This is a genomic window from Blastopirellula marina DSM 3645 (assembly GCF_000153105.1).
Lineage (GTDB): Bacteria > Planctomycetota > Planctomycetia > Pirellulales > Pirellulaceae > Blastopirellula > Blastopirellula marina.
In genome coordinates this window covers 2583738-2641408 of sequence record NZ_CH672376.1, presented here as the reverse complement: position 1 = coordinate 2641408, position 57671 = coordinate 2583738, and the positions used below count along the sequence as shown (strand labels likewise).

46 protein-coding genes (2 of these 46 cut by a window edge) are annotated in these 57671 nt (G+C 56.8%); 17 read left to right on the top strand and 29 right to left on the bottom strand.

The annotated features are described in order from the left end of the window. Both DSM3645_RS12775 and DSM3645_RS12770 read right to left on the bottom strand, forming a co-directional pair. On the bottom strand, nucleotides 1-565 hold the 5' portion of the coding sequence (locus DSM3645_RS12775; RefSeq protein WP_002652606.1) for a recombinase family protein. The gene continues 986 nt to the left of window position 1, outside the view; the window shows 565 of its 1551 coding nt (coding positions 1-565); the start codon lies at nucleotides 563-565; its stop codon lies off the left edge, out of view. Nucleotides 566-911: 346 nt separating this feature from the next. Then, nucleotides 912-2129 carry a RimK family alpha-L-glutamate ligase gene (locus DSM3645_RS12770; RefSeq protein ID WP_002652605.1) on the bottom strand — a complete coding sequence of 406 codons (1218 nt, stop codon included), beginning with the start codon at nucleotides 2127-2129 and terminating at the stop codon, nucleotides 912-914. Between the two features lie 335 nt (nucleotides 2130-2464). Here DSM3645_RS12770 and DSM3645_RS12765 point away from each other — a divergent pair, with 335 nt between their 5' ends. Together DSM3645_RS12765 and DSM3645_RS12760 are read left to right on the top strand one after the other, a co-directional pair. Then, entirely contained in the window at nucleotides 2465-3559 is a 1095-nt protein-coding gene (locus DSM3645_RS12765) for a transporter substrate-binding domain-containing protein (RefSeq protein WP_161603335.1), read from the top strand. 1 nt (nucleotide 3560) lies between these two features. Beyond that, nucleotides 3561-4706, top strand: a complete 1146-nt coding sequence (locus tag DSM3645_RS12760; RefSeq protein ID WP_002652603.1) for a transporter substrate-binding domain-containing protein — start codon at nucleotides 3561-3563, stop codon at nucleotides 4704-4706. 155 nt (nucleotides 4707-4861) lie between these two features. Here DSM3645_RS12760 and DSM3645_RS12755 read toward each other — a convergent pair whose 3' ends face one another. Then, the gene (locus tag DSM3645_RS12755; protein ID WP_131282517.1) at nucleotides 4862-6487 is read right to left on the bottom strand and encodes an FAD-dependent monooxygenase; all 1626 of its coding nucleotides are present in this window, start codon (nucleotides 6485-6487) and stop codon (nucleotides 4862-4864) included. A 366-nt stretch (nucleotides 6488-6853) separates the two neighbouring features. Here DSM3645_RS12755 and DSM3645_RS12750 point away from each other — a divergent pair, with 366 nt between their 5' ends. After that, a complete protein-coding gene (locus DSM3645_RS12750) occupies nucleotides 6854-7309 on the top strand; it encodes a Flp family type IVb pilin (RefSeq protein WP_002652601.1) in 456 nt (151 codons plus the stop codon). Between the two features lie 90 nt (nucleotides 7310-7399). Here the strand turns inward: DSM3645_RS12750 and DSM3645_RS12745 are convergent, their stop codons facing one another. From DSM3645_RS12745 to DSM3645_RS12685, 14 genes are all read right to left on the bottom strand, one after another. Next, nucleotides 7400-8815: a sulfatase gene (locus DSM3645_RS12745; RefSeq protein WP_002652599.1), complete on the bottom strand. Its 1416-nt coding sequence runs from the start codon at nucleotides 8813-8815 to the stop codon at nucleotides 7400-7402. Continuing rightward, nucleotides 8815-10314 carry an arylsulfatase gene (locus DSM3645_RS12740; RefSeq protein WP_081444809.1) on the bottom strand — a complete coding sequence of 500 codons (1500 nt, stop codon included), beginning with the start codon at nucleotides 10312-10314 and terminating at the stop codon, nucleotides 8815-8817. The genes DSM3645_RS12745 and DSM3645_RS12740 overlap by 1 nt, the downstream gene beginning before the upstream one ends. Before the next feature lie 353 nt (nucleotides 10315-10667). After that, nucleotides 10668-11081 (bottom strand): hypothetical protein, encoded by a 414-nt coding sequence (locus DSM3645_RS12735; RefSeq protein WP_002652596.1) that lies wholly within the window; start codon nucleotides 11079-11081, stop codon nucleotides 10668-10670. Between the two features lie 119 nt (nucleotides 11082-11200). Continuing rightward, the gene (locus DSM3645_RS12730; protein WP_040352509.1) at nucleotides 11201-12169 is read right to left on the bottom strand and encodes a DUF1559 domain-containing protein; all 969 of its coding nucleotides are present in this window, start codon (nucleotides 12167-12169) and stop codon (nucleotides 11201-11203) included. 342 nt (nucleotides 12170-12511) lie between these two features. Continuing rightward, the gene (locus tag DSM3645_RS12725) at nucleotides 12512-13456 is read right to left on the bottom strand and encodes a dihydrodipicolinate synthase family protein (RefSeq protein ID WP_131282514.1); all 945 of its coding nucleotides are present in this window, start codon (nucleotides 13454-13456) and stop codon (nucleotides 12512-12514) included. A 62-nt stretch (nucleotides 13457-13518) separates the two neighbouring features. Then, nucleotides 13519-14817: a DUF1501 domain-containing protein gene (locus DSM3645_RS12720; RefSeq protein ID WP_002652593.1), complete on the bottom strand. Its 1299-nt coding sequence runs from the start codon at nucleotides 14815-14817 to the stop codon at nucleotides 13519-13521. A gap of 56 nt (nucleotides 14818-14873) precedes the next feature. After that, nucleotides 14874-18290 (bottom strand): DUF1553 domain-containing protein, encoded by a 3417-nt coding sequence (locus DSM3645_RS12715; RefSeq protein ID WP_237564811.1) that lies wholly within the window; start codon nucleotides 18288-18290, stop codon nucleotides 14874-14876. A gap of 65 nt (nucleotides 18291-18355) precedes the next feature. Further along, nucleotides 18356-18634: a hypothetical protein gene (locus DSM3645_RS31330; RefSeq protein WP_237564810.1), complete on the bottom strand. Its 279-nt coding sequence runs from the start codon at nucleotides 18632-18634 to the stop codon at nucleotides 18356-18358. Nucleotides 18635-18680: 46 nt separating this feature from the next. Beyond that, nucleotides 18681-19103: a hypothetical protein gene (locus DSM3645_RS12710; protein WP_050769368.1), complete on the bottom strand. Its 423-nt coding sequence runs from the start codon at nucleotides 19101-19103 to the stop codon at nucleotides 18681-18683. A gap of 97 nt (nucleotides 19104-19200) precedes the next feature. After that, nucleotides 19201-20121 carry a DUF1559 domain-containing protein gene (locus DSM3645_RS12705; protein ID WP_002652589.1) on the bottom strand — a complete coding sequence of 307 codons (921 nt, stop codon included), beginning with the start codon at nucleotides 20119-20121 and terminating at the stop codon, nucleotides 19201-19203. 86 nt (nucleotides 20122-20207) lie between these two features. Beyond that, complete coding sequence (locus DSM3645_RS12700; protein WP_002652587.1) at nucleotides 20208-21899, bottom strand: FecR family protein; 1692 nt, start codon at nucleotides 21897-21899, stop codon at nucleotides 20208-20210. After that, nucleotides 21896-22423 (bottom strand): sigma-70 family RNA polymerase sigma factor, encoded by a 528-nt coding sequence (locus tag DSM3645_RS30640; RefSeq protein ID WP_261339590.1) that lies wholly within the window; start codon nucleotides 22421-22423, stop codon nucleotides 21896-21898. Before DSM3645_RS30640 ends, DSM3645_RS12700 begins: the two co-directional genes overlap by 4 nt. A 323-nt stretch (nucleotides 22424-22746) precedes the next feature. Next, nucleotides 22747-23535 carry a hypothetical protein gene (locus tag DSM3645_RS12690; protein ID WP_002652585.1) on the bottom strand — a complete coding sequence of 263 codons (789 nt, stop codon included), beginning with the start codon at nucleotides 23533-23535 and terminating at the stop codon, nucleotides 22747-22749. A gap of 42 nt (nucleotides 23536-23577) precedes the next feature. Next, nucleotides 23578-23877: a hypothetical protein gene (locus DSM3645_RS12685; protein WP_002652584.1), complete on the bottom strand. Its 300-nt coding sequence runs from the start codon at nucleotides 23875-23877 to the stop codon at nucleotides 23578-23580. 676 nt (nucleotides 23878-24553) lie between these two features. On the opposite strand from DSM3645_RS12685, the gene DSM3645_RS12680 reads away from it, so the two are divergent. Further along, nucleotides 24554-24793: a carbon storage regulator gene (locus tag DSM3645_RS12680; protein WP_002652583.1), complete on the top strand. Its 240-nt coding sequence runs from the start codon at nucleotides 24554-24556 to the stop codon at nucleotides 24791-24793. An 87-nt stretch (nucleotides 24794-24880) separates the two neighbouring features. Here DSM3645_RS12680 and DSM3645_RS12675 read toward each other — a convergent pair whose 3' ends face one another. Continuing rightward, complete coding sequence (locus DSM3645_RS12675) at nucleotides 24881-25960, bottom strand: DegT/DnrJ/EryC1/StrS family aminotransferase (RefSeq protein ID WP_161603332.1); 1080 nt, start codon at nucleotides 25958-25960, stop codon at nucleotides 24881-24883. Further along, complete coding sequence (locus tag DSM3645_RS12670; protein ID WP_002652581.1) at nucleotides 25957-27276, bottom strand: sulfatase family protein; 1320 nt, start codon at nucleotides 27274-27276, stop codon at nucleotides 25957-25959. The genes DSM3645_RS12675 and DSM3645_RS12670 overlap by 4 nt, the downstream gene beginning before the upstream one ends. 128 nt (nucleotides 27277-27404) lie before the next feature. Here DSM3645_RS12670 and DSM3645_RS12665 point away from each other — a divergent pair, with 128 nt between their 5' ends. Further along, nucleotides 27405-29495, top strand: a complete 2091-nt coding sequence (locus DSM3645_RS12665; protein ID WP_131282509.1) for an alpha/beta fold hydrolase — start codon at nucleotides 27405-27407, stop codon at nucleotides 29493-29495. Between the two features lie 55 nt (nucleotides 29496-29550). Here DSM3645_RS12665 and DSM3645_RS31690 read toward each other — a convergent pair whose 3' ends face one another. The 4 genes from DSM3645_RS31690 to DSM3645_RS12645 form a co-directional block, all read right to left on the bottom strand. Then, nucleotides 29551-29931: a carbon storage regulator gene (locus DSM3645_RS31690; RefSeq protein WP_002652579.1), complete on the bottom strand. Its 381-nt coding sequence runs from the start codon at nucleotides 29929-29931 to the stop codon at nucleotides 29551-29553. Nucleotides 29932-30407: 476 nt separating this feature from the next. Beyond that, the gene (locus DSM3645_RS12655) at nucleotides 30408-32039 is read right to left on the bottom strand and encodes an AAA family ATPase (protein WP_237564809.1); all 1632 of its coding nucleotides are present in this window, start codon (nucleotides 32037-32039) and stop codon (nucleotides 30408-30410) included. 1248 nt (nucleotides 32040-33287) lie between these two features. Beyond that, nucleotides 33288-33851: a hypothetical protein gene (locus DSM3645_RS12650; protein WP_002652577.1), complete on the bottom strand. Its 564-nt coding sequence runs from the start codon at nucleotides 33849-33851 to the stop codon at nucleotides 33288-33290. Then, nucleotides 33835-34185 carry a hypothetical protein gene (locus DSM3645_RS12645; protein ID WP_002652576.1) on the bottom strand — a complete coding sequence of 117 codons (351 nt, stop codon included), beginning with the start codon at nucleotides 34183-34185 and terminating at the stop codon, nucleotides 33835-33837. The genes DSM3645_RS12650 and DSM3645_RS12645 overlap by 17 nt, the downstream gene beginning before the upstream one ends. A 130-nt stretch (nucleotides 34186-34315) precedes the next feature. On the opposite strand from DSM3645_RS12645, the gene DSM3645_RS12640 reads away from it, so the two are divergent. Next, nucleotides 34316-34783 carry a hypothetical protein gene (locus tag DSM3645_RS12640; RefSeq protein WP_002652575.1) on the top strand — a complete coding sequence of 156 codons (468 nt, stop codon included), beginning with the start codon at nucleotides 34316-34318 and terminating at the stop codon, nucleotides 34781-34783. A 98-nt stretch (nucleotides 34784-34881) separates the two neighbouring features. Here DSM3645_RS12640 and DSM3645_RS12635 read toward each other — a convergent pair whose 3' ends face one another. Further along, nucleotides 34882-36276 carry an IS4 family transposase gene (locus DSM3645_RS12635; protein ID WP_002650043.1) on the bottom strand — a complete coding sequence of 465 codons (1395 nt, stop codon included), beginning with the start codon at nucleotides 36274-36276 and terminating at the stop codon, nucleotides 34882-34884. Nucleotides 36277-36584: 308 nt separating this feature from the next. On the opposite strand from DSM3645_RS12635, the gene DSM3645_RS12630 reads away from it, so the two are divergent. Further along, entirely contained in the window at nucleotides 36585-37187 is a 603-nt protein-coding gene (locus DSM3645_RS12630) for a hypothetical protein (protein ID WP_002652574.1), read from the top strand. A gap of 99 nt (nucleotides 37188-37286) precedes the next feature. On the opposite strand, the gene eno is transcribed toward DSM3645_RS12630, so the two are convergent. Next, nucleotides 37287-38573 (bottom strand): phosphopyruvate hydratase, encoded by a 1287-nt coding sequence (gene eno, locus DSM3645_RS12625; protein ID WP_002652573.1) that lies wholly within the window; start codon nucleotides 38571-38573, stop codon nucleotides 37287-37289. Nucleotides 38574-38873: 300 nt separating this feature from the next. Here eno and DSM3645_RS12620 point away from each other — a divergent pair, with 300 nt between their 5' ends. Further along, a complete protein-coding gene (locus tag DSM3645_RS12620) occupies nucleotides 38874-39476 on the top strand; it encodes a riboflavin synthase (RefSeq protein WP_002652572.1) in 603 nt (200 codons plus the stop codon). A 37-nt stretch (nucleotides 39477-39513) separates the two neighbouring features. Further along, nucleotides 39514-40425: a 16S rRNA (adenine(1518)-N(6)/adenine(1519)-N(6))-dimethyltransferase RsmA gene (gene rsmA, locus DSM3645_RS12615; protein ID WP_002652571.1), complete on the top strand. Its 912-nt coding sequence runs from the start codon at nucleotides 39514-39516 to the stop codon at nucleotides 40423-40425. Here rsmA and DSM3645_RS12610 read toward each other — a convergent pair. Together DSM3645_RS12610 and DSM3645_RS12605 are read right to left on the bottom strand one after the other, a co-directional pair. Then, a complete protein-coding gene (locus DSM3645_RS12610) occupies nucleotides 40422-41840 on the bottom strand; it encodes an amidase (protein WP_002652570.1) in 1419 nt (472 codons plus the stop codon). The genes rsmA and DSM3645_RS12610 overlap by 4 nt on opposite strands. 49 nt (nucleotides 41841-41889) lie before the next feature. Beyond that, nucleotides 41890-42834 (bottom strand): hypothetical protein, encoded by a 945-nt coding sequence (locus tag DSM3645_RS12605; RefSeq protein ID WP_002652569.1) that lies wholly within the window; start codon nucleotides 42832-42834, stop codon nucleotides 41890-41892. Between the two features lie 271 nt (nucleotides 42835-43105). Between DSM3645_RS12605 and DSM3645_RS12600 the strand changes: the two genes are divergently transcribed. The 6 genes from DSM3645_RS12600 (at nucleotide 43106) to lepB (ending at nucleotide 52126) form a co-directional block, all read left to right on the top strand. Continuing rightward, on the top strand, nucleotides 43106-44326 hold the full coding sequence (locus tag DSM3645_RS12600) for a pyridoxal phosphate-dependent aminotransferase (protein ID WP_116344397.1): 1221 nt from the start codon (nucleotides 43106-43108) through the stop codon (nucleotides 44324-44326). A gap of 333 nt (nucleotides 44327-44659) precedes the next feature. Then, nucleotides 44660-46585 (top strand): tetratricopeptide repeat protein, encoded by a 1926-nt coding sequence (locus tag DSM3645_RS28225; protein WP_002652564.1) that lies wholly within the window; start codon nucleotides 44660-44662, stop codon nucleotides 46583-46585. Between the two features lie 126 nt (nucleotides 46586-46711). Then, nucleotides 46712-47983, top strand: a complete 1272-nt coding sequence (locus DSM3645_RS12590; protein ID WP_002652563.1) for a lactonase family protein — start codon at nucleotides 46712-46714, stop codon at nucleotides 47981-47983. 891 nt (nucleotides 47984-48874) lie between these two features. Further along, nucleotides 48875-49972 carry a serine hydrolase domain-containing protein gene (locus DSM3645_RS12580; RefSeq protein WP_002652561.1) on the top strand — a complete coding sequence of 366 codons (1098 nt, stop codon included), beginning with the start codon at nucleotides 48875-48877 and terminating at the stop codon, nucleotides 49970-49972. 240 nt (nucleotides 49973-50212) lie between these two features. After that, entirely contained in the window at nucleotides 50213-51280 is a 1068-nt protein-coding gene (locus tag DSM3645_RS12575; RefSeq protein ID WP_002652560.1) for a radical SAM protein, read from the top strand. A 252-nt stretch (nucleotides 51281-51532) separates the two neighbouring features. Then, the gene (lepB, locus tag DSM3645_RS12565; RefSeq protein WP_040351809.1) at nucleotides 51533-52126 is read left to right on the top strand and encodes a signal peptidase I; all 594 of its coding nucleotides are present in this window, start codon (nucleotides 51533-51535) and stop codon (nucleotides 52124-52126) included. Between the two features lie 24 nt (nucleotides 52127-52150). Here lepB and DSM3645_RS12560 read toward each other — a convergent pair whose 3' ends face one another. Then, nucleotides 52151-52477 (bottom strand): nuclear transport factor 2 family protein, encoded by a 327-nt coding sequence (locus tag DSM3645_RS12560; RefSeq protein ID WP_002652557.1) that lies wholly within the window; start codon nucleotides 52475-52477, stop codon nucleotides 52151-52153. Between the two features lie 99 nt (nucleotides 52478-52576). Beyond that, on the bottom strand, nucleotides 52577-53461 hold the full coding sequence (locus DSM3645_RS12555; protein WP_002652556.1) for an RNA polymerase sigma factor: 885 nt from the start codon (nucleotides 53459-53461) through the stop codon (nucleotides 52577-52579). A gap of 478 nt (nucleotides 53462-53939) precedes the next feature. On the opposite strand from DSM3645_RS12555, the gene DSM3645_RS12550 reads away from it, so the two are divergent. Both DSM3645_RS12550 and DSM3645_RS12545 read left to right on the top strand, forming a co-directional pair. Further along, a complete protein-coding gene (locus tag DSM3645_RS12550; RefSeq protein ID WP_002652555.1) occupies nucleotides 53940-54167 on the top strand; it encodes a hypothetical protein in 228 nt (75 codons plus the stop codon). A gap of 303 nt (nucleotides 54168-54470) precedes the next feature. Then, nucleotides 54471-57671 carry the 5' portion of an aminotransferase class I/II-fold pyridoxal phosphate-dependent enzyme gene (locus DSM3645_RS12545; RefSeq protein WP_002652554.1) on the top strand. Its footprint extends 174 nt past the window's final position, so the window shows 3201 of its 3375 coding nt (coding positions 1-3201); the start codon lies at nucleotides 54471-54473; its stop codon lies beyond the right edge, outside the window.

The window sequence follows — 57671 nt, the reverse complement described above, 5'->3', positions numbered from 1 at the left end:
CGCTTTCCGGCTCTCTGGAAGTCGCAGGATATGAGGCGCGCCGGGAATAGCCAGGGCGAAGTTTGCCGATACCTGCCCCCATTTCCCAAAGGGCATCGTGACTTCGTTTGATACGATAAGCGGTGAACTTGTTGGCTTTAGCATGATGCCTTGCGGCATCATGCAATCGATCTCGCCAATCCGGTTCGGCAGTATCCACGAAATCATTGATACAGATAACCCGAATCCCTTCGTCGACAGCTTCTTCGACAAGGACCATACACTCGGTCTCGTGGCGGTAGAGCCGGCTGGAATCCTCGGCAATAATCAAATCCCAGGCACGCTTGGCAATGCCTTGTCGAAGTCGATCTATGCCGGGGCGCGAAACCAGTTCCCCTGACATTTCAGCATCAGAAAGCTGAGTCGTCTCGAATTCAGGTGCATTATTTTCCCTGAGAATTTTCTCGGAGTAGGCGTACTGATCAGTAATACTGCGTGGATTTTGTTCATCGGTGCTGTAGCGGGCATACTCTGCGACTTGCAACAGCCGTCCTTTTGGAGCAACAATCGGCATGCGGAGGCGCATCAGCACACCTCCCGTTGGCAATCAATCCAAGCAGCAAAGTTTTGTACTAAATTCGTACTAATGCCAATGCGCGAAAACGGGAAAGCACCGGAATTTACCGGCGCAAACCGCGCTACGAAACAGACCAACACACAACCAATAACTTCCGCAAACCATTGCTTAGGAAAGAGATACGCCAAAATACCCGGACGAATCTCGTGCCCTCCGCTACCAGAACAGGCCGTCAACGTAAGTCGTTGACGGCCTTTCTTTTGCGCTGAACTTCCTATGTCCTAAAATCGCCTTCACAGGCCTATCGCCGCTTTCCCTGGCGACGCCGACGACAACGGACGCAACCGCGGCGGCGCTACGAATAGTTGGGAGTGGTCAACGCATCTTCGATTTTGGACGGATCGAGTTTCTTGATCTTCGGCTCGCGTTGTTTTCGTGTCTTCGCCGGAACCAACGACTTCATGGATTCTCGTTTTCCGAAGCACAACAAGCGATCGCCCGGCTCAAGCTCACGGGTCGCCTTCGGATTGGGAATGACTGATTTACCTCGGTAAAGCGTCAGGATGTTGATGTCCAGATCGGTGAAAGCTGCGTCCGCGATCGTCTTGCCGATGAAATGGGATCCTTCAGGGATAACCAGTTCGCAGACGCCATACCCGCGACTTACCGTCAGTCGCTGCCGAATATCCATTTCGGGGAAATCGACATGGGCGGCACAGTAGTCGATGATCGCGCCGGCAATGTCCTGACCTGTCGCACGTTCAATCCCTTCCAGTCCCGGCGAACTATTGACCTCCATCACTTGAGGCCCATCGTTCCCCTCCAGCATGTCGACGCCGGCGACTTGTAAACCCATGATTTGTGCAGCTCGCACGGCGGTGTCATTGAACTTTTCATCTAGTTCCACCGCTTCGACCATCCCCCCGCGGTGAACATTGCTGCGAAACTCGTCCCCCTGGGCGACACGTCGCATCGCGCCGATGACCCGATCCCCCACGACAAACGCGCGAACGTCACGACCTTTGCTTTCGGCCACGAAGCTTTGCAACAGAACGTTTTGCTTCGCTGTTTGCAGCGTCTCGATGATCGCTTCGGCGACTTTGATCGTATCGGCCAAGATCACGCCGACTCCTTGCGTCCCTTCGAGCAGCTTGATAATCACCGGCGCTCCGCCGAGCCGTTCGATCGACGGGATGAGATCGGCCCGATCGCGCACAAACGTCGTTTTCGGCATGCCAATATGGTGCCGACTAAGAATCTGCATGCTGCGCAGCTTGTCTCGGCTATTGGAGATTCCGCCCGAAGAATTGGCGACAAACACGTTCATTTGCTCCAGTTGGCGCACCACGGCGGTGCCAAAGTAGGTCACACTAGCGCCAATTCGGGGGATCATCGCGTCGTAGTCCGCAAGCGGCTTGCCTTTGTAATAAAGATCCGGCTTGCCGGATTGCAGGTCGATGGAACACTTTAACGTATTGACGACCGAGACCTTAAACCCACGGTCTTTGGCTGCGGCAACCAGACGGCGCGTACTGTAACAGCGCGGGGCGGTGGACAGAATTCCGAGTTTCATCGTGTCATCCGTGTTGGGCGTATGTCTTCAAATTAGAACGTCAATTCCGGCGATTGAATTGTATCAGCTGAGACATCATGTTTCGCAATTTCGTGCTTGTCCTGCGTATTTTTAATCAGGACACGTTGTGCCAGCCATCTTCTCTCCGAATTCCTGCGAGCGATCCTTTTCTGCGGCTGACAAGCGTGATCGTGCCGCTGCATGCAATGTCTCTCGCAAGGGGAAGTTGCACAATGGCATAGCAATTTACGGCAATTTCGTGCGAGAATCATTGACGCTAGAATTTCAAGGTCGCTGAATGCGGACGAAACTTGACCAACTGTATGGAGCATTCATTGTTTACGAATCGGGTCCTCCCGGCGCTGCTGCTAACCGCACTGTTCGGCTGGAATTCCGCTTCGGCCCAGCCATCCTCATCCTCCGACACCGCGGATGACAACAGGGGCGTCCTCCAAGTCGGTACGAAACAAAGCCCTCCCTTCTCCTTCAAAAACCGCGACGGATCGTGGTCAGGCATCAGCATTGAGCTTTGGAAACAGCTGACCGACCAACTGAATCTCGAGTATGAATTTCGGGAACTGACGCTTGACGATATGCTCGCCGGCCTAGAATCGGGAGACTTAGACGCCGCCGTCGCCGCTATCAGCGTGACGGCGGATCGGCATGAACGGGTTGAGTTTTGCCATCCCCACTTTTCTACGGGACTGGGCATCGCGGTCAGTACGCGGGACCGAAGTGATCCCTGGATTCTGTTGCGGCGCGTGCTGTCGAGCAGCTTGATTCAGATCGTGCTCGCGATGATCGGGATCGTGGTCATCTGCGGCTGCTTGTTTTGGTTTTTCGAGCGAAAGCAAAACACCACCACGTTTGGCGGTAAGCGGCGAGAAGGGATTGCCGTGGGCGTGTGGTGGTCCGCCATCGTCCTGTTAGGACACAAGGGAATCTTTCCGGTAAGTACGATGGGACGGATCATCGCGTTGTTGGCGATGCTCGCCAGCATTCTGGTGATGTCCATCTTCACCGGCGTCGTGACGTCTGTTCTAACGGTGCAACAACTCGATACCGGAATCGCGCGCGCCACCGATCTTTCTCATGTGCGGGTCGCTACGGTGACGTCAAGCACGAGCGCTGACTACTTGGCGCAGCGTCGGATCAAATTTCGCGGCTATGCGACTCCGCTCGAAGCGATCCAGGCGGTGGCCGACGATCGGGCCGATGCGATGGTCTACGACGAAGCGTTGCTCAAGTTTCTCGCGAGCGACGAATTCTTAAATCAGATCGACGTGTTGCCGGTCTCGTTCAACGAACAGGAATATGCGATCGCATTGCCGCCAGAGAGCGACCTTCGCAAACCGCTCAACGAAGAACTGCTTCGGTTTCGGGAGAGCGACGCCTGGGATGAGCTTATCTATCGATACTTGGGAGAATAGCATGACCCGTGTTTCTTTTTGGCTGCTATCGCTCGCATTCCTGATCGCCATGACGGCGGCCGGCCTAGCCCAAGACGACGCGAACCCTCAGCAACCGGCCGACCAGCCGTTGAGGCTGGAAGTACCCGAAACGCTCGTCGTCGGCACGCGCGAGGTTCCTCCTTTCGCGATGCGGAACAAAGAGAATCAATGGGAAGGGATCAGCATCGACCTGTTGCGGGACGTCAAAGCCGAGTTAGAAGCGAGATCAGGCCATCCCGTCGACTTGCAGTTCCAAGTTCTGCCGCTGGAAGAGTTGCTAGATGCCGTCGAAAACTCGCAGGTAGACCTGGCCGCCGCCGCGCTGACGATGAACTACGAACGTGAGAAACGCATGGATTTCACGCATTCGTTTTACGCTTCGGGGCTGGGGATCGCGATCGGCGCCAAGCATCGTCGGTCTGGCTGGTCCGGGATTATCGACGCCTTTTTGTCTTTGGCGTTTTTGCGGATTGTCGCCGGCCTGATCTTGGCGATGTTCATCAGCGCCGTCGGGATTTATCTGTTTGAACGCCGGCACAATCGAGAGCATTTTGGTCACGGCTGGATGAACGGCATCGCTTCCGGAATGTGGTGGGCGGCCGTCACCATTACGACTGTCGGTTACGGAGACAAAGTTCCGACCTCTCTCGGCGGTCGCATGATCGGCCTGATTTGGATGTTTGCGGGGTTGTTTATAATCGCCGGATTCACCGCTGCGGTTACCTCCGCCCTCACGTTGACCGAATTACAAGCGCGGATCAACGGACCATCTGAGTTGTCGCGCGTCAAAGTCGCGACCGTCGAAGGCTCCACTTCGGCCGACTATCTCCGTGCTCGACACATTATGTACGTGAAGCACCCAAATGTAGAATCAGCGCTCGACAGCCTGGTCGCCGATCAGTGCGACGCGGTGGTTTATGACGAACCAATTTTGAAGTACCAAATCTTTCAAAACTTCGCAGGCGACGCCTATGTGTTGCCGGTCACCTTCGAGCGACAAAATTACGCTTTCGCGTTGCCGAGCGGCAGTCCCCTGCGAGAAACCGTCAACCAAGTGCTGCTGCGACGAACTTCCAGCCCTAGCTGGGAAGAAGTCTTAGCGAGCTACTTTGGCGAGAGCCAGTAAAAATTGCAGCGTCTTAGAATCGACCAGATCTGCATTGCTTCGTCAGGCCACGCAAGGCCGTGGCAATGGCGCCCGCAAATCGGAAAAACGGCGTGAAAGCGGACTCTTAACCTGGCGCAAATCTCGGGCCGAACAGTATTGGGCCAAGGCCTGGCCTACCGGGCGGTGGATTCCATCCATTGATCTAGCCAGTCCTGAATCACGGCGGGCGCTCCTGATGCGGCGATGGTTGCGTCGGGACGGATCAAGAGGCCGGAGTTGCTGTGCAGTCCGAGCGCTTGGTTGAAATTCCGCTGGGGATCTTGAAAATCTTGACCGAAACGGACCACCTGTACGAGCGGACTGCCGGGCCAAGCATCGGGCTTGGTCTCAGACATCAAGAGGAGCGTGTAAACCGCGTCTAGCTTCCGAGGGCGGAGCAATGCGATCGAACTACAGACCTGGCCATCGATCTCGATCGGCACGTCGGGCAATGTCATGCCGGGTTTGACGTTTCCTTCACTCTCACCAGCAAGCGAGCTGTGTAAGTAGGCGACGTCATCTTCGGCCAAGATCGATGTGACCATTTTGCGGACCGCTGGAATGTGCGTGACGATCGACTGAATGACATCCTGAACTCCGCGCGTCAGACGGTTGGTCGACATCGTCATGCGCATCGCACGACCGCTCACCTTTAAGACGCGCTCGGCGACGGGATGCCGTTCTTCCTGGTAGGTTTCGAGCAACGCCGGGGAAGCGTCTCCCTTCCAGACCAACGCGACTTTCCACGCCAGATTGACGGCATCTTGAATGCCGGTATTCATCCCCTGGCCGCCGGCGGGACTATGGACATGCGCCGCATCGCCTGCGACAAAGACTCGGCCATGGACGTATTGGGATACTTGCCGTTCGTTGATACGAAAATCGGCGAGCCAATGCGAATCGGTGATTTTCCACTGCAGCCGCGTGCGCTCGATCAGCGCGGCTTGCAGATCCTGGACCGTCGGATCTTGGCGAGGAGTCGTGGGATCGGCCACTCCGGCTTCGACAAAGATTCGATAACGCGTATCGGTGATCGGAAAAAGCTGCAAGCTTCCTTGGTCCGAATTGGTGGAATAGAGCCAGCCATGGTCGAGCGTCCGTTCATACTCGGACTTTGGCGCATGCGGATTCACGCCATCCTCGACTTCCACTTCGATATCGCCCAGCAACCAGCGATAGGCGATCGATTCGCCTGAGAAGTTGAGCCCCAGGCTATGCCGGACCGTCGAATGAGCGCCGTCGCAACCAAAGAGATACGGCGTTTCCAGCTCTTCGGCTCCATCTGGCGTTTGGAGCTGACAAACGACGCGATCCTCGTGTTGGACGAACGATTCTAAACTGGTTTGACGCTCGACCGTGACGCCTTGCTGTTTGAGGGCCTCTATCAATCGGTTCTCAATCTTCGACTGCGGAATGAGTAATCCCGGCGGCAAAACGTGCGCCCCGTTTTCGAGCGTCATTGTCGCCTGATAGGCGCCTTGATCAAAAAAACGCAAACCTTTCGGGACTAGTCCGCACGCGAGCCAATCTTCATACGGGATGACCGGATCCAAGTTAATGATGGAGCGCCGCCACAGGACGAGAGCCTTTGAAAGCGTCGTCGGCGCCTCGTTGCGGTCGATGATGCGCAGCGGAATTTGAAACCGTGAAAGCGATAGCGCCGCGGCCAACCCTACGGGGCCCGCTCCGACGATGAGAATGGGAGATTGCATCGAACGATCCATCGCTAGGGAAATGGCCATCGCTAGGGAAATGGCCATCGTTTGGGAAACGGGATGGCGGCGGCCGCCAAGCGCGCCAAGACGATTTGCTCTGGATTGTACCGACTTCGGGCCAATCCAAGAACGTGGATTCGTTTGCAGCGGATGGCCGCATGCGATACGAAACGCGACGGGCGCGGAACCGCGAAAACTTCCTACGATTCGGCTGCGATCCACCGATCGGTTTCCAATCAATCACCATGGGCGCCCTGCGACCACGCGCCATTCGTCAGAACATCCAGCTAGGTGGATCAAAAATGGAATCGACTGGACGCTTCCAATTTTTTGCCAGCGATTCTACACGTGGTATGTAGGCGCAAAACGTTGATTTTATCGAGTGCGATGCAGTTCTTATGCGACTCTGGCATGCGATTCGCGATTCTAAGTGCAGAGACGAAGAAACTTTTCGCCAGTTTAGAGAAACCGCAGGGGCAACTTGCGTTTTTGCATTTGGGAGATATCGAGAGTATGGAAATTCTTACAAGACTTTGGCGTGATGAAGCAGGTTTTATCATCACCATTGAATTGATGTTGATCGCCACAGTCCTGGTGATCGGAATCTTAGTCGGCTTGGTCGTCATCCGTGACGCAATCACATCCGAACTGTCGGATGTTGGGGGTTCGATTAGCGATATGAATCAATCGTATGCGATCTATGGAATCACCGGTCCATCGGCCGCTGTCTCGGGAAGCGGCTTCGCTGACAATACCGACTCGAACGATACGCCGGGTGATCCGCCTGGCATGATGGACAACTGCATTATGGTCACGCCCACCTACACCAATGAGTCCGGCGCCGCTCCGAGCCCAAACGGATACTAACGGCCAAGCCATCACTCGAAAAACAAAAACAGCGGCGAGCCGGCAAAGTGCAGACTCGTCGCTTTTGTTTTCAATCGCGCGAAAATGACGCTACTTCTGGGCCATTTCCCAATCGGGAGCTTCCGCCAAAACAGCGTCGTACTTGGCCTGCAGTTGCTTCGCCAACCGCGCCACAACTTCCGGCTTTTCCGCCGCCAGATCGTTGGTCTCGGCCAAATCGTCCGCCAGATTGTAAAGCTCTAGCGTCGACAGTTTCGCCTGCTTGATTGCCTGCGACATTTCGGGCCGAAAATTGCCGCCGAATTTCTTTTCGCCTAGTGCGACGTGGGCGACCAATTTCCAATCGCCATCGCGGATCGCGACTTTGGCGGGACCAATCGCGTTGTAGTAATGCCAGAAGAGCAGGGCAGGGCGATCCACTTTTTCTCCCTGCAACGACTTGGCGAAACTAGCGCCATCCAGCGTCTGATCGGTCGGCGCAGCGACGCCGGCCAATTCGCACAACGTCGGTAAAATGTCGAGCCCGCAGATCGGCTCGTCGCTTTCGCCGCCCGGTTGGATACGTCCGGGAAAACGGAGGATGCCGGGGACGCGAATCCCCCCTTCGTAGATATGCAGCTTCATCCCCCGCAGCGGACCAGGCGAACCATGCGAACGCCAGGCGCTGCGATATCGGTTGAGCGTTTCTGGTCCGTTGTCGCTGGTAAAGTAAACGAGCGTGTTGTCGGCCAGTTTCAGTTGGTCGATCGCACTCATCAGCCGACCAACAGCGCTGTCCATGTTCTCTACGTTGGCGTAGTACAGGGCTTCCCCCTTCTTTTTTGCGTCGCCGTAATGAGCGACCAATTCGTCCGGCGACGCGATCGGCTCATGCGGTTCATGAAAGCAGACGAACGCAAAGAACGGCTTTTCGTCGTCGCGACCTGACTTCAGCCAGCGGATCGCTTCATCGGCGACGACCTGGCACGCGTAGCCATCCTGCTTGCCGACCGGTTCGCCGTTGCGGACAAAGTTGGTCGGATTGGCGTGCGTCGGTGCCGCGTTGTTTTGCGTGCTGAACCAATGGGCGAACCCTTGATCGCCTGGCTGCGGCTGCTCGTCGCTATTGAACTTGCCGTTTAAATGCCATTTGCCGACATGACACGTATCGTAGCCAGCATCCTGCAGCAGCGATGCGACGGTCGTTTCGCTCTGTCGCAGATGCATGACATTGTCGGCCGGAATCCAATCGTAAACGCCAACTCGACTCGGCGTGCGACCTGTCATCAATCCAGCGCGGGAAGAAGAACAGACCGGCGCCGAAGCGTAGCATGCAGTCAACCGCATCCCTTGCTTGGCCAATGCGTCCAAGTTGGGCGTCTTGATCGTTGGATTGCCGTAACAAGCTAAATCGCCGTAGCCGAGATCATCGCACAAGATGACCAAAAAATTAGGCCGATCTGTTTCCGCCGCGGCCCAGGTCGGCAGCGCCAACAACAGAGCCAATCCCAATAAGAGCGTTCGCATTACTTCGCTCCTTTCGGGTTGTTTTTCTTGGCTTTCGGCGTCGGGAACTTCCATCTTTCGCTGGGCGTATACGCCGCGGCCATCCGTTTGGTCATCGCTTTGACCTTTTCGGGATGGTCGGCGGCCAGATCATGCTCTTCGCCCAGATCACTCTGCAAGTTGTACAAACGAACCGGCGTGTTGATCGGCTGTTGAATCGCTTTCCAATCTCCCTGGCGAATCGCTTGGGCGCCTCCTTGTTCGTAGAAAGCCCAGTAGAGATAGTCGTGCTGAGGCTGCTCTCCCTTGCCGGTGATCGTCGGCAAAAAGGAGATGCCGTCGATGCCGGCAGGAACCTCTTTGCTGACGCCGGCGACGGCGGCCAATGTCGGCATGACATCCCAAAAAGCGCCGGCGAAATCGGACTCGCTGTCGGCTTTCACATGTCCCGGCCAACGCACGATCGTCGGGACGCGGATCCCTCCTTCGTGCAGGCTGCGTTTAATCCCTTGCAATGGACCGTTGGAATCGGCGAAATCAGGATCGTTCCCTCCTTCTTTGTGCGGGCCGTTATCCGACGTGAAAATCACGAGCGTATTGTCGTCAATTCCATCTTGCTTTAGTTGGGCGAACAACGTGCCGAGATCGCGATCCATTCGCGAAATCATCGCGGCATGTCCCTTTTGCGGCTCGGGCCAATCTTTGTCGGCGTACTGGCCATAATCGGGAACCTCCATTCCTTTATCGCCGGCTTGATTGTTGGCGTGCGGAATGGTCAACGAGAGATACAGGAAGAACGGCGCATCCTTTTTCGCCGCACGATCGACGAATGCGAGCGCTTCTTCCATGATTAAGTCATGCGAGTATTCGACTTTCTCTTTCGCGACTCCTTTCCCGCTCTCATCTTCATTGAGCGGCACGTTTTTCAATGCGACGCGTTCTTCGTTTCGCATCAGAAAGGTCGTGTAGTAGTTGTGCGCGTGTCCCTGATCGAGATAACCATAGAAGTAGTCGAAACCTTGCCGGGTCGGCACGCCGTTGGAACCTTCATGACCCAATCCCCACTTGCCCATTAGCGCCGTTTGATAGCCGGCCGCTTTCAAAACTTCGGCGACGGTCACGTCGCTGGGACGTAGATTGTCTCTGGCGTTGCCGCGAATAAAACAATGTCCGGTATGCAGGCCGGTCATCAACACGCAGCGTGAAGGGGCGCACACCGTGCAACCCGCATAGAAGTCGGTAAGCCGCATCCCCTCCTGCGCCATCTGATCAAGATTGGGGGTCGAGATCTTTTGCTGGCCGAAACAACCGAGATCACCGTAGCCGAGATCATCGGCCATCACAAAGATGATGTTGGGGAGATCGTTGGACTCGGCTTTCAGCTGCGTTGCAAACAACAACTGCGTGAAGAATGCTGCAAACGCGAGTGCAGTGATACTGCGTAGCCAATAATGTGGGCATGTTGGGCGACGACTGGGATCGCCATAGGTAAGCGACGAATTGGCAAGGAACTGGGTCATATAGAATCCCCCTTTCTGAATGGCGGGTGCGCTGCAATTATTTCGACTTGGCGATTCGCCACAGTCGCGGCGTTTGTTGCGCATAAAAAAACCAAGGGACCGCGGTCGGCAAACCGGATGGCCATCCCTTGGCGGCAAGAAACCGAACTCGGTTTCTTGCTTTAGTCTCTTCTCTCTTCTCTCTACAGTCAATTCCCGACCGCTACCCCGGCGATAAAAAGGGGAAATTGAAAATCGCCAGTGTCAAAGCAGCTTCCGTCTGACTTACTGCAACTTCGATGACTTGGTGGCAAACCCAATCGGCAGCGAACCGGGCTTTCGGCGGTCGCATGGTCGACATGGATTGTTGAGTTCTATTTCCGATTCAACTCAAACAAAAACTGATTCGGCCCTTCCGCGGTGACCGTCACCGAGATTCCTTCGCGGATCCGGCCATATTTGTCCGGCACCAGATCGACCGCTCCGGCTTCCATCGGCTGGTCATAGATCGTCACGGTGTATTCTCCGATTGCGACCCCTTGCTTCTGACCATTTGTCCACAGATCGAGAACTTCACCGTTGACGACTTGGCCATTCGAAGCCGGGCCAGGCAAGGCAGGGCTGAACGAGATCTGAGCTTTTTGTAAAGGCTCGCCATCCAGCGTAACCTTCGCAGAAATCGGAACCGTCGGCGGCAGCGCGGGAAGCCGATCACTGCAGCCGGTCCAAACGCTGAAGGCCGACGCCGCGAAGAAAAGCGACAAGGAGAGACGCAGGGTGCGGAGCATAAGACTTACTTTGGTTGCGGCGTGGACTGGAAGATGAATCTGCAAACGGCAAGCAGGCCAGGCGATCATTTCGGGCGCCGCCTGGTTTCGCTGACCCCATAACCTGCAATGGAAGGTCTCTACAACGGCTCGGTCGTTTCGCTGTTGGCGCGCGTGCCGTAAGCCTGGAAGACCGAACGAGCAACCGTTTCCGACACAAACCGAACCGAAGCGTCCCCAAAGGTCACATTGGCCCCGCCGGTGTGTCGACTGCGCGCATACATGACCGCATCATCGACCCCCTGACCGTTACAAGGCGCATAGGAAACGCTTTGGCAGGTACTCAAACGGTCGCCAACCAAGGTATTCGGCGATTCCTGCGTGCTAAAGCATGCGGAGATTCGGCGGCCGAAGTAATAGCCGCCGCGCAGATCGATCACTTCTCCTGAGGCGCCGCCGTAAGGTACGAGCAAGATCTCGCTCATCAGAGCCGTGTTGGAAGCGCCATCGACAATATCGCCAAATCGGGTGGCGGATTTCGCATAGAAAATTCCGTCGCGGTTCAGCATGTTCGGATCGCCGGATGGGGTGAAATAATCTGAACCGCTGCAAGCGACGTAGTTTCCGTTGAAGCCCCATCGTTCATACCATTGCGACGATGCGCCGGTGTCAATGATTTTGGGACCGTTCGGGTCGCTAGGACAAGTCAGCGATTCAATCACCGTGAACCGCCCTGGAGCCGTCGCGGCCATGTTGCCGGTGGCGAAGTGCTGCTTCATTCCGTCATACAGGTTGCCTTGCTCGATAAACGGCAAAATCATCTGCATCCACGTGGGCGGACACTTTTCAAATTGTGGATCGCTAGAAGCGGGATCGTAGTTGGCGCGTCCAACCACGCCGGGAGGAAATTTGCCGAACGTGTCATGGTAATTGTGCATCGCAAGGCCCAACTGCTTTAAGTTGTTGGTGCATTGCATCCGCCTAGCGGCCTCGCGAGCCTGTTGCACCGCCGGTAATAGCAATGCGATTAAGACGCCGATAATCGCGATGACAACTAGCAATTCGACCAGAGTAAATCCGATCATCTTGCGATTTCGTGATGCTGGCATGAAGAGATCCTTAGGATGAAAAGTATCGAGGAATCGCGCAAGGAAGAGCTCGTAGAAGATATTCCAACGCCAAACGTAAATTCGCGTCAAATTCCAAGAAAATAGCGCAGATTTAAAGAAATAATATACTTCAAGGCGCGATGACGCTCCCATTTGGCGCCATCACGATGCTGAAAATCATGCTTGCCGAGTTGAACGAGGAGTTCGCAGCGCCCACGACGCTGCAGAATAGATGGAGAAATGCGCAAAGATTCCTAGAGGAAATGGCTGCGACGACTGACGCCAACGATTCTGCAGAACCAGATCGGACGAAAGCATCGAGCTGGCGAGAACTGGCCGGTGCTACTGGCCAAGTTCCGTATTCAAGCGTTCTAAAACGATGGCCGCCTGCTGTCGTTGCTCGGCCGTGCAACGGTGATGCGGCGACGCTAAGCGGTCATCGCAAATGCCCATAATCGAGAGGGCCGTTTTTGTGATTGCGATTAACGGCAACAGCGGCAAAGAGCGATCGGCGACGTTGTAGAGCGCTTCGATTTGGTTAATTTTGGTTTGGTAACTTTTGACCAACGAAACGTCGTTAGCTCGATGCGCTTGCATTAAGTTGGCGAACAAGCGGGGAAACAAGTTCGTGCCGAGGTTGACTCCTCCGGTACCGCCAGCATGCAGCGATTCCGCCAACAAAGTTTCGTGCCCGATAAAGAACGCCCAATCAGGTCGGATCGATTTTAGACTCGTCAGCTTGCGGTAATAATTGATGTCTTGGCTGCTATCTTTGATCCCCACGATCTGCTCGATTTGCGCCAGTTCCGCGACGGTCTCAAACTCGAACCAGAGCTTGGTCATCGCCGGCATGTTGTACAGCAGTAAGGGGAGTTCGGTCTCCTGCAGAACTGCTTGGACGTAGGTGACCAGTTCCGCCTGGCTGACCGAAAAATAAAACGGCGTCGTCAGCACAATTCCGTCGGCTCCTGCTTCGGCCGCCGCTTGGGCCAGCCGGTTGGTCTCGACAATCGAGTTGTCGGTGATTCCCACCAAAACCGGCGCGCGGCGATTCACAATTTGGCAGGCCTTCTGGACAAACTCGGCGCGAAGCCGATGGCTGAGACTTGCGATTTCGCCGGAAGACCCCAACAAAAAGATCCCGTCGACCCCTCCGGCAATCAAATGTTCGAGCAAGCGTTCACAGCCCGCTTCGTCGATTTGATCTGGCCCGGCCAGCGGCGTAACGATCGGCGGAAACATGCCTTGAAACGGGGAAGATGTCGTCGTGAGGGAGTTGGCAGGCACGGTCTATTTCACTTCCAGGTGGTGCGTATCGGCGACGTCGACAATCGTACTGTTGGTCCGCGTTATCCAAAGAGTGGAGCGATCGGTTGTCCCCCGTCGGTGATCGGGACAGGGCGATCTCCGTCGTAGAGCGACTTCGCGTAGTCAATTCCCATCGCGGCATGAATGGTCGCAAAGAAATCAGGCACCGAGACCGGATCGGCGGCGATGTTTTGCGAAAGGTCGTCCGTTTGGCCATAAGCGCCTTGATGCTTTAAGCCGCCGCCGGCAAGGACGCAGGTAAACGTTGAACCTTGATGTCCGCGTCCGCCGCCGCCATCAAATTGCGGGGGTCGTCCAAATTCGGTCGTCACGACGATCAGCGTCTTGTCCAAGAGCTTCCGGTTTTCCAGATCGCTGATCAGCGCAGAGAGCGCGTCGTCCAGTTCATGGATCAGCTTGTGCTGGTCAAGAATGCCGCGATTATGCACGTCCCAACCGGCGCCGTTAAGGAAGTTCAGATTATGCGAGACTTCGATAAAACGGACTCCTCGTTCGACGAGTCGCCGAGAAAGTAAACAACGCTGACCGAATTCGCCGCCATAGCTTTCGCGCAGCGCCGCCGGCTCACTCTCCAGCTCAAAGCTACGCATGAAGTCGGGGCCGCTCAGTCGCAGACTAAGCGCCGCGGCCGCATCGTAGTCTTGCAAAAACTTATCGCTCGTTGGCGGCTGCTCGCTACGGACTTGCGTCAACAGTTGGTCACGTCGCTTTTGTCGCTCGGCCGTAACCGTCAGATGGCGAGAGAGCCCGGCAGGGCCGCGTCCCGTTTCAGTCAAATACAAGTAACTATGTTGGGCCCCTAGAAAACCAGGTCCGCGTGAGCTATTCGGATAGCCGATCAACACGTAAGAGGGCGCCGATTCTGAAAGAGCGCCGCGCTCGTGCGAAATGATGGAACCGAGCGACGGATAAACGACCGTGCCGCTCACAGGGCGGCCGACATGCATCCAATTGGTCGCGGCGGCATGTTCGTCGATGACCGAATGGTGAACCGTGCGAACGGCCGTGACGCGGTCCATGAGCCCGGCCACCTTCGGCAGATGCTCGCAGACAGAGACGCCGTCGACCGCCGTAGGAATCGGGTCGTAGTAGGCGCCTGCTTTTTGCTTGCCGGGATTCCCCTTCGCCTTAGGATCGAAGGTATCAATCTGGCTCATGCCGCCGCCTAGCCAGATCGATATGACGTGTTCGGCTTGTCCTTGAACGCGCGGCGACGCTGCCGCGGCGGCCCAAGTTGGTGCTGCGGCCAGACCGGCGGCAGTTGCGCCGGCGGCCAGAAACTGTCGGCGATCTAAATGAGAAGTCGGGGATTTGAACATGGCTATTGTCTCATTGAGTTTTTAAAGGCAGGCTGCAAGCAGGTAGGTCATTTTGGCTAGGGCATCCAAACGAACTCACGCAGATTCACGATGCTCCAGACAACGTCTTCATACCGTGAGCGCCATTCTGGATTCAGGCGCGGATCGGCAGGCGGACCTAACCGCACCCTGCGCGCCTGCTCTTGTTGGATGGTGTTGGCTTCGTTGCGGACATGATTCCACCAGGTGACTTGGGGCAGTCGCTCCGGGGTCTCGGGAAGCACTACCTGGTCTTCCGGAAGAAGTCGATCGTCAAAGCCGTCACGCAGCACGCCTAAGAAGACGCGTTGCTCGGCCGATGTGGGAGGTCGACTGACAAAACGTAGAAAGAGCGACTCGAGCAGCGTCTCCGCAGATGTCGCGTCAACGGCAAGATCCGCCAAGACGCTTTCATGCGCGGCCCTAGTCAACGAGATGCTCAGCGTGCTGTTGGCCATCACCGCCGGTTGCAAGACGTTGGGGGAAATTTCTCGATCGGTTTTGGGCGCCTGGCGATCCGCGTTCCAGCCAAAGGCCGTTAGCATTTCGGCGACGGCTGCGGCCCGCGGCAGCGTCAAGCTGGGACGATCTCGCTCATTGGAAAGACTGACCAACATCCAACTGCGATGCGGGTCGCCATAGGTGTTTCGCGAATTCACCGTCGCCCGACCGTCGGGATCCAGCGTCATTTCCTCGATATCCATCTCACAACCAGTCGCCTGATAAAGCGAATCGACAATCTGTTCGGCGGTCAGCCGTCGTCGGTCGGGAGCGACAAACAGGCGATGCTCTGGATCCGCTTCTCGATTGGTTCCGACCGCTTCTTGTTGATAAAGCTGCGAGGTCATAATGACGCGCGTCAACTGTTTGAGATCGTAGTTGCCTGCGATCAGCTCCTTTCCTAACCACTCCAACAGTTCCGGATGGCTGGGGGGATTTCCTTCCCAGTCATGCGGCGGCTCGACGATCCCGGCGCCGATGAGTCGCCGCCACAGACGATTGGCGATCACCTGCGAAAACCGCACGTTTTGCGGCGCCGTAATCAAGGCCGCCAACTTCTCGCGAGGATCATCCTGGTTTTGCAGCAGCGATCGTAAAGCGTCGTCATCTTCAACGCCGGTTTGCTCGGCGAAGGGCCAAGTAGGGCTGACATTTTCGCCCGGCTTCAGGGTGACTTGAATCAACGATTCACGCGACTTGTTTAAAAAGAACCCCGGAGGAACCGTGCTGGACTTCGGCACGCTGACCGGCTTGCGGGCAAACATGGCCGCCAGCGAATAAAGATCTTGCTGCGTGGTCGAGTGATACGGCGAGTCGTGGCACCGGGCGCATTGCAATTCGATGCCTAAAAAAGCGGTGCTTACGATGTGCCCTTTCGCGGCGAAGGGAGCGTCGTTTTGAGCGGCGAGCGCAAAGCCGGCGCTCCCTCCGTCGTACGCTCCGCCGCGCATCATCAACAGCTCCGACACCATTTGATCAATCGGCTTGTTGTCGCGCAGCGCGTCGTAGAGGTACCAGCGAAATGGACCGGTGCTGTTCAAACTGGCGTTGATCAACGTTGGGTTCTCGGCCAATAGATCGAGCCAATAGCCCATCCAGTTGTCGGCCCAGCGCGGATCGTCCAGCAGTTGATCAATCAGTTGCTCGCGTTTATCCGCCGCGGCGTCCTGCAGAAAACGTCGCACGTCATCGTCCGTCGGAACAACGCCAACCGTGTCGAGGTAGGCTCGTCGAATGAAGGCCGCATCGCTGATGACTGCCGACTTTTTACTGCTGATCGGCGCCGAGGTGGTCTGAGGCCATTTCGCTCCGTCGGCAATCCATTTCTCCAAGATTTTGATCTTCTCCTCCGAGAGCCGCTCGCCGGAAGGAGGCATTCGCAAATCGTCGTCTGCACTACGCAGGCGACGGATGATTTCGCTCGCGTGAGGATCTCCCGGCTGAATCGCAGTCTCGCCGGAGTCGCCGCCGAGCATCGCCAGTTCCCGCGAAGCGAGCGACAGTCCTCCTTTATCCTTTTCGCCGTGACAGCGAAAGCACTCGCTCTTCAAGATGGGCGACACCTTCGCAAAAAAGTCGCTATCCGCAGCGGGAGCAACGCCGCCAGCAGGCGCGTCGACTTCGTCTAGGTGAGCTTGAATAAAAGCATCGATGGGGTGCTGCGTCTGGGGATCATTTTTCGGAATCGCCGGCGCCGGGTGCGATTCTAGCCAGGCTTGGGCCGTCTGATGACGCTGAGCCCAATAGGCGTTCTGGTCGGCCGCAGCCGCATGCCGATGTCGATCGTTCATCTGCGACATCGAAGCGTTGATTTGATTCAGTTCCGCTTCGACGGCCTCGTCGGTCAACGGCAGCGGCTCTTCCGAGAGCCCGATGGGGCGCAAGACAGAAAATGAGTCGCTTCCTTCCAGACGAACCGCGAGGGTCAGCTCGCCCGGTTGCGCCCGAAATCGCTTTCCTCCGGCGATCGCATCAAACACAACGCGGACAGGCTTCGCGTCGATGATCTCGATCTCGGCGAAGACTTCCTGACAGCGGTGCCAAGTGGGACGTTGACCAAGCGCCGGCGGCGGCGTGACAGGGGTGATCGGTTCTTCACCATGAGGAGCGCCCGTTAACGGTTTGGCGCGAGTCACCAAGCGTCCATCGATCCAGGCTCGCGCCAATCCGCGCGAACGCATCAGCACGGTATGTTTGCCCCGGGGAAGGGCGACGTCGGCAGCCATTCGAACCAAGACAGGCGCTTTCCAGCCGTCGCGCATTCCCCAACTGTCGTACTTGAGCGGGATCTGGTCGAGAAGCAGAGCGCTGCCTGACCACTGCATCGCCGCAGGCGGCGACGGTTCGTCAGCGTAGGGCCAGTGATCATGCGTCCGCAGCCCCTCGTGAAAGGTCACAGTGACCTTGTCTGCTGGCAGCGGCCCCAGTTCGGGCATGCGGTTCGATTCGGCTTCCGGTTCAGGCTCTTCCCCAACACGACGAAAGCGAGTTTGCAGCGTCTGATCGTCAAGGATCACGCGATGAATTGCAATGGAATCGAGCCCGCCGCGAAAACTATTGCCCGGAGAACCGCCGAGCGCCGAACCGATCCAAATTTGATCGTTGTCGATCGCCGGCGTTTTGGTGGTAGGGCCGCCGGCATCCCAGCGACCATCGACCTTCTTGCCGTCAATCCAGGTCTGCATCGTGTTCGGCTCACCAAAGCGATAGGCGATCGCGATGTGATGCCAACCGGTTCGGGGACGAAAGCCTTTCAGGCTCGTATATCGATGCCAGTTCCCTTGATCGGGCTCCACCGGCACGGTGGCGAATAGAAAACTAGGACGCGCTTCCCCGGCGATTCCGCTGATTCGCATCGCCCAGTTTTGATTGTCGGGCGAAAACCCGGGCCTTCCCGTTCTTCCCTTCCCAATGATGTAGGTGAAGTCGCCGTCATCAAGATCACGAATGTTCACCCAAGCTTCCAGCGTGATTTCGTCCCCATTCGCAAATTACGAACGCGCTATTGTCACCAGGATCGTCAAACACAAATCCAAGAGCCGCTCCCATCGAAATTGACCGACGCGTTGTTGATCGAAAAATCGGGATACTTCGGCGGGCGAGGTCCAGGCACATCACGATGGATCCCTCCCACGGGATGCAGCGGCGTTTGTTCCTCGGGGCCAAATTCCCAAAGCGCGATCGGCTGTTCGTCAGCATGCAAACTTGTGGCCGCGGCGCCCAAGATCGATGCTGACATCGCAGCCACAATCCAGAGATGACAAATCGGTTTCATGATGTTTTTAGGGGGATGCGGCATTGGAATGGTCGGCGGGAAAGCGAAATGGAGCGGAAGGGAAAGCGGATCAGTCTACGAGATTGAAACTGAATTCATTGTTCTTGCCGGAAATGACTTCGGCAGTCAGCTGACTTGTGGAAAAACTCGTGTACTTCCGAGGGATAACAGATTTGGTGACCGGCATTTCGATCCCAGAGTCATTCGCCGGCGCGATGCCGGCGTCGGTCTCGGTCGCGATGATCAGCACTTGGTGTTTTCCGATCACGGCGCCATCCCCGTTTCCAAAAGTACTTAACGAATACGTGCCATCTTCTCGAAGCTTGGCGTAAGCCGGCGATCCAGCTTCGGGACGAAAACTGATCGATCCATAGGGAAGCGGTTTGCCCTGGTAACTGACTTTCCCGGTCACGGTCGCCGTCTCCAGCGAACCGCCAGAAGAGCAGCCGCCGACCAATCCGATCAGCAACATTGGAATGAGGATGGAACGCATAACGTGTCACCTTGAGTCGTGTGGCGTTGAAATTCGCCAGGCGTCGCACAAGCAGGACTCGGCGGCGGACTGGATCTTGGATCACCAGAAAGAGCGCTTACGGAAGTTGGAGCGGCTCGCCTCCGTTGATCGTCGCAACAGCTTGATAGACGTCAAAATTGATCGTCTCCGGTAAAAATCGAACGCTGGCGTCCGCGACGGCGAAGTTGGCGCCGCCGGGATGTTGGCTGGAGAAAGGGAGGTGATTGAAAGCGACACTTTCGTTGGCACGATCTCGAGGCGAGTTAATCGTGTCTTCATAAATAGCTTTGGTGTTATAAATCCCGTCGACGGTGGAATAGGCGCCCACGATCCAGACGCGCACATTGCCAGGAAACCCGCTGTTGACTCCTGTTCGGTCCGCATGGACATAGTCGCCGATCAGGATCGTGTTGCTTAGACCATCGGTGATTTCCGCAGCCGGTCGAGCTCCATTAATGCGAAACACGCCGTTGCCAGGAATAAATCCTGCGCCAGCGACCCCCTGCAGGCCGGAATCCAAAGTGGAGTCGTTGTAGTAGACGCCGTTGACGCCCTGATATGTCAACAGGCCGCCATCGGAGTAGGCGACGCTCGCCGTATTGCTGGAGTTGCCGCTAAAACTGGGGCAAATGTATCCGCGGATGACGGTTCGACGAATCGAAGCATTCTCCGACGCCGAAGGTCCTTTCGAGAAATCGTAACCATCGTAGAGTACGTTCTGCTCGATAAACGGTAGGATCGCGAGGGCCCAACCGTGACTGTCATCTTGCTTGAAGGCGGCGGAAGGGAAACTCTCTTTGTTGATGTCCATATAGTTATGGCAAGCCAGCGCCATCTGCTTCAGATTGTTCGTGCATTGCATGCGCCGCGCCGCTTCGCGCGCTTGCTGCACCGCCGGCAACAGGAGTGCGATCAAGACGCCGATGATCGCGATCACGACGAGCAATTCGACCAGCGTGAATCCGTTTCGTGAAAGACGGCAGATCGGGGGTTTCATAACGCGTACCTTATCCAGAGAAGAGAGGAGATGAGAGGATTTCGCGGAATAATCGTGCATTGCAAAATCAAGAGCAGGAAGCTGGCTCACGGTTGACTCGCCTCCGGCAGGCCGACGATCAAGACAGGGTCGAGGAAATCTTCATCCCCGAGGTCATCTTGAAAGAACAAACCGTCGACCAGCGCGCCCTCGGCGTAGCCAAGGTCGGACAAATCAATGCCAACTGCGATCGCATGGCGCTTGCAGACTTGAAAAAGCGGGGTATTAGGAAATGACTCCAGTTGTTCCAACGAGCGCGGAGGCTCTGCGAAAGTATGGAAGTAAAGGTCGTCTAGTTGCAGTGATTCTGGAGACTCCATCGTTAAGTCGAACGCGTGAATCGTATGCGAATGCAATCCGGCCTCAAATCGAAGGGGACTAACGTGGAACGAATCTCCCTCAAGCGGATTCATAAACAATTGAATCTCAAAGAGGACGACGTCGGCGCCTGGTCCGTTGCGCACCGGACGATCAAATTGGACGGCCATCCCCGGCGTGCCAAAGTCATCCCGGCTCTCGTCGATGGCCATGATCGGATCGGAGGTCAGCGGCTGACGACTGCCGCCGATATTAATAACGCCGGTTTGCAGACTTCGATCCGCCGCCAAACTGACGCGCGGGCTCGGCAACTTCTCGTCGCCTGCTAAGTAGCCGATGTAATTGGACGCATGAAACCAGGTCACTTTCGAGTTGATCAGCTTCTCAACGGGGATCGTTTCGATTTTTTGTCCACGTTGCACAGTGACGCTGGTCAACAATTTCGCTCGCCCCTCGGCGCTGGTCGTCGCTTCGTACGAGATCACTCGATCCGGAAGTCCGTACTGATAACGCGTCTGATCAAAGGGGACGGGAACCGCTTCTCGCTGGTTGATGAACGCGAAGCGGATCGCCTCTTTCTCTTGCAAGCGTAAGGGAGCACCGGTCACGCTCGCCGAGGCGTTATCACGTGGCGGTTTTCGATAGAGATCGGCCGCTCCTTCGAGGACCTGAATATCGGTTTCGCTGTTTTGCGAAACGTCGACCGAGAACCGGGTGCCGCGATCAACGATGCTGATCTCGGGCGTCTCGACGCGAAACCCTTCTGCGCCCGGGGGCGCATGCACGCTGCATCTTCCAATATCGAGCGCCAAGAGATCATTTGCATCGACACGGAATGCGGCTGGTCCTTCGATCACGGCAGAAGCCCCGTTTGGAAAGCCAAGTTCGACCATTCCTTGAATCAGCACATAGTCCCGATTCAAGGTGGGTGCAGCGCCAATCTGGGGAGGCAACTCGCCGAAAAATCGTGCATGAGCGAGATTCGTAAAAAACGCGCCGCTCGCCATCTCCGGTGCAGGTTTATCTCCAGGGGCATTCGCGACTTCCGCCTTTGAACCCGAAGAGGAATTCCCGAGATAGATGCCGATGAACAGGGCGATCGGCACTAACAACGCCATCGCGAGAATCGCAGCGGTCTTTGTACGCCATCGCGACTTACGCCGCGGCGATCGGATCGCGGAACGTGAGGAAAGCTTCGGCTTCGCCCTATTGCGACGCGTCGCAACTTCCTGACGTGCGAGCAAGTTCGGCAGATCTTGGTGAATCTGCAGATAGTCGAAATAGAGTTGTCGCGCGTCGGCATTGGTCGAGATCCAATGGTCCAGTCGGCCAAATTGCTCGTCACTGATCTTGCCATCTAGCAAAGCTTCAATCAGTTTGCTGACTTCGTCTTTGCTGACAGAATCGAGGGGAGAACTCATATGATTTCCTCTTCAGTCAGTTTCTTACGAACGCATTGCGCCAATACTCGTCGGATCCGGGAAAGCGAACGATACAACCGAGCGACCGGTTCTTCTGTTCGCTGCGACAAGCTATCGACCGTTTCTTCACTGAAGTAGCGCAACTCGACCAAGCGCCGATCTTCGTCACCCAGATGGTTCAGGCAATCGTTCAGCGCCTTCTCTCGTTTTACGGATAGCTGTAAATGGCACGGATATTCCGCCGCGATCGCTTCGATCGCCTCGTCGGAGAATTGGCGCCCGTTGGACTTCATGCGATTTCTATGTTTCTTGACGGCAAATTGAGCAAACCGGCAGGCCCAATTGAAAAAAGGAAGCTCGGGGTCGTATTGGTCAAACTTGCGCATCAACGAAATCGCCGTCTCTTGCATCACGTCATCCACATCGCTAGGTACCGGCAGCATGGCGGATACGTAGCGGCGCAATCTGCCCTCTGCACGGGCAAAAAGTCGTACAAATTCCTCGTTCTTATCGCAAATCGTCACTACCGAACCCTTTGACGCTCGTAAGTAATTGCTCGGAATCTCGCCGATTCTCGCAAAAAAATAGAGAAAAATCTCGAATATCTTTCCGGAGTCACAACGACCTAAGCGAAGGGGGGCACGCTTGGAAAGAGCAGATATCCGCTGCTTCGGATGCCCAGAATTTGCATCAACATTCTGCTTTTCGTCGTCGAGAGCTAGAAAGAGAGCTCTCGAGAATGGTTCCGACCAAGCGCCGGGTGCTTGTCTCTGAAGTTCGGCATCTTTCCGCAGAACCGAACGAGGCGCTGCTAGAAAGTGCCGCGGTGATTTGCAGTTGGCGCCCGCTAGTCGCGGAGGCCCTTATTCGCCGCTTGCTTTCGCGTCCAGTGGATCCGCGCCACGTCGGCCATGTAGCCGTTGATCGCGCCCTGGGCCGCGTCTCGCAATTCTTTGCTCGCCGCTTGAGCCAAATAGGGCGCCGCTTTGTCCGCATGGCCGGTCGCTTCGTGATACAGTCCCAGATAAAGGGCCGCATAGAATCGGCGGCCCGCTCGTTGGGTTTCCCCGATTTCGTCCGCTTCGACCTCGTCCAGAACTTGCTGTTCGGTCGCCTGACCACGGTAGAAGCGATAGAGCGTCATCATCGGAACGCGCCCATCGCCTGCGATCGGCAACAGCTCGGCTTTCGCTTTGTCGACGCCATCGGCTTGCGCCATGCAGAGAAACCGCCAAGCGGCGTTCTCGACATCATTGCTGAGATACTTTTGGTAGAGCGCGAACTGATCGGCGCCCTCTTGAAAGCGTCCGGCGTAGTAGAGCGTGATTCCGCGTTCCCACAGCTTTGGCTTTTCCTGCGGCTGCAACTGGGCGTACTTGTCAAAATCGGCGGCGGACTCAGCGATCTTTCCTAAGCGAAAATGCTCGCGACCGCGCACGTAGTACATCGCCGCGAGTTGCGGATCCTGTTCAATCGCTCGAGTGGCCAACTCGACCGCACGCGAATGCTCGCCGATGGACGCCGCGGACCGAGCTTGCAACGCGAGCTGTTCGGCCGATTCGTCTGCGGCCCGCGCGACCGGCAAGATTACGGTGCAGGCCGGAAGCAAAAACATCGACCAAAGGAAAAAACGCATCGCACGATTCCAACGAGAGCAGCGGAGGCCGTCAATCAGGGCCTACGTTTTTTCGAGTCTTCGGACCGCGTTGTCAATCAAGCGCTGGATCGGCTTGCGGCGAACCCGCAGCTGCGCTTCGTCCGATAGACACCAGCGGCGGCGAAATTCGGAGCTGCGCGACCAAATTGCGTATTCGACATCGACCCGCAATAGATAGGCTTGAATATGCCCATGCACTTCATTGCGCGAAGTAGGAAAGGAGTCGATCGGATCGGTAAAACGAAATGAGCACCCCAACCCAATGTCCCGCGAGAGCGCATCGAGCAGTTGCTCGCCGTTCGCAGTTTCGTCGGGCGTCATATGGAAGCCCCAACGAGCCCCACTGGAATTGGAAGTGAGACAAAAAACGGGCCCCCGGGACGTCATGCGGTAGGGAACTCCGCACAGAAAAACTTGCTCCTTAGCCATTCCATCCCTTGAGGAGAAACAAGAAGTACTCGAGCCGTGAGTGATCCTAATTGAGTAGTTCATACCACCCTTTGAGGTTCCCCTCTGAAATAGTAATACGCGAATGGTTGGTTCGGCAAGCAGGCGGTCGACTTTCTAGAAGACCCGGCGGTGACGGCCATATCGTTTCTTTCTAACGACCAGCGGTAGGAGCATTCGCTTCCCACCCATATTCGTTGCGTAAACCGAGCCGGTTTATGGTCAAAAATTCTTATTTTTCTTCAAGTTTCTCCCGCGAAAGCTTCTCACAATGAAGAGTCCGTCTCAGATTGAGACGGGCACGAGAGGTTCGCCATAGCGTCCGAGCGACGTTTGCACGCGAAAAACAATTCACGTAAATGACTTAACGACAAACACTTACGGAATATAGCGACGCTCTGATTGAAGATTTTTTCAAGTTTGGCCTTCGGGTTGCATTCACTAGAGGGCAGGTCAATGCGAAACGTCGCCTTCTGACGGACGCGAACCTACTCCCCCCTGAATTTGCGAAGAACGCACTTATCCAGCGATCCCTGGAAGGAACCCAAACATGTTAATCCTCAGTCGAAAAATTGGTGAGACGATCCACGTGGGTGACAACGTAACCATCGTGATCAACCGAATCTCGGGCAACCGAGTGACCGTGGGGATCGAAGCCCCCAATCAAGTGCGCATCTTGCGAGGCGAGGTTCTCGACCCGGAAGAAGCGCAAGAAGCCGAAGAGCCGGGCTGTCTTTCCACGCATAAGATGCTGTCGGAAACCTTACCGATTAGCGCCGTGGCCCGCTAAGCCGCGAAGAACCGTGCAATCTCCAGTCAAATGGCCCGGCGAAGGTGGAAGCCGGGTCGTTTGCATTCTTGACCCTACTTTGGCGCCTTACGCACCGGCGAGTGCTGCGATCACGTCGATCGTTCGCGTCAGTTCCGCTTCGCTGGCCAACAAGACCGGATGATGGAGCGTCACGGTCGCTTCCGCCGCTCGCCGAGCCTGCGGCAGAGCACCCACTTTTCGGCACCACGTAGAGGGTCGGCGGGCAAAACCGCGAAAACCGGCGTCGACCGCAATGCTGGCTTCCCGCAAGCGAGCGGACGTCGCGGCGCGCGTCGCCGGATCGGCGAGGAACCAGCCCACTTTGTAGTACGCTGCGTTTCCCTCGCAGGGCGCAGGAGAAATCCAGAAGGCCGAATTGCGAGTCGCGTCGCGCAGTCGGGCCACAGCCGCCGTACGTCGCTGATTCCATGCGTCGAGTTTCGCTAGTTGCGGACTTAAAACGGCTGCCTGCAACTCGCTGAGGGGAAACGCGTGATTGCCGCGCTCGCAGAAAATCTTCGCTCGCTGTTGGATGTCAGCGCGCGAAGTGATGACGGCGCCGCCGCGGCCCGCGGTCAACAGTTTACTGCCGCCAAAGCTGAGCGTCGCCACATCTCCCCAGGTTCCTGCTTTGCGATCACCGATCATTGCTCCCGGCGACTGACACGCGTCTTCAACGACTTGCAACTGATTGCGCTCGGCGATTTCCATGATCTTGGGCATCTCCGCCAGATCACCATGCAAATGCGAAACGAGGATCCCGTGCGTCTCTGGCGTGATCGCCGCTTCTATCTGAGCGGTGTCGATCCGCCAACTATCGGGCGCCAAATCGACTAGTACCGGCCGCAAACCGGCCGCTTGGATTGCCCGAAAGTTGCCGGCAAAGTCGTACGCCGCCAGCAAGACTTCAGCGTTCTCCGGCAGATTCAACGCGCGCAGCGCAATTTCAACGGCGATCGTTCCCGAGGCGCACGTCAGCGCATGCGGCACGGCGTGATAGGCGGCCAGTTCCGCTTCCCAACGAGGAACGTACGCGCCGTGGTATTTCCCCCAACTGCCGTCGGCGTACGCGGCCAGCAAAGCGTCGCGTACGTCGTCATCGGCAAGAGGCCAGTGCGGTGATGAAGGAGAGTCCGATTCACTCACTGCGCCGGCCACCACGCGTCCAGCTTCGCCTGCAATCGTTTCACCACTTCCGGCTCTTTCGCCGCTCGATTCGATTCTTCCAGCGGGTCGCTCACGACTTGAAACAATTCGATCTTCGCTTTCGGCTCGTTGGGCGCATAGGGGACGATTAATTTCCACGGCCCGTCGATGACCCAGCGAAAGCGGAGGCTCGCGACGGGATCGTCCATCGCTCGAATGTCATGCTCGAAAATCTCACCATAGATCGCGTCGCGTGCGGCGACCGCTTTGGCGTCCAATAGATTAATCCCTTCCATCTCCGGCATTTTTTCGATCCCAACGGCCGCCAAGACGGTCGGCACGATGTCGATCGAACTGGCCAGCTCGGTCGTGTTGATCTCCGGCGTCGCGTGACCTGGCCAACGGACCATGATCGGCGTGCGCGTGCCGCCGTCATACTGCGAGCGTTTCGAGCGCGGCGCGTATTTGCTCGCGTCCTCCTGATTGATCCAACCGTTATCGCAGACGTAAATCACAATCGTGTTGTCGGCGACCTTTTCTGCTTCCAAAAAGTCGAGCAGCTCGCCGCACGTCTCATCAAACCACTCGCACATCGCCCAATATTTGGCGATCGGTAGACTCGAAGTTTTATCGCGATATTTGGCCAGGATCCGTTCTGGCGGCGTATGCGGCGTGTGAGGCAAAAACGGCGCATACCAAACAAAGAAGGGTTTGTCGTCGGCTTTCGCCTGACGCACGAAGTCAAAGACCGGTTTCATCCCCCGGCGACCGATCGACAGTCCCACGTCGCCGTGACGACCACCGCGCGTGATATCGCCGTGCGTCATCCCTTCATCAAATCCGCCGCGCGCGTAGTTGCCTTCCCACCATTTGCCTGACTGATGCGAAACGTATCCTTTTTCACGCGAAAGGATCTCGGCCAGTTTCGGCATCCGATCGACGTGCTGCAAAAAGTCGTTGCGCGTGCCGGTTTGATAGCGCGGGTCCGTCGCGGCGGAATTCTCTCCTTGGGCGTGCTTGGGAGGATCGTTCCCCACGATTCCATGCTGATGCGGATAAAGGCCCGAGATAATCGTTGCTAGCGACGGACGACACAGGCTGTCCGGCACATAGCCGCGGGTAAAAGTCAGGGACTCTCGCGCCAAGCGGTCAAGACTGGGGGTCTGAATCGTCTTATGCCCCATAAAACCATAGTCAGTCCATGCCTGATCATCGGACAAGATCAATACGACGTTCGGCGGAGCATCGGCCGCGACGGCCCCACCGCACAGGCAGATCGCCAGCAGTAAGGAACGGCAGCAGTGATAGAAGTGCATGGAAATCCTCATTAGGGTGGGGAGATTGCCTTGACGTAGGGTGGGAAGAATTCGTATTGTCCCCCGACGAAACTAGCGAGTCCAGTTCTCTTCTGGGAATTCCGCTAGGGCAGGGGGATGGCGGATCGATGCCGAAACAGACAAATACAACACCGTACGTACGCACTCTCATCGCACTCGGCCTGGTCGCAGTGCTGCTGTTGTCGACCGGTTGCGCCGGCTCTTCTTGGAAGTCGGTGCGCAAAACTCCGCGCAATCCGCTCGCTGCGCAACTGCAACTGCTCTCGCGGCAGGGTCCGCAAGCGACCGAACGCACCAAGCAATTGCTGCGGCAATATGATCTCGAAAAACTGGCCGAAGGCGATCATCGCGAGGCGCTCGAAGCACTCGCCAAAGAGTTGGAGCTGGAGCCGACTGCCGAGAAAACCTACGCCTACGCCGAACTTTCGTACATCGCCGGCAATCGAGCCGAAGCGCTCGGGAAGAAGGCGACCGCGCTGGAGCTGTTCGCCGCCAGCGCCGCCCATTCCTACTACTATCTGTTTGACCCCAAGTTCTCGCGTCAGGACCATGTTTACGATCCCCAGTTCCGGGGCGCATGCGATTTGTACAACGGTTCGCTCGAAGCGGCCCTACGGATCGTCCGCGCTCAAGGCAAACTGACCCCCGGCTCGGTCTATCGCATCAATACGCCGCGGCACGAGTTCCAAGTCGCGCTGCAACTTTCGGGACGCTGGGATCCAGAAGACTTTGATCACTTTGAGTTCGCCTCGGACTACGAAGTGAATGGCCTCCGCAATCAACATCGCCAATATGGACTGGGCGTACCGTTGATCGCGATCTGCAAAGGCGCCAAAACCGGCAAGCCGGAAGACAAGTATCTGCCGCCGGGGCTGGCCTATCCGCTCACGGCGTTTTTGGAAGTGACGCCGCAAAAGCAAGAGCAGGGCGCCGCCGTCCACTTCTGCAAGATCGAACTTTACGATCCGCTGATGCAAAGCGAAGTAAAGATCGGCCGCAAAACGACTCCGCTCGAAGCCGATATCAGCACGCCGCTGGCCTACTATCTCGATCAACCGCAATTCCGCGAGACCGACCTCGCGACCTGGGGACTGCTGCTTCCCGGACATACCGAAGCGGTGCAGGGGCTGTATATGCTTGAACCGTACGATCCGCAGAAGATTCCGGTTGTGATGGTTCACGGGTTGTGGTCGAGCCCGATCACTTGGATGGAAATGTTTAACGATCTCCGCGCTCAGCCCGAGATCCGCGACAACTACCAGTTCTGGTTCTATCTGTACCCGACTGGCGAACCGTTCTGGATCAGCGCCACGCAATTCCGTCGCGATTTGCAGAAGGCGCGGGAAGATCTCGATCCCAAACATCAAGCGCTGGCGCTCGATCAATCGGTGCTGATTGGGCATAGCATGGGCGGACTTGTTTCACGCATGCAAACCATCGATAGCCAACAAGATTTTTGGACGCTGGTCACCGATCAATCGCCGCAAGCGTTGCAAGGGACGGACCAAGACAAGCAGCAGTTGATGAGCATGCTCTTCTTCGAGCCGAGTCCGTCGGTCCGTCAGGTGATTACGCTGGGAACTCCGCATCGCGGCAGCGATTTCGCCAACTCGGCGACCAAATGGCTCGGTCGGCACTTGATTGCGCTGCCAGAGTCGCTGACCATTGCGGAAGAACGCTTGAAAGCCGCCAACCCCAACTACTTTCGCGACGAGATGTTAGCGGTCGCAACCAGCGTTGATTCGCTGGCTCCCGACTCTCCGGTGTTGCCCAAGATCTTGGATGCGCCGAAGGCGCCGTGGGTGAAATACCACACAGTCATCGGGGTGATCGACCAAAACACATGGCTAGGCACATTTGCCGGCAGAAGTGACGGAGTGGTCGAGTACGCAAGCGCTCACTTGGATGAAGCGGCGTCGGAACTGGTCGTTACTTCGGATCACAATAATGTTCACCGACATCCACGTAGCATCTTACGTGTCCGCAGCATTCTACGAGACCATGTCGAAGAACTGCGTCAGGAGTATGTCGCCGCGATGCAACAAGGCGCTCCCCTTCATCCAGCGTTTCCAAATTCCACCGTGATGCAAGCAGGGCATTCAACGCCGATTCAAAACGGCGTCCCGCCTGCTGGGACCTACGCTCCGCCGATGCCTGAATCATCTCTGTTGACTCCGTCCAACGAGAAACCGTGGTGATCAAAAGCAGCGTTAGCGACGCCTGGCGCGTCGAACCAGGCGTCTTTGTTTTCGCCTAGCGATTCGCGATGAATTCACGCATCGTCTGCACGCGAGCTTTCGGACGTTCAAACTGCGTCGGCTCTTGCTGCGGCTCTTCGGCCGTAATGCGGAACGAAAGAACGCGATAATCGTCCGAGTCTTGGTGGTTACTCAGAAAGGGAGAGATGCCCGGTTGGCTATCCTCACCAGGTTGCGTCGCCGTGGTCTGCTCGTTGTCGGCAGTTTCCGGCAGAGCCCGTTCTTCTGACTTGGGCAGTTCTCCACGAACCACTCGAACGTCCTTCGGCGCTTCAATCCCCACGCGAATCGAATTGCCTTTCACCTTCAAAATGGTGATCACAATGTCGTCGCCGATCTGAATCTTTTCTTGTTGTTTCCGGGTGAGGACCAACATCGTAAACACTCCTTTGTTTGGAAGAAATCCTTGGGTAAGCGATTGCGAAAGGATTCTTTGCACTTGCCATGCCAAAGACCAACCACCTCTTTACGAATTAACGCAAACAATTAACCCATATGCACTTACGGCAATTCACCCCGTGATAGCAACCTGGACAGTTGGTGTACATACTTACAACCAGGATTGCAGGATTTACCGAATACCGGCTTTCTGGCGTTCAATTTGGCAGTCGGATCAACTGCTGTCGATGCTTGCAGCTGGCGCTCGGCGAGCAGGCCCAATCCCCCCTCGTTGGACTCCAGAAAGTAGGGCCCGTGAAGCGGACCAGCGGCCCTGTGCATTGCTTGCAAGTTTTCCAACGCTTCTGGTCTGCACAGCGGACCCTACGTCTAGATTAGAACAGCCCGTTGGGCTTTAGAACGTAGGACCGGACAGGATCCATTTTTTCCGTCGCCCTGGCGCCAGAATCGACTTTATCGTTTGGCGAGGCGGCGTTTTGTTTTGGCTCGTCGCCGGTTAATCTCGCGACGGCTTCGCACCTTCGGAGACTTGGACAGGACCGAATCATGGGACAGGCCAGGATCGTTGGACTGGACAGAATCGTTGGACAGGACAGAATCGTTGGACAGGACAGAATCGTTGGACAGGACAGAATCGTTGGACAGGACAGAATCGTTGGACAGAACAGGATCATGGGACTGAACTGAAACGTTGGACTGGACCGGATCCTTTTTTTCTGTCGGCGCTACGCGATCGGCTAGGTGATAGCGGGCATAGGCCCAGCGTTCTCCTACCTGCGGGTGACTCGTCTCCACGATTTCGCCGGCGGCGATCATCTCGTCCCAGACTGGGGCGAATTTGGTTCCACTGATTCCGCTCTGTTCGCGAATTTTGGACTTGGTCGCTCTCTCCGGATCGAGACGCCTGCACGCGATTCGAATTTTGGATCGCAGCTTTTGCTCTTGCGTGCGCACCTCTTGTTCGACCGCTTCGCCGCGCAGCGACTCCGCCTCGTGCAGCGTGACGTTCCACTTGCGGCTGGTCGGATCTTCCAGGCGACCTTCGTCGATATCGACGCCCCATGCTCCGCTGTGACCTGCGTTACCGCCGAGCGTCAGCCAGAGGTGATGCCGACCGCCGCCTGGTTCGTACGGTTGGCGGCGGTTGACCAAAATCCATTGCCGGGCGAAATCTTGACAGCCGGTGCTTTGGATGTCGGCAATCTTCATGGCGCGCAGCGGGATCGATCGGCGCGTCGGACAACAGACAATCGGCGTCGCGCCTGCTTCGAGACAGCAGCGGACCAACTCGCCAAGCTGCGCCGCTTGCTTCGCTCCGCGCGGCGCCGTCAGTTGCAGCGGATCGATCAAGACCACCTCTAACTGATGCCGCGAAATCCAGTCGCGCAGGTAACTCAAGTTCACCGGGCCTGCTGCGCTGGTCATCGTCAGCGCCCAAACCAAATTCGGCAGCTGGCCTGGAACGACTTTGTTCGATTCGCTCCAGCGCCGCGCGAGTTCGACCAGCGAGTGTCGCCCCGCTTCGCCGCTGATGAACCCGACGCGAAACGAACGCTCGGCGGCGAACTGCCCCAGGAACTTGCCGCCGCTCGCTAACGCACTGCATAAATCGACCGCCAGCGACGTCTTCATGCACTTGCTCGGCCCGACGATCACCGCCGGTTCGTGCCGCGCCAGGACGCCTGGCATTAGCCACGCGCGCGGCGGTTGTTCGTTGACAAGTTGCGCCGTGGTGAATTCCAGAAACGGGCTGTCGCTCGTCGCATCGAGCTGGAGAGTTTTTCCGTCGCCTGACAAATCTTCGTCATCGGCGTCGGTCAAAGTGTCGTCGTTCGAAGGCGGCTGCTCCAAGCTCGCCCCGCCGCATTCGTCGTCGGGGTTCATGATTTTGTGGAGCATGGCGATCGTCTGTTCGGGGCGATATCCGATGGCCGACATCCGGTCGATCAGCAGCGGCATGTCGTGGACCGATTCTCCCTCGGCTTGCAATTGCGAAAGGACGGAGTCGAGATCGCTCAATTCGCGGCAGTGAACAAAAACTTCCAGCGACGAATCACTGCGCACCGCCGAGTTCCGTTTTCGCAATCGCTTTCTCCGCTGACGAAGTCGCTTGATTCCCATGGGAGTCGCCTCATTTTGAGAGTAGAGAAGTAGATTCGACAGAAGTGCGCGCAGAGCGTCCCCAACCAATTGTCGGGGAATAATTAGAGTTTCCTTTTGCGCAACCCACCAATGCCGCCATGCTGACGAGCAGGTTCGGTGGGTTGCGCAAACCGGTCATGTCGATTGGTGATGGTCAAATCGAGCGCGGTTTTGCTCCACCCACCCTACGATTTTTGTAGTTGACCCGGGGTCCGTGCGCTTCGTCAAGAGACAATTTTTGGCGGGCTGCTTAGAGATGTAGGGTGGGTGGAGCAAGCGATTTCCGACCACCAATTTCGAACAACATCACCGCTTGCGCAACCCACCAATGATCGGTTCTCAAGCAGGTTCTGGTGGGTTACGCAAACCGGTCGTGTTGGTTGGCGATGGTGAAATCGATCGCGGTTTTGCTGCACCCACCCTACGATTTTTGTAGTTGACCCGGGGTCCGTGCGCTTCGTCAAGAGACAATTTTTGGCGGGCTGCTCAGAGATGTAGGGTGGGTGGAGCAAGCGATTTCCGGCCACCAATTTCGAACAACATCACCGCTTGCGCAACCCACCAATGCGCCAGGTTAACGAGCAGGTTCGGTGGGTTGCGCAAACCGGTCATGTCGATTGGTGATGGTCAAATCGATCGCGGTTTTGCTCCACCCACCCTACGATTTTTGTAGTTGACCCGGGGTCCGTGCGCTTCGTCAAGAGACAATTTTTGGCGGGCTGCTCAGAGATGTAGGGTGGGTGGAGCAAGCGATTTCCGACCACCAATTTCGAACCACATCACCGCTTGCGCAACCCACCAATGCCGCCATGCTGACGAGCAGGTTCTGGTGGGTTGCGCAAACCGGTCATGTCGATTGGCGATGGTGAAATCGAGCGCGGTTTTGCTCCACCCACCCTACGATTTTTGTAGTTGACCCGGGGTCCGTGCGCTTCGTCAAGAGATGTAGGGTGGGTGGAGCAAGCGATATCCGGCCACCAATTTCGAACAACATCACCGCTTGCGCAACCCACCAATGCCGCCATGCTGACGAGCAGGTTCGGTGGGTTGCGCAAACCGGTCATGTCGATTGGTGATGGTCAAATCGAGCGCGGTTTTGCTCCACCCACCCTACGATTTTTGTGGTCGGACCGATGCTTTTGCGCTTCGTCAGGCCGAGGCCTGACCTACCTTGGGGCGATATCACTCGCGCTAGATTGGTTCGACCAGCCGGCCAGCTTGTTCACCGCGCGGATCGTACGCCTCGTAGCCAGCGACGCGCCATTTGCCGTCTTCTTCTTGGATCATGTCCAAGACCAGAAACGAGGCGAAGCGATCTCCGCCGCCGTAGCCCCCCTTTTTCAATCGGCCGGTGACGACAATGTTGAACTTGGCGTGGCAATGCGTTTGGGGAGCGTCGAAGAAGATAACTTCGATCGGGTCTTTGATGCTGACGCTATCGAGTTCGACGGTATCCAGGATGAAGCTCGCGCGGCGTTTCATCTCGGGGCGAATGTCGGTGATCGTCTCCAACACTTTCGCCTTGTTGTTGCTTTGCAGGACGGCGCCGAAATAGTGGACCGAGTCGCGGACCTTTTCGGTCGGCGTGACGATCGACATCTCCATCAGCGACGCACAGGCAATCATCGCGATCCATAAAAAGAAGACCGGGATGAACATCTTTTTGCCGGTCTGCACCAGACAACCGGCGATTACCGCGGCGCCGATGAGACCAATCACCAGAATGGTCGTTTGCTGCTCAAACAGGATGCTCATGTGACGTTCCCCTTGCCGAGGTTGCGTTCTGTGAAGTAGAAACCCACCGCGTCCACCACAGCCGCGCCCAACCGACGCTCACCAACACCAACAGCACCAGATAGATCGGCCGTAGATCAATCAGCGTATTGCCGGCGCTGGAGATTTCTCCCTCCGGCGTGATCCCTTGGCGAATCTGTTCGGCTCGCTGTCGAGCCTGATGCTGCTTTTCGAGGGTCGCTTGCCGCGCCCCATACTTGGGCGCCATCACCAATCCGCCGGCCAACGCGCACATGGCGAACAGATAGAGCCAAAACCAGGGAGAATCGGCGATCGGGGTCAGCTGCTTTTCCATAGAAGCGATTATACACGGCAAGCGCGAAACAGGGTCGAAATTGCAGGCGCCCCAACCGGCGCAGACTTGGGGGGCCGAATTGCCTACGCTGTCGGCAATGTCGTCTGTTCGCTCTCGACGGAGTCTTCGTATGCGTTTGTTACCGCTCGCCGTTTGCGCTTTGGCCGTGCTAGCCGCTCCACGATTTCTGCTCGCCCAAGCGCCGCAACAGTACATCATAACGGCCACCTTCTACGAATTACGGGGCGAGCAACCGCCGGCCAAGATCTTGGCCGAACCGAAAGTGATGGCGACAGTCGGCAGAAAGTTTTCGTATCTCTCCGGCGGTGAGATTCCACCCGATCCCAAATTCGGCGGCGAGGGGCTGGAATTTGGGACGCGTATGGACGGCATCATTCGCACGAACACCGACGGGCAAGCGCAAATGTTGCTGATCTTCCAACTTACCGAAAATGTTTCCGGGAAGGAAACGGATGCAGAAGTAGTAGCGGGGCGCATCTGCAAGGTGCGACTCAATCTCTCGCAAGCCCAAGAAAAAGAGGTCAAGCTCGCCCCCAATTGCACGCTCAAACTGCGGGTTGAACCCGTCGGCGATTAGAGCGTTTTTCAACAAGCCAAACGAATCGTCCCCCTTCGCTCCGGCTTCTCCGTCAGAATCAGCCGCACGGCGTTAGCCCAATGCCGCTTACTTTGTGGCTATTCAGGGGGTGGCGGGTCAGGTGATTTTGTTTTTTTGCGGAGTGACTTTTGAAACTTCGTCGTCTTTGCGCGGCGAGGATGGGCGACGCGAGGGTAGCTGCGCGGCGACTTGCGATTGGGGAGTCTTCGCTTCGACGCGCTGACCAAGGCTTTCGTAAATGCCTTGCTCCACTGTTCGAATGTTTCGCATGACCTGCCCAGCAGTTGGACTTGAAAGCTCACCCAGACTCCGGTGAAGCTCAGTCGTCGCGGCTCGACTCGGGCCAGCTTCGCGGCGCCGCGACGAAGTTGCGACACCAAGTTGTACGCAATTACGGAACCCATCAACTCTTTCATTACCATCTCGACGCTTTTGGCGCGCAGGTTCTCCGTATCCATTGTCACCTTTAAATCGCGAATATCGAATTCAATGTCGTAACGCCGACGGTAAAGCTCCGCCAAGCACAACGCGTCGAAGCTCATTGACGTCACCAGCGCCAACGTCGCCCCGTCTTCCAGTTCGACTTCGTGCAGAAATACATCCAAGGAAGCGTCCGCTGGCAAGTCGGGATTGGTGTTGCGTTCCTTGGCCGAGGGACGCCAGGTCAAGCGGCAGCTCTTATAGCCTTCGCCTTGATCGATGAGCTCGGCTTTCTTGCGATGCGCTTTTAACCGTAGCATCGACAGACGAAACAGAAAATCGTGCCCGGCGGCTCGCGTGTGATGGGCCACGCTGAAGATCCCGAAACAGCTGTCCGCTAAAACGATACTGCGACTGGGCAGGTCGCCGACAATCTCGCGTGCTTGCTTGGCCTCGCTGGAATTGTTCGGGCCGTACATGGGATCGATCTTGGGAACTAAGATGCAGCCGGTTTGCATCTCGGCGGCCACCATCAGCATCGCGACTGGCCAAACCGTTTCGCCAAGCTGGTTGGTCGCCGGCGGAAACGCCTTCTTCAGAACAGGCGTTGGCGGTAGCGTGATCGTGGTCCCGTCGATGATGAACACGCGTCGATCATCGAAAACAGGCTCGACGGTCCGTCCGAGATGATCGCAAACGCATCGCGAGAACCTTTCGATCGCATCCAGCGGCAGGCGTTTGCGTGCGGCGCTAAACGAGGAGGTGTTCTCCCCCAACGTGCCTTCATGGACCCGCTTATTGTCAGGAAATAGATCGGCTTGATGCTCGACCGCTTCCGAGACGACCGTTTGCAGCGATGCGCCGCCGCGAAGTCGTTGCAAAATCAACAGCCAAATGGTGACGGCCTGGGTGTAGACCATCTTGGTGTTAGGTCGATCATCAAAATCAACGATCGCCTCGATTTGCGGAACGCGCAGAATCTCACTGAGCAAAGTTCTGGCGGCGACAAACTGCTCTTCGGGCGAATCAGGCAGGCTGGGAGGTGCAATCATGACTTGCCGCCATTGTGACAGAGAAATCAAATCTCTCAACTTGGCGCAAATCTCGTACCCAAACCAAATCGCGGCTAGGATTTCGTCAAAGTAAGCGGCATTGGGCGTTAGCCGCGGTTTCTGACAGGAACGTATCGTCGACGGAATAGGAATACAAGAAACCGCGGCTAACGCCGTGCGGCTGATGTCGATATAGGGGCGCCTTGTCCCACTGTCTCCGCTTCCGCGCTTGCTATCGGTGGAAAATCAATAATGAATTGGCTAGCAGGCAACCGCTCTAGCCTGATCCGAACGACAAGGATGCAACGATGCTTCGATACGCTCTCGCGATTCTGCTGGCGGTTTTGACGACGTCGCAACTTTTAGCGGCGAACAATCACAAAGGGTTATACGAGATTCACCTAGAGCTGTTGGGAACGTCGCCAACCAGCGAGCGTCCTGATTACCTGGCTCGGCCGACGATTCAGACTCTGGTCAATCACCCGTTCTTGCTCGACATTTCTCCCGCCTTGCCAGCTGATCCGCAGTTCGCTGGGCCTCCACTGAGAACAGGCATACGGTTTGAAGGGATCTTTCGCCCCAGCGCCAACGGCCAAATCCAATTGCAGGCGACGCTTCATCGGAGCGAGGAAATTGAAAACGAGGCCGGAGTTACGCTCGTGCATCAGGAGACGGTCGACCTGCGAATGACGCTGCAAGGCGCTGAGATCGATCCGAAGCTAGCGGCGCAACAGCCGCCCCAAGGTCGGACGGTGAAGCTTTCGGAATCGCGATCGCTCGTTATTCTGGTTCGCCCTGTAATCAGCGAAGCGACGGAAACCAACCCACGCGGCGTTCGCCAGTCCATGGCCACTCCTAGTACGGCGCCTTGGAAGGAGTCGCCTGGAATACCGTCCAAATTTCAGCGGTGACGACGCGCGGCGTTCTCGAACTTCAAGAAACAAAAAAGGCGCCGATCATTAGGACCGGCGCCTCTTTCTTTTTTTTCGCACTGTTCGCAATGCAGCCGCTTACTTGTTCTTCAGCGTGGGGAAGATCGGGCCGCCGTACATTGCGTTTTCGCCTAGTTCCGCTTCGATGCGGAGCAATTGGTTGTACTTGGCCATGCGATCGCTACGCGAGGCCGAGCCGGTTTTGATCTGACCGCAACCGAGAGCGACCGCCAGGTCGGCGATGAACGAGTCTTCGGTCTCGCCGCTGCGATGGCTCGAAACGCTGGTATAGCCGTTGTTGTGAGCCATGGTGATTGCGTTGATCGTTTCGGTCAGCGTACCAATTTGGTTGACCTTGATCAGGATGCTGTTGGCGATCCCTTCTTGAATGCCGCGAGCCAGACGCTCGGTGTTGGTGACGAACAAGTCGTCGCCGACCAGTTGGACCTTGTCGCCCAGCTTTTCGGTCAGCAGCTTCCAACCTTCCCAGTCATCTTCGTCACAGCCGTCTTCGATCGAAACGATCGGGTACTTGGAGGCCCAGTCGGCCAGGAAGTCGACCATCGCGGCCGAGTCAAACTCTTTGCCGTCGATCGTGTATTTCTTCGTTTCGCCGTTGTAGTACTCGCTGGAAGCGCAGTCGAGCGCGATGAAGACTTGCTCGCCTGGCTTGTAACCGGCCTTTTCGATCGATTCCATAATCAGATCCAAGGCTTCGATGTTGCTGCCCAAGTTGGGAGCGAAACCGCCTTCGTCGCCGACGGCGGTGTTCAGGCCCTTGCCTTTGAGCACGCCTTTGAGGCTATGGAAGACTTCGACGCCGCAGCGGAGTGCGTCGCTGAAGTTATCGAAGCCCAACGGCATCACCATGAACTCTTGGACGTCGACGTTGTTGTCGGCGTGCGAACCGCCGTTGAGGATGTTCATCATCGGGGCCGGCAGCAGACGAGCGCCGACGCCGCCCAGATAACGATAGAGCGGCAAGCCGGAGCTTTGTGCGGCGGCCTTGGCGACGGCCAGCGAAACGCCCAGGATCGCATTGGCGCCCAGCTTGCTTTTGTTGGGCGTGCCGTCCAACTCGATCATCTTGCGATCGATTTCGGCCTGATTCAACGCGTCTTCACCCAACAGCACTTCGGCCAGGACGGTGTTGACGTTTTCGACCGCTTTGGTCACCCCTTTGCCGACGTAGACGCTTTTGTCGCCGTCACGCAGTTCGTTCGCTTCGTGCACGCCGGTGCTGGCTCCGCTCGGCACGGCGGCGCGGCCCATGGCGCCGTCATCCAGGGTCACTTCGACCTCAACGGTGGGATTGCCGCGGCTATCGAGCACTTGCAGGCCACGAATGTCAACAATAAAGCTCATGGTTCTCTCTCGTTCTTCTGGGGATGTCGCAGGTCGCGCGGCTTTCTGTAGCAATCGCCGCACAATTCGGGGCCCGGGGACGAAAATCGCCCGGATTGGTCTACGATAGTTCGAATGGAGTCGCCATTTTGCCGCGCATATTTCGCATTGACTAGGCAGTCGCGCCTTGGTTGAGGAAAAAATTAACTCGGGCTACATTCATTAGCGACGGTGCGTCTCACCGCCAAAGCTGTCTGTCGCCGCTGCGCTGCGATTGCGGCGCTGATTTTCCACCTTGATCCACTCGGAAGGCGATTGCTCATGTTTACGGGACTTGTCGAAACGCTCGGCTCGATCGTCGCCGTCACGCGGCAGGGCCCCGGCGTTTTGATGCTGGTCGAGTGCGGACTGGTCGCCGAAGGCGCCGCGATCGGCGACAGCGTCGCGATCAACGGCTGCTGTTTGACCGTGATTGAGATGTCGGGATCGCAGTTGGCTTTCGAAGCGGGCGAAGAAACGTTGAGCAAAACCAACCTCGGCCGACTCGCAGGCGGCGACGCAGTCAATCTCGAGCGAGCGCTGCGCGCCGGGGATCGACTCGGCGGACATTACGTCACCGGTCATGTCGACGGAGTAGGGCAGGTCGACCAGCGCCAGGACGACGCCGAGTGGTCGAAGTTTTGGTTTCGCGTTGCGCCGGAGCTGGCGCTGCAGATGGCCGCAAAAGGTTCGGTCGCGGTTGACGGCGTCAGCTTGACGCTGGTCGATGTCGAGGACGAACGTTTTAGCGTCGCGCTGATTCCGCATACGTTGTCGGTAACGACGCTGGGCGGGCGCCAAGTGGGAGACGCTGTGAATATCGAGACCGATTTGCTCGCCAAATATGTCGAGCGACAACTGCGCGGCGCCGCCGCCAGTTCTTAAGCCGCTACTTTTACTCGGCGGAAATACCGCCTTACGCATGCCTAAATTTCAGAATCAGACGATCTCCTTTTTGACCAAGCGATTTCGTGAAGTCGGCCTTCGCCCGGTTTCGAAGCATGGTCAGAACTTTTTGATCGACATGAATTTGCTCGATATGATCGTCAGCTCGGCCGATCTGGGGCCGCAAGATGTCGTATTGGAAATCGGCACCGGCACCGGATCGTTGACCACGCGCATGGCGGCCGCAGCAGGGCACGTGATCACGGTCGAGATCGACGAGCATCTATTCACGTTGGCGTCCGAAGAACTGTTCGAGTTCGACAACGTCACGATGCTGCAGTTTGACGTTCTGAAAAACAAAAACGCGTTTCGTCCTGAGGTGATGGAGACGATCAAGGAAAAGCTGGCCGAGATCCCCGACAGCCGGCTGAAATTGGTCGCGAACTTGCCGTACAACGTCGCGACGCCGATTTTGTCCAATCTGTTGCGTAGCGAGATCACGCCGTTTTCGATGACGGTGACGATCCAGAAGGAAGTCGCCGAGCGCATCATCGCCGTCCCCAGCACCAAGGACTACGGCGCGCTCAGCATTTGGATGCAATCACAATGCCGCTGCGAGATCGTCCGGATCATGGGACCAGGCGTCTTTTGGCCCCGTCCGAAAATTGACTCGGCCATTATTCATCTTCAGGTCGACGATGAACTGCGCGGCCGGATACCGGACCGCGAGTTCTTTCATCACTTTACCCGCGCGATCTTTTTCCATCGCCGCAAGTTTCTCCGCAGCGTGCTGATGAGCGCCTTCAAAGAGCAACTCACCAAAACCCAGGTCGACGAAGTGATCGCCGAGAACGGTCTGCAACCCGATGCGCGAGCCGAGCAGTTCACCCCGGACGAAGTGCTGGCGATGAGCGAAATGTTTCGCTTGAAGCTGCAAGCGGTGGGTTAGGTTGAACCGATCCAAGCGGGACGAATCGACGTCAGTGGTCGAGTCTGCTGATAGAAATGGGCGGCCTGAATCACGGCGACATCTGCATGTCGCGGCCCGACGATCTGCAAACCGATCGGCAGCCCTGACTTGGTGAATCCGCACGGAACCGAAATCGCCGGTTGCCCGGTCATATTGAACGGGTAGGTAAACGGCGTCCAAGTTGGCCAACGCTCGTGCGGCCAGCCTTGGGGAACTTCGAGCCCGGCGTCAAACGCGGGAATCGGCAGCGAAGGGGTTAACAACAGATCCCACTTTTGATGGAACTTGCTCATGCGCTCGATGAGAGCAGCTCGTTCATTGCGGGCTTGCATAAATTCCAACAGGCTCAGTCCGGTGGCCCACTCGGCGACATGGATCAGGTTGGGATCCATCTTTTGGCGATCTTCGGCGCCAATATCTCGCAGCGCGTTCGCGGCGCCTGCGTAGAAGAGCCGATTGAACGCTTCCAACGGATCTGAAAAACCGGGATCGCAGGTTTCGACGATCGCGCCAGCTTCTTCAAACTGGCTCGCCGCCGCCGCTACGGCCGCAGCGACTTCGGGATCGACGTCAACAAAGCCGAAGTTCGCACTGAACGCGATCCGCAGGCCCGCCACGTTGGCATCTTCCAATGCGTCGCGGAACGAAACCTGATTCGCAGGCAACGTGACGTCACGCGGGTCGGGTTCGGCCAACACGTCAAGCAACAGCGCGTTATCGGCCACGGTCCAGGTCATCGGCCCGACGTGGGCCAATGGATCGAAGGCGCTCGGCGGCCACATCGGGCACAAGCCGTGCGTCGGCTTAAAACCGACGACGCCGCAAAAGCCGGCCGGAATGCGAATCGAACCGCCGGCGTCAGTCCCCAAGGCCAACGGACCCATCCCCAATGCGACAGCGGCGCCGCTGCCGCCGCTCGATCCGCCAGAAACTTTGGTCGGATCCCACGGGTTGCAGGTAACGCCGTCCAGCGGGTTGTCGGTCACTCCTTTCCAACCAAACTCGGGCGTTGTCGTGCGCCCCAAAGGGACGAACCCATTGCGGCGCAGCGCGGCGATCGCCGGAGCGTCGACGGTTTGCGGTTCGGCCGATGTTAAGAGCGAACCTTTGCGATTTGGCCAACCTTGCGTGAGAAAGATATCTTTTACCGCGACGGGAACGCCGTCGATGGGGCCCAGCGGCGTTCCCAATCGCCACCGCTCTTCCGAATAGCGAGCGGCCTCGAAGGTCAGTTCTTCGTTGAGCAGGTTGTAGGCGTTCACTTTTGGATTATGGTCATGCACGCGCTGCAGACAGGCCTGAGCGGCTTCTACCGGCGAAAGTTCGCCCGTTTCAAACAGGACCGTCATTTCACCCGCGGTCATATCCGCGACTTGGGTCGGTTCGTAAGACATTCGCTTGTTCTTCCGCAAGGTTGAAGGATGAGAAACAGGCGCCGGTCCGCTAGCGAGGAATCACCAAGTCTCCGCCGCCGACGGGAGAGCATTTCACCGGCGCCCCTTCGCGCTCGATCAATTCCATCACGACCGCCGCGTTGCGCACGCGTTCTTTAATCTGGGCGTCGTGATACTCGCGGGTGTTCCAGGGAGCGTAGATTTGTTCTTCCGACGGGCCTGGTTCGATTTTGAAATAGCAAGGCGCGCAGAGTCGCGCGATCTCGGCCGCTTCATAAAACCGCACAAAGCCCCCCATCGCATTGACCAGGCACAAGTAGATATCCATCGGAATGTCGATCGCGCTGCGAATGCTCGAGAGCATCGGCAGGGTCAAATCGGCCAACGGATTGAAGCTGTTCGCGCCCAACTTTTGCGCGAGTTTTGCGCCTGCCGGATTCGCATGTCCGGCGAATACCGAAAGCTTGAAAATTGTTTCGGCGGGAATTACCGACTTCTCACGCAGATCGCTCACCAACGATAGCAACCCTTCGTCAGGAACGAGAAACCCGCGAAAACCGGCTTCCAAACAGCGATCGCAATCTTTCAACCAATGCCGAACGCTATCGACTCCGCGAAGCCGCATACCAGACACGATCCCCTCGCTGGTTGCGATTTGTCGCCCTGTATCCCAGCCGCGGCGCGGCCCCAAAGTCATGATGACTTCGATCTTCTTTTCCCGCGCCAGGGCCGAAAATTCGCGGAGCTCTTTCTGCGTGAGAAACGTAGCGCCGCCGACGGTTGCGATGATGCGGTGAATGGGGACGTTCAACTTTTCCGCTTCGTCGAGCATCGTTTCCAACGCCGAGAGTCGTTCGACCCCGGCGATCTCGATGCGAAAGTGGCCGCCGTCGACAAAGGAACTATTTGACGAGGGGAGGGCGTAATTGTCTCGCGTCGTCAGCCCCAATTCCTCAAGAGCTTTCTCCAACTGGGCGTTATCAATGACGGACAAAGTACTTGCTCCTGTGGAATGCGAAAAGATCGATCAGGCGCCCCACGCTGTCGTGTCGCCGCCGACACATCGAAAAGTTTTCTTCAGGTTACCCCACATACACTATCGACGGAACCGTGCAAATGCGGCTAAGGTTGCATTAAGCGTGAAACGAAAAGTGCGCAAGCTGTTCTTCCAAGGAAATAACGACGACGAGCTCAAGGTGCGTTGGAGTCTTCATCTCGCGCATCGAAATCATTCACATCCGCCCAATCACGAGGAGTAATGCGCCATGACTAATCCCAGGAGCGAGAAACTACAGGACGGATTGAAGATCCCTTCCAACGATGAGGCGATGGAATGGAGCCCTGCTTTACGCGCGTTGCCGGTTCCGGGGATTCGCCGCATGGTCAACTTGGCGGCGACGATGAAGGACGTCATCCATCTTTCAATCGGCCAGCCTGACTTTCAATGTCCGCAGCATATTGTCGAAGCGCATATCGATGCGCTGCGAGCCGGCCATCTCGGCTACACTATGGACGCTGGGCTTCCTGAACTCTTGACGGAACTCGCCAAGTACTACACCGCACGTACGGAGCGAGAAATCACCGAGGATAATATCCTGATCACGACCGGTGCGACCGAAGCGATGTACTTAGCGATCAGCGTGACCTCGGCGCCGGGCCGGCAATTTCTGATTCCCGATCCGACTTTCCCGCTCTACGCTCCCTTGGTTCGAATGCACGGCGGCGAAGTCAAAGCGATCCCGACCCGCGCTGAAAATGGACACCAACTTGACCCTCAGGAAGTGATTGACGCGATCGGCCCCCGCACCTTTGCGATCATCTTGAACTCGCCCAGCAACCCAACGGGGACGGTCTATCCGCCGGAGACGATCGAGGCCATCGTGCAAGAAGCCGCCTATCAAGGGATTCGCGTCATCAGCGACGAAGTGTACGACCATCTGATTTTGGACGACCTGGAATATGCGAGCGTGCTGCGGCATACGTCCGACTTGGATCATGTGATGATCGCGAGCAGTTTCTCAAAAACCTACGCGATGCCGGGCCTACGCATCGGCTGGATCATTTCCAGTCAGGGAGCGATCAAAATGTTGCGCCGCTACCACATGTTCACCACGACGGTGGCCAACACTCCGGCCCAATGGGCAGGCGTCGCGGCGCTGCAAGGGACAACCGCGTGCGTCGACGAGATGGTCCGCGAATATCGCCGCCGCCGAGATCGCGTCGTGCAATTGGTCAGCGAGACGCCGAACCTGACCGGCTATTGGCCCCAGGGAGGATTCTACATCTTTCCGTCGCTGCCGCGCACGTGCAACGGCAGCACGCTGGCCTTGCGGATGCTAGAAGAGATCGGCGTTTGCGTCGTCCCCGGCGAAGCGTTTGGAGAAAGCTGTATCAACTCGCTCCGCATCAGCTATTCGACCTCGATGGAGACGATCGAAGAAGCGTTCCAACGGATGATTCCGTGGATGGCCAAGCAGGAGATGTGATGTCGGGGATCCGAGCGGCCGGCGCGCCAATGGATCCCGATTATCTTGATGCCGGGCCGCGTCCGAATAGTCGCCTTTCGCTCTGCGAAAGTAGCGTCATAGAGACGCGACACTCCGTTTTTCAGCTGTTTCGTCGCGCAAACGCTCCTTTCGTAGAGTGAATGACGGAGACTTCAGCAAGGGCGCCACCGCAACCGAATTGCCGCGCACAATCATCGTCACCAAGGCGCGGCAATCGACGGGGCCTGGCCGCGCGCTCGATTCTCAGCCTGCTCGAGATTTCTTATACTACGCTCTCTCGCCCAACCCAAACTGCAAACGGACCAGATATCGATGGATGCGCGTCTCGAGCGATTACTGAATTACCCAGTCGAACCGCAGGCCGAATGGCAATGCGGAGTCTTTGATTTCAGCGATCTCGCTGGCGGAGCCTTTGCGGATTCGCCGATGTCAGCCGCAAAAATGGTCCTGTGGGTTTCCCGAGAGCGTGAACTCATCCATGGCAAGCCTTCGATCGATGGTGCGCCCCTTGATTTGTTGATCTTGGAACTGCTCGAATTCACGGAATTGCACAAGCTCGAATATCGCCCTGCGCGCATCTGTGTTACGGACCAAGCGTTGGCGAGCCAGCTCAATGCGAACTTCGCAGGCTCTGGAACCACCGTTACGTGGAACGTGGAACCCGATTTCTGGTGTGAAGTCAAAGAGAGCATGGGCGAACACATGCGGGGTACGATGGCGGCCCCGTCACTGGCGGAGTCGGGTTGTTCCCTGTTGCAGATCCACGCGTACGCAGAAGCCGCCGCCGCTTTCTATCGTGCGCGCCCTTGGCAATATCTTGACGACGCAGACTTGCTTCAAGTTCAAACGCCCAAGCCGCCCAAGCATTTAAAACATGTCACGGTTCTAGGCGCCGGACGGCAGGAATTCGGGCTGGGATTTTATGATTCATCCGCTACGCACTGGGACATGCTTGCGCAGCGCTTGAATATGGACTTGATTGAAGTGTTCAGCTTGACCTTCAACCCAATCAGCGAAGCCATCGAAAGTGACGCAGCGCTATGGAAGGAGCATGACTTTCCCTTGGAAACGGGGGATGCATTTCCGCAGTTTCTGTTCTATTCGCGCGACAACACGCGTGCTCCGAAGCCCAAAGAACTGGAATATGTCACCGTTTTGTTGGCGGCGTTGGCCGAGACAACCGAAGCGGAGATCGACTCGGGTGAATGGTCAAAACAGATATTGGTCCAAGGCAAGAAAAAACGCTGCAAGATTTCGATTCCCGACTTGCTTGCCCCTCCTGACAGAAAAGTATGGCTCGATCGAGGCATGTTTCCAGAGCCGCGCGGCAACGAACGGCATTTCCGATTGGTTCAAGCCGTAATCGCACAGAACGAAGGAATGGAACTGGAAGACCTGAATGCCTTGATAAACCAGCAATTTACTGGTTCCATTGACGATTTTGATTATCCGTCGGAAACGCCGTTTGATCGCGCTGAGAACCTTTGCTACGCGGCAATCGACGCGCACGGCCGCCGCAGGATTCAGCTGATTCGACAAGCGTTGCAGGAAGATCCAACACACATCGAGTCCAATGTGCTGCTCGCTGAATCGGTTCACGAAACGTCGCATAAAATTGAGCTGTTTCGACAAGCAGTCGAATTTGGCGAGGCCCAATTCGCCGACCTACTGGAAACGGCAGTCGGTCAATTTTGGGAGATTTCTGAAACGCGACCGTTAATGCGAGCCAAAACCGGGCTTGCCAACTCCCTCGCAGCAGATGGGCAAGCCAATGAAGCGATTGCGCAAATGTTGGACATCCTGCGGCTGAATTCGAACGACAATCAGGGAGTCCGCTATCAGATTATTCCGCTATTGCTAAGCCAACATCGAGAGAAAGAAGCGGTCGAGATTCTCGATTGCTATCCAGAGGAAACCGGAAATTGGCTTTACCTCAAAGCACAAATCGAGTTTCGCCGTGAGGGCCGTAACGGTCAATCGGCCGACAAAGCAATCGCCGCCGCGATCGAATTCAATCCACACGTTATCGAGTTGTTGATCGCCGGGCCTCCTCCCACGATGCCGGAGCGCTATACGCTAGGAAGCGCCGAGGAAGCTGCGATCTTGATCGAAGGACAGATGGAGTCATGGTCAGAGACCGAAGGCTTTATCGAATGGATGTGCGCGAGATTTGCCGCTTTGAAACGCGATTCATCGAAACGCAGACTCGGCAAAAAGCGGAAACGCGGGCCGCGTTAAATATCGAGGATGACAGGCGCTGACGCAGGCCGCTTCCCGATTCGACTAGCGTGCGGCTTCGACTATTATGTAACACGGCCCAACTTCCTCCGTTCGCCGTCTCTTCGCTCAAAAGCAATGGTAGACATGACGTTCACGAATCCTTCCCGTCGTTCCTTCTTGGCCTACAGCATCGCAGTGGCAGGCACGAGTCAGCTTGCTAGTGATTTGTTTTCAGCCGAAGACACGAATACCGAACAACCGCTCATGGCCTATGTCGGTACGTTCAGTTCGCCGCTCAAGGATGTTCTCGATACGCAAGTCGATCTTCCCCCCGGCAATGGCCGAGGCATCCATGGCTTTCGAGTGAACCGCGCTACGGGAGCGCTGACCGCGGCGGTTGTGCACGAAATGGGAACGAGCCCCAGTTGTCTAACGGTCAATGCGGCGAGGACGCGACTCTACTCGTCCAACGAGACCGATCGCGTTGGTGACAACAAGGAGGGAACGGTTAGCAGTTTCGCAATTGATCCGGCCAGCGGCGGCTTGACGCTCGTCAACACGGTGCGCTCCGGCGGCGCCGGTCCGACCTATGTGAGCATTCATCCCGCAGGCAAACATCTCTTTGTCGCCAACTACTTCGGTGGTTCGATCGCCGTGTTACCGATTTTGGACGATGGTCGGCTCGGCAATCCTACCGATATCAAACGTGACAGCGGCAAGATTGGTCCGACGAAAGCGGTCCACGCGCCTCCCGGGAGTTTCGCGTTTAGCGGGCATGACACCGCGCACGCTCACATGATTCAGGCCGACCCGGCAGGGCGATTTGTGCTGCATGTTGATTTGGGTTTGGATCAGATTTTCATTTGGAAATTTGACCCTGCCCGGGGCAAGCTAACTGCGAATAATCCGGCGACCGTTTCTTTGCCGCCGGGAGATGGCCCGCGGCATTTTCATTTCCATCCCAATGGTCGGTGGTTCTACTCGATTCAAGAAGAGGGCTCGACGATCGTGTTGTTTGATTACGACGCGAGAGGGGGCCGATTGTCGCAGCGCAAGACCATTTCGACATTGCCGCCGAATTTCGCCGGCAGCAATTTCTGCTCGGAGATTCTTGTTTCGGCCGATGGTCGATTTGTCTACGCCGGCAATCGTCTGCACGACAGCATTGGGATCTTCGCGGTAGGAAGCGACGGCGAGTTGACGCACGTCGCCGACGAGTGGACTCGCGGCGACTACCCCCGCAGTTTCACCTTGGATCCGACCGGCGAGTTTCTCTACTGCTGCAATCAGCGCGCAGACCATGTGACCGTATTTCAAGTAAATCGCGACACCGGACTGCTCCAGTTTACCGGTCATTACGCGCCAGTCGGAAATCCGTCGAGCATCGTTTTCGTTGCTCTGCCGAGTCCCGAGTAAAGGTTGAGCAGGGGCGCCATGACCACGGCCTAGCGGGGGCATGGCGCCTGAGCCCGTATTGCCAAGTTACAAACGACTAGAAATCCGTATGCAGCCAGAGTTTGGTACGGTAACTGATTTTCATACTAAGCGCAACCACATTTGTGCCCTCGAACTCTGTCGGGACAACATCGGCTTTCATCGCACCACATGTCTGCGCACCCGACGTAGCCGTAACCGGCCTTTGTGAAACCGTTTCCGCAACAGTACACGTCAACGACTGTCACGTATTTCCGACATTCGAAAGGGCAGTCTCTTAGCTTAAGTGAGTCCAAGTAAACCACGGACAGGTCATGCTCGTCGATATAGAACGCTCGCTCCTTTTGAGCGACCTTAAATTTGTGCGTCAAAGTATCAACATGGAGCTCGACCTCCGCACCCTCAAGTAACTTAAACGCGAATTTGCTATTCCGACCGCTCGGATCTTCACCACGGGCCAATGGGAGAATGAAATCCGGGTGGATATTGTTCATAGCAATGAGGGCGTATGCGTCCTTCGTGAAAGTGACGCGAAATTGGCCCGGACTCTCTTCACTCAGATCACCGCGAACCGTGTACATTCTCTGTGCGTTATTTGTCGCTTGTATTTTTTGTAATATAGACATGATTGTTTCCGATGGAGAGTCCGACAACTAGGAAATAGTTAAATTAGGTGGTGCGCAAATAGTCGTCAATGACTATTTACAGTATTTTGTCTTGAATTTGAGCACGGACGCCCTGACCACAGACTTGCGTGGCCATGAATGTGCTCCAATATTTCGTTCAACGGCGATTGACGTTAGAAATTTAGAGGCGTTACATCATCACGGATGGTCGCCCCAACAGGGTCAATCAGACAGCGAAAGTTGAACGATGAAACGTCGCCAAATTCTTCAAGTTGGGCTGGGCTTGACGATGGGAAACTCGCTGTTTGCTGACGTCAAAAAAGGGCGTTTCGAGCCTGCCGTGGACGTTTTGCAGAAAGCGACCGCGTCCGGCCAGGTAGAATCCGCTACCATCTACGTGCGCCAAAAAGACGATATCTTCTCCCAGGCGTTCGGCGGTGCGGCGACGGTGGACGCCAGTTTTTTGTTGGGGTCGATTACCAAGCCCATCGCGGTGACGGCGATCATGTCCCTATTGGATGCAGGCGAGTTCAAGCTCGATGATCGTGTCGTGAAGTATCTGCCCGAGTTCCAGGGGGATGGCCGCGAAGCAATCACGATGCGGCAGCTGTTGACGCACATCTCAGGACTGCCTGATCAGTTGCCACAGAATGCGAAGATGCGCGCGGCTCAGGCAACGTTGTCGAAATTCAGCGCTGCCGCGATTCGAACTCCGTTGCTGTTCAAACCGGGGTCGAAATACAGTTACTCCAGCATGGCCATTTTGCTGGCGTCGGAAGTGGCTCAGCGAATCACGAAACAACCGATTGCCATGTTGGTGGACCAACTAGTGATACAGCCGCTACAGCTCCACCACACGGCGCTGGGGATCGGTCGCTTGGAGAAAGATTCCTTGATGCGCTGTCAGGTCGAACATGCGGCTCCGGAATCGGGCGCGGGAGACCCCACCACCAAGACCTGGGATTGGAACAGCGATTTCTGGCGTCGCTTGGGAGCTCCCTGGGGCGGAGCATTTGCATCTGCAGGCGATGTCGCGAAGTTCCTGAATGCGTTTCTGCATCCGCAAGGCAAAATGCTGAAGCCGGAGACCGCTCGCATGATGATCCGGAATCACAATCCACTCCAGATGAAAGCTCGTGGCCTTGGATTCGATCTCGGCAGCGATTTGAACGGGCCCGTCTGCGACAACGTCTTTGGGCACTCCGGTTCGACCGGCACGATTTGCTGGGCAGACCCCAACAGCGATACCGTTTGCGTCATCCTGACGACGCTTCCCGCTCGAGCAATCACGCCGCATCCCCGAGAACTGGCGTCTCGTCATGTGGCCGGAGCGCTGGACTCTTGATGTCAGGGATGATGCCGGAGATCCATCGGGACGTGAGATCAAAGGAAGCGAGGTAATCCCAAGTCCTTCAGGCATACGATTATCTTGGCCTCTGGTTTCACCACGAAGTCGCTGAACCCTTAGAACACGGATCAAAGCCTCCCAAATGCTTGCACATAGCGCACCGTGTGGGAGAATATTTGCTGCGGCCGCGACCAAGCGGATCGGATTCGGTCGATTTAGTTCTTTAGGAGCAGGCGGATGCACGCAAGATTTGGACTGACGCTCGTCGTCAACCATGCGTGCAATCTCCGTTGTACTTATTGCTACACCGGCGAGAAAATCCGACGACCGATGTCGCCAGAAACCGGGCGCAAGGCGATCGACCGGGCGATCCGGTCCGTGCGCCGCGATGGGACGCTTGAACTGTCGTTCTTTGGCGGCGAGCCTCTGATCGAAGCCGAATTGATCTTGGATCTTGTGCGTTATGCTCGATCCGCGGCCGATGAGCAGGATGTCCGCCTGGCGTTAAGCATGACGACCAACGGCACGATTGAGTCCGCCGCCGCATGGTCGGTAATGACGCTGCCGCAGCTCGAATTGGCGATTAGCCATGATGGCTTGCCGAGCGCTCATGATGGTCATCGGGTCACGGTCGATGGCCTGCCAAGTTCGTTTCGCGTCCAAAATACGATGGCTCGTCTGATCGATGCGGGCAAAGAATTCCGCATCGTCATGGTGGTTCAGCCAGACAGTGTTGCGTCTTTGCCTGATGGAATGGAGTTCCTTTACACGCTCGGCGTACGGCGATTTAACCCGTCACTCAATCTCTGGGCAACCTGGACCAGGGCCGATGGCGAACGCTTGAACGACGCCATCCGCCGCGCCGCCGACTTTTGGGGCGAGCGGCTGCCGGAGTGCAGTGTCAGTTGGTTCGATGAAAAGGGGGCGCAAGCCGCGGGTATTCCGCTGACCGAGACAGCACGCTGCGGGTTTGGCCACGCCGAGATCGCGGTTACGCCTGCGGGAAATTTGTTTCCTTGTGAGCGCCTCGTCGGCGCCGACGAGCCAGGTAATCCGATGCGTCTCTCCGGTCATGCGTTGGATGGGGATGATTTCCTTGACCACGCTCCGCTTCCAGGCATGACGCCGGCTGAATGCGCCCCTTGCGCACTGCAATCACTTTGCAGCACCAAAACTTGTCGATGCAGTAATTTCATCCGGACGGGCGACGTGAACCGACCCGATGGATTGCTCTGTTTGTTGGATCAAGCTTGTTACCGAGAAACGATCCGCGTTCTTGAGTCGCGAGTTCTCGCCTCTACCTAAGGTGCATTATGGACGAACGCCCCCAATCCGATGAGTCGCTGAATGAGTCGCTGGCGGATGTACCGCCCAGTCCTGTCACTGCGCCGCCTTTATCGGCCAGTAATCGAGGCCTGAATGCTGTGACAGTCATCGTGGCGGGCGCCGGAGCGTTCGTGCTCCTCGCTGGCTTGACGACCCCGACTATTGGAGCCACTCGGTCGACCAAATTACAGTGGGAAGAGCGAAACTTACAAATCGAACAAGCCGTGCGCGATGCCAAATCCTGCGACGCCCAACAACAGTAGCGCGACGGTTCGCAGCCGTTGTGGTTCGGTCTTTCGCCAGAGCCTGCGCTGGATCGAGCGCGGGCTCGCTGTGTTCGGGGCGCTCGTCGCTTTCTACTGGCTGACGATGGATATTTCCGTCGTCATCTCTCCCTCAATGTCACCCACGCTGATGGGAACCAATCCAGATAACGGTGACCGCGTGATCACCGAAAAAGTGAGTTGCTGGTTTCGTAGCCCTCGCCGCTGGGAGGTAATCACGTTCATTAGCGATACCGGCGACAAGCGAATGAAACGTGTCGTCGGGCTGCCGGGCGAGAGCGTTCAAATGGTTCGCCATGGTGAATTGCTTATTGATGGCCAACCGATGGAATGCCCACCGTCGCTCGACGTGAAGTATTTGAGATTTGGCAATCTAGTCGACGGCAAGCCTGTGCCGTGCGGCGATGGTTACTATGTGCTGGGGGACGACCTGAAAGATTCCGACGATAGCCGATTCAACGGTCCCGTCCCTGCCCATCGGATCATGGGCCGTGCTTGGTTGATTGCATGGCCCATGACGCGGGTGGGATGGGTGCGTTAGGATGGAGCGCCCGAGCAGCACTTGTTAGGGGATAATTTCCAACGACGCAATCTGCTCGCCCGTTAGCTCGAAGAAGAACCGCAGGTCGGCCGGACTGCCCGGAAAGTTGCCGTCTAGGCGGCAAGTGACGACAACTTTGCCATCCTGCGACTCGCATTTCAGCGGCTCGCATGTGTAGACGTACTTCGCCGACGTCTCTTCCTTCCACTTTTTGATCGCGACGCGACCGTGGTAAGCGTGGCCTTCATCTTTCACGACGGCGTCGTCCGTGAAGCAACGTGCAACGGTTTCACTGTCGGCTTTGTCCGCTTGGAAATAGGCCGTAACCGGTTCTGGCAGATGGAGCGTCATGATTTATCCCTTCCTGTGTTTGTAAGACTGGGAGCCTTTGCTCCTTTTATTTCATGGACACTATCGGGGGCCGACTGTGACAACTCCGGTTCAAAATTTTCACGGCAAATGCAGCGCCCCGCGGATCTCCTCGCGCTGGAGCATTCGGCGCAGCCAGTGAATCTCGTCCGCTTGCCGAAGGAACGGGTGTTCTCGATAGAGGTCTGCGTGCTGTCGCTCGACCACATCCTCGATTCCCCTGACCGTCTCACCCGCAACATCCCGCACCCGTTCGACACGCTCCGGCACAAACAGCAGCCGGTGCGGATCCACATGGCCATGCTCGATAAAGCCGCGCGTCTTTTTGGGACAACGGCAGGGGTTGGTCTTGTTCACGAGCCCGCACTGGTTGTTCAGGAAACGGTGCAGGTCGCGGCGAGCACGCGCTAGTGATTGCCGGAAGTTGTCGGCGGTTATCTCCAAGACTTGGCCGCCGACGGTGTCGGTGACCCCCAGGATCTCGCCCAGAGTGAAGATCAACCGTTGTCGACGATCAAGGCACAGCAGCATTCCCATGGTGCAACTATTCTTGGCCTCCTCGACCAGAATCGGCAGCGCCACGGGTACGCTGTTGGAATCAGGCAAGTCTGCATCCGGCGTACTGCGAATCGCCGCTCCGTACTCGGCAAACGTCGTTACGCCGGTTTCAGCACGCCGGCGTTTCATGTTCAGCACATGATTAGCGGCAATGCGATACAACCAAGTGCGAAACTTGCTCTCTCCCTTAAATGTGCTGAGCTTGGTGATGACTTTGATCAGGACTTCCTGGGTCACTTCCTCCGCATCTTGAGGGTGAAAGACCATGCGGACAGCGATGTTGTAAATCCATGCCTGATGCCGCAAAACCAGCTGCTCCAGCGCTGCACGATCGCCATTCTTGGCTTGCTCGACGAGAACTGCATCGGATGCGTCGTCCTCGGTCCTCTCGCTAAACGGGTTGAACATGGCGCGGCTCCAGGAGACTGAAAATGACGACTTGAAAGGCGTTTCTGCATCTTGGACACGCCTGCAGCGAAGGTGTGACAACTGTTGAAAATGCGACAGGCATTTTATTGCGCCGGTGGGATTGCGAGCTTTCATCCCCCAACGCTAATGGTCAAAAAAGTGAGGACAGATGATGAACGCCGGAAACTGAATTTTGCCAGGAAGCGACACCAAACCGAGCAGAGACCGGCGCGAAGTGCGGAATTCCTAGAACCGGCCGGTAAGTCCTCTGACTGCGTTCATGCTGATGACGCCTGCGCCAAGCAACCCGGCGCAATTTAAATCTTTTCTCCTCCCCACAAATAGTGGGGAAATCAATCGCGGACGACCGCAAAACGCCGGCTTGGATTCTCGCGACTTATCGAGGATAATAGCCCCTTGGACTGGTGATGCGATTGCGTCGCCTCCGAACTTCCAGTGCGGGTTAGTTAGTGATTCTATGAAATTCATCGAGATGACTGGCGGAACGCTCATCGGCGCTCTGCACGAAGACGAACTGAGCCCCGACGAACTGGCGAAGGCCGGCGTTAACGAATCGACGATCGTTCGCATCAATCAGCAAGGGGACATCGAAGTACGTCGCCCGGAAGGGTGGGATATCATCGGTGGGTTGATCGGCGACTACGAAAAGCGGATGCAAAAGGCGAGCGGGCTCGGATGGGCGTAGCCTGATTCGAGCTTAACGCTCCGGCAAACTAGGCCTCTCGGCGCAATCCGAGCAGGATTCTCGAATTTCTTCCGGTTAAATGAACTTTCCGGCTTCAATTCCGCTGCACGCTTCTTCGACAGCGACGAGAAATCCCATAAAATGCCGGTTCAATCTACCCAAGCTACCTGGCCGTAAGGTTGCGCAGCTTGGTTAAAACAGTTAACACCAGTACGCCGATCTAACTCTATATCTCCCGCTGTGCGCCAACTCCCGACGGCGCCCGGTATTTGGTCTTTCCCTTACTGCGGAGGCGATAGCCGCGTGACAACCGAATCTGCTGGTTCGTTTTCCCCCCCGACATCAACCGTCGTTGATCGACTGCGTTATCGGGCGGAACATCAGGGCCCGCAAGTCGCCTATGCCTATCTCGTTGACGGGGAAGACGAGAAACTCGAGATGACCTATGCGCAGCTCGATCTAGCGGCTCGTGCGCTGGCGGCTCGCATGCAAGCGCTCAACATGCAGGGGGAGCGTGCGCTGCTGTTGTTTGCGCCCGGCATGGAGTTTATTACGGCGTTTTACGCTTGCTTGTATGCCGGCGCTGTGGCGGTGCCGGCTTATCCGCCGCGCCGAAACCGCAACATGGTGCGGATCCAAGCGATCGCCGATGACGCCCAAGCGAAAATCGCGCTGACGACGAGCGATGTGCTCGATCGCGTTACGCCGATGCTGGACGAGACGCCGCACTTGAAGAAGATCCATTGGCTAGCGACCGACAGCGAAAAGCTGGTTGAAGCCGATCAGTGGCGCATGCCTGACATTGACGAAAAGACGCTCGCCTTTTTGCAATACACGTCCGGCTCGACCGGAACCCCCAAAGGGGTCATGCTGTCGCACAGCAATATGATGCACAACTCGGCGTTGATCTCGTACGCCTTTGAGCATACTCGCAGTATGCGCGCCGTTTTCTGGCTGCCGATGTATCACGACATGGGGCTAATCGGCGGCGTTCTGCAACCGATGCAGATCGGGCAGCCGACAATCCTGATGTCTCCGATGGCGTTTCTGCAGCAACCGTTTCGTTGGCTGCGAGCGATCACCAAAAGTCAGGCGACCGTCAGCGGCGGTCCCAACTTTGCGTACGAATTGTGCGTCAACAAGATCACCTCGGAACAAAAAGACAAGCTCGATCTCTCGAGTTGGGAACTTGCGTTTAACGGCGCCGAGCCGATCAAGCCTGAAACGCTCGACCGCTTTACCGAAGCGTTCGAACCATGCGGTTTCCGGCGCGAAGCGTTTTATCCTTGCTACGGCATGGCCGAAGCGACCCTCATCATCTCAGGTGGCCTGAAAAAGAGTCCTCCCGTCATCCGCACGGTCGACGGCGACGTCCTGGATCAAGGACTAGTCGTTGACGCTGACCCGGACGAAGCGGGCGCACGGCCGGTCGTTGGCTGTGGAAACTGCTTGCCTGACCAAGAGATCTTGATCGTCGATCCCGAAACGATGCTCCAGCAGCCGTTCAACAAAGTGGGCGAAATCTGGATTGCCGGGCCCAGCATTGCGAAAGGTTATTGGCGGAACGAAGAAGATACGGAGCGTTGTTTTCGGGCGCATTTGGCCGACACCAACGCGGGCCCCTATCTGCGAACCGGCGATCTTGGATTCATGCAGGACGGCGAGCTATTCGTCACCGGCCGCCTGAAAGACTTGATCATCGTCCGCGGCGTCAATCGGTACCCGCAAGATATCGAAGCGACGGTCTGCGCTTCGCACGAGCTGCTCGAAACGTCGACAGCCGCGGCGTTTTCCGCTGAAATTGCTGGCAAGGACCGTTTGGTCATTGTCGCCGAAGCGCCGCGACTTCGTCAAAAGGACTACGGCCAGATTATCAGCGCGATACGCAAAGAAGTCGCGTTAGAGCATGAAATGGCGGTCGACGGCGTCGCTTTGATTCGCCGCGGCTCGATCCCCAAAACGTCAAGCGGCAAGATTCAGCGTCACGCGTGTCGCAATCACTTCTTGCAGAACGTGTTGTCGATTGTCGATCGCTGGGTCAGTTGGGACGAGGCCCATCTGTTGGATGAAGTCCGCAAAGTTCGGCTTCGTCGCTCACAGTTGGAGTTGGCTCGGGCCGACGCCGAAGGGATGGCGGTATCCGATCCCGAGCTTCGCGATCGCACGACGCAGTTAGTGCTGGAAAAAATTCATGCCGTCGCGAAAGAACGCGCGGCGAACCTGGATCTGAATACCGATCTGCTGGCGATCGGACTCGATTCGCTCGAGCGGATGGAAATCATCGCATCGATCGAAGACGCCTACGGCGTTCAGTTCCCGGATCACATCCTGCCGACGCTCAAGACGTGCCGCGAGGTATCCGAAGCGGTCGAGATCTATCTCGGCGGCGAGCCCCGTTCGCAAGCGATCGCCGATGACGTCCCGGCCGAAATGTACAGCTTCTCGGCGTTGCCTGAATATCGTCAGGTGAAACAGACGTCGGATGAGTTGGAAGCGTTGGGGATGCCGAATCCTTATTTCCAGTCGCACGACAAAGCGACCGGAAATATGACCACGATCAACGGCGTCGAATTGGTCAACTTCGCCGGGTACAACTATCTTGGCCTGGCTCAACATCCGCGCGTTTGCGAAGCGGCTAAACAAGCGATCGATCAATATGGCGCCAGCGTATCGGCCAGTCGTCTCGTCTCTGGCGAACGCCCGATTCACGCCGAGCTTGAGCAGGCGATCGCCGACTGGGTAGGCGTTGACGCCGCCGTCGCGATGCTAGGTGGGCACGCGACCAACGAAACGACGATCGGACATCTGGTTCGAACCGGCGACTTGGTTCTGCATGACTCGTTGGCCCACAACAGCATCATCCAAGGCGCCAGCCTGAGCGGCGCACGTCGCCGTCCCTTTCCGCATAACGACTGGGAAGAGCTCGACCAGATCCTGCACGATATTCGCCGCGACTATCGTCGCGTTTTGATCGTCACCGAAGGGGTGTTTGGGATGGAAGGGGATTTCCCCGACTTGCCTCGCTTTATTGAGATCAAAAAACGTCACAAAGCGTGGTTGATGGTCGACGAAGCGCATTCGATCGGCACGATGGGCGCCACCGGCCGCGGAATCGCCGAGCATTTCAAAGTAGCGCCCGGCGATGTCGATATCTGGATGGGCACCCTCAGCAAAGCGCTGGGCAGCTGCGGCGGCTACATCGCAGGCAGCGCGGACCTGGTCGAGTACCTAAAGTATACGGCGCCCGGTTTTGTCTTCAGCGTCGGCATGCCTCCCTCGAGTGCGGCCGCCGCTTTGGAAGCGTTGAAAATCATCGATGAAGAGCCGCAGCGGGTTACTTCGTTGCATCGCAACGCCGAGGTCTTTCTGCGGATCGCGCGCCAAGCGGGTCTCGACACGGGCCGCAGTCGGCAGACGCCGATCGTTCCGGTGATCCTGGGAGATTCGATGATGACGATGTTCGTCGCCCAGCGGATGCTGCTGCAAGGAATCAACGTCCGCCCG

Bases quoted from the DNA above. Each gene is read 5' to 3' on its own strand.
- DSM3645_RS12770 (WP_002652605.1), bottom strand. From the start codon at position 2,129: ATGAAACTCGGAATTCTGTCCACCGCCCCGCGCTGTTACAGTACGCGC.
- DSM3645_RS12760 (WP_002652603.1), top strand. From the start codon at position 3,561: ATGACCCGTGTTTCTTTTTGGCTGCTATCGCTCGCATTCCTGATCGCC.
- DSM3645_RS12755 (WP_131282517.1), bottom strand. From the start codon at position 6,487: ATGGCCATTTCCCTAGCGATGGCCATTTCCCTAGCGATGGATCGTTCG.
- DSM3645_RS12750 (WP_002652601.1), top strand. From the start codon at position 6,854: ATGCGATTCGCGATTCTAAGTGCAGAGACGAAGAAACTTTTCGCCAGT.
- DSM3645_RS12745 (WP_002652599.1), bottom strand. From the start codon at position 8,815: ATGCGAACGCTCTTATTGGGATTGGCTCTGTTGTTGGCGCTGCCGACC.
- DSM3645_RS12740 (WP_081444809.1), bottom strand. From the start codon at position 10,314: ATGACCCAGTTCCTTGCCAATTCGTCGCTTACCTATGGCGATCCCAGT.
- DSM3645_RS12735 (WP_002652596.1), bottom strand. From the start codon at position 11,081: ATGCTCCGCACCCTGCGTCTCTCCTTGTCGCTTTTCTTCGCGGCGTCG.
- DSM3645_RS12730 (WP_040352509.1), bottom strand. From the start codon at position 12,169: ATGCCAGCATCACGAAATCGCAAGATGATCGGATTTACTCTGGTCGAA.
- DSM3645_RS12720 (WP_002652593.1), bottom strand. From the start codon at position 14,817: ATGTTCAAATCCCCGACTTCTCATTTAGATCGCCGACAGTTTCTGGCC.
- DSM3645_RS31330 (WP_237564810.1), bottom strand. From the start codon at position 18,634: ATGCCGCATCCCCCTAAAAACATCATGAAACCGATTTGTCATCTCTGG.
- DSM3645_RS12710 (WP_050769368.1), bottom strand. From the start codon at position 19,103: ATGCGTTCCATCCTCATTCCAATGTTGCTGATCGGATTGGTCGGCGGC.
- DSM3645_RS12705 (WP_002652589.1), bottom strand. From the start codon at position 20,121: ATGAAACCCCCGATCTGCCGTCTTTCACGAAACGGATTCACGCTGGTC.
- DSM3645_RS12700 (WP_002652587.1), bottom strand. From the start codon at position 21,899: ATGAGTTCTCCCCTCGATTCTGTCAGCAAAGACGAAGTCAGCAAACTG.
- DSM3645_RS12690 (WP_002652585.1), bottom strand. From the start codon at position 23,535: ATGCGTTTTTTCCTTTGGTCGATGTTTTTGCTTCCGGCCTGCACCGTA.
- DSM3645_RS12685 (WP_002652584.1), bottom strand. From the start codon at position 23,877: ATGACGCCCGACGAAACTGCGAACGGCGAGCAACTGCTCGATGCGCTC.
- DSM3645_RS12680 (WP_002652583.1), top strand. From the start codon at position 24,554: ATGTTAATCCTCAGTCGAAAAATTGGTGAGACGATCCACGTGGGTGAC.
- DSM3645_RS12670 (WP_002652581.1), bottom strand. From the start codon at position 27,276: ATGCACTTCTATCACTGCTGCCGTTCCTTACTGCTGGCGATCTGCCTG.
- DSM3645_RS12665 (WP_131282509.1), top strand. From the start codon at position 27,405: ATGCCGAAACAGACAAATACAACACCGTACGTACGCACTCTCATCGCA.
- DSM3645_RS31690 (WP_002652579.1), bottom strand. From the start codon at position 29,931: ATGTTGGTCCTCACCCGGAAACAACAAGAAAAGATTCAGATCGGCGAC.
- DSM3645_RS12650 (WP_002652577.1), bottom strand. From the start codon at position 33,851: ATGAGCATCCTGTTTGAGCAGCAAACGACCATTCTGGTGATTGGTCTC.
- DSM3645_RS12645 (WP_002652576.1), bottom strand. From the start codon at position 34,185: ATGGAAAAGCAGCTGACCCCGATCGCCGATTCTCCCTGGTTTTGGCTC.
- DSM3645_RS12640 (WP_002652575.1), top strand. From the start codon at position 34,316: ATGCGTTTGTTACCGCTCGCCGTTTGCGCTTTGGCCGTGCTAGCCGCT.
- DSM3645_RS12635 (WP_002650043.1), bottom strand. From the start codon at position 36,276: ATGATTGCACCTCCCAGCCTGCCTGATTCGCCCGAAGAGCAGTTTGTC.
- DSM3645_RS12630 (WP_002652574.1), top strand. From the start codon at position 36,585: ATGCTTCGATACGCTCTCGCGATTCTGCTGGCGGTTTTGACGACGTCG.
- eno (WP_002652573.1), bottom strand. From the start codon at position 38,573: ATGAGCTTTATTGTTGACATTCGTGGCCTGCAAGTGCTCGATAGCCGC.
- DSM3645_RS12620 (WP_002652572.1), top strand. From the start codon at position 38,874: ATGTTTACGGGACTTGTCGAAACGCTCGGCTCGATCGTCGCCGTCACG.
- rsmA (WP_002652571.1), top strand. From the start codon at position 39,514: ATGCCTAAATTTCAGAATCAGACGATCTCCTTTTTGACCAAGCGATTT.
- DSM3645_RS12610 (WP_002652570.1), bottom strand. From the start codon at position 41,840: ATGTCTTACGAACCGACCCAAGTCGCGGATATGACCGCGGGTGAAATG.
- DSM3645_RS12600 (WP_116344397.1), top strand. From the start codon at position 43,106: ATGACTAATCCCAGGAGCGAGAAACTACAGGACGGATTGAAGATCCCT.
- DSM3645_RS28225 (WP_002652564.1), top strand. From the start codon at position 44,660: ATGGATGCGCGTCTCGAGCGATTACTGAATTACCCAGTCGAACCGCAG.
- DSM3645_RS12590 (WP_002652563.1), top strand. From the start codon at position 46,712: ATGACGTTCACGAATCCTTCCCGTCGTTCCTTCTTGGCCTACAGCATC.
- DSM3645_RS12580 (WP_002652561.1), top strand. From the start codon at position 48,875: ATGAAACGTCGCCAAATTCTTCAAGTTGGGCTGGGCTTGACGATGGGA.
- DSM3645_RS12575 (WP_002652560.1), top strand. From the start codon at position 50,213: ATGCACGCAAGATTTGGACTGACGCTCGTCGTCAACCATGCGTGCAAT.
- lepB (WP_040351809.1), top strand. From the start codon at position 51,533: ATGCCAAATCCTGCGACGCCCAACAACAGTAGCGCGACGGTTCGCAGC.
- DSM3645_RS12560 (WP_002652557.1), bottom strand. From the start codon at position 52,477: ATGACGCTCCATCTGCCAGAACCGGTTACGGCCTATTTCCAAGCGGAC.
- DSM3645_RS12555 (WP_002652556.1), bottom strand. From the start codon at position 53,461: ATGTTCAACCCGTTTAGCGAGAGGACCGAGGACGACGCATCCGATGCA.
- DSM3645_RS12550 (WP_002652555.1), top strand. From the start codon at position 53,940: ATGAAATTCATCGAGATGACTGGCGGAACGCTCATCGGCGCTCTGCAC.